At 53.8% G+C, this 57,175-nt stretch carries 57 protein-coding genes (2 of these 57 cut by a window edge); 30 read left to right on the plus strand and 27 right to left on the minus strand.

Going from position 1 to position 57,175, the window contains the following annotated elements; all coding sequences use genetic code 11:
- The 13 genes from BQ5383_RS05720 to BQ5383_RS05780 form a co-directional block, all read right to left on the minus strand.
- Positions 1–902, minus strand: the start of a protein-coding gene (locus BQ5383_RS05720; RefSeq protein ID WP_071430208.1) for a glycogen/starch/alpha-glucan phosphorylase. It extends 1,435 nt beyond the left edge of the window; only the first 902 of its 2,337 coding nucleotides appear in the window; its start codon is at positions 900–902; the stop codon falls past the left edge of the window.
- Positions 903–2,432: a 4-alpha-glucanotransferase gene (gene malQ / locus BQ5383_RS05725; RefSeq protein WP_071430210.1), complete on the minus strand. Its 1,530-nt coding sequence runs from the start codon at positions 2,430–2,432 to the stop codon at positions 903–905.
- Positions 2,429–3,223 carry a carbon-nitrogen hydrolase family protein gene (locus BQ5383_RS05730; protein ID WP_139193365.1) on the minus strand — a complete coding sequence of 265 codons (795 nt, stop codon included), beginning with the start codon at positions 3,221–3,223 and terminating at the stop codon, positions 2,429–2,431. The genes malQ and BQ5383_RS05730 overlap by 4 nt, the downstream gene beginning before the upstream one ends.
- Positions 3,224–3,336: 113 nt before the next feature.
- Positions 3,337–4,197 (minus strand): YihY/virulence factor BrkB family protein, encoded by an 861-nt coding sequence (locus tag BQ5383_RS05735; protein ID WP_172724592.1) that lies wholly within the window; start codon positions 4,195–4,197, stop codon positions 3,337–3,339.
- Positions 4,198–4,283: 86 nt separating this feature from the next.
- Positions 4,284–4,748 (minus strand): thioredoxin-dependent thiol peroxidase, encoded by a 465-nt coding sequence (bcp, locus tag BQ5383_RS05740; protein ID WP_071430214.1) that lies wholly within the window; start codon positions 4,746–4,748, stop codon positions 4,284–4,286.
- Between the two features lie 340 nt (positions 4,749–5,088).
- Positions 5,089–5,889, minus strand: coding sequence for a pyrroline-5-carboxylate reductase (proC, locus tag BQ5383_RS05745; protein WP_071430216.1), 801 nt, complete (start codon positions 5,887–5,889; stop codon positions 5,089–5,091).
- A 16-nt stretch (positions 5,890–5,905) separates the two neighbouring features.
- Positions 5,906–6,553, minus strand: coding sequence for a type A chloramphenicol O-acetyltransferase (gene catA, locus BQ5383_RS05750; protein ID WP_071430218.1), 648 nt, complete (start codon positions 6,551–6,553; stop codon positions 5,906–5,908).
- A 19-nt stretch (positions 6,554–6,572) separates the two neighbouring features.
- Complete coding sequence (locus tag BQ5383_RS05755) at positions 6,573–6,920, minus strand: hypothetical protein (protein ID WP_071430220.1); 348 nt, start codon at positions 6,918–6,920, stop codon at positions 6,573–6,575.
- 4 nt (positions 6,921–6,924) lie between these two features.
- Entirely contained in the window at positions 6,925–8,196 is a 1,272-nt protein-coding gene (locus BQ5383_RS05760; protein WP_172724593.1) for a DUF1576 domain-containing protein, read from the minus strand.
- A gap of 29 nt (positions 8,197–8,225) precedes the next feature.
- Positions 8,226–8,852, minus strand: a complete 627-nt coding sequence (locus BQ5383_RS05765) for a flavodoxin family protein (RefSeq protein WP_071430224.1) — start codon at positions 8,850–8,852, stop codon at positions 8,226–8,228.
- A 1,194-nt stretch (positions 8,853–10,046) separates the two neighbouring features.
- Positions 10,047–11,444 carry an NADPH-dependent glutamate synthase gene (gene gltA, locus BQ5383_RS05770; protein ID WP_071430226.1) on the minus strand — a complete coding sequence of 466 codons (1,398 nt, stop codon included), beginning with the start codon at positions 11,442–11,444 and terminating at the stop codon, positions 10,047–10,049.
- Position 11,445: 1 nt separating this feature from the next.
- Positions 11,446–12,288 carry a sulfide/dihydroorotate dehydrogenase-like FAD/NAD-binding protein gene (locus tag BQ5383_RS05775; protein WP_071430228.1) on the minus strand — a complete coding sequence of 281 codons (843 nt, stop codon included), beginning with the start codon at positions 12,286–12,288 and terminating at the stop codon, positions 11,446–11,448.
- 362 nt (positions 12,289–12,650) lie between these two features.
- Positions 12,651–13,781, minus strand: coding sequence for an aldo/keto reductase (locus BQ5383_RS05780; protein ID WP_071430230.1), 1,131 nt, complete (start codon positions 13,779–13,781; stop codon positions 12,651–12,653).
- A gap of 214 nt (positions 13,782–13,995) precedes the next feature.
- On the opposite strand from BQ5383_RS05780, the gene rpe reads away from it, so the two are divergent.
- The 15 genes from rpe to BQ5383_RS05860 all read left to right on the plus strand — a co-directional run bounded on the left by rpe (position 13,996) and on the right by BQ5383_RS05860 (position 27,264).
- Complete coding sequence (gene rpe / locus BQ5383_RS05785; RefSeq protein ID WP_338061412.1) at positions 13,996–14,670, plus strand: ribulose-phosphate 3-epimerase; 675 nt, start codon at positions 13,996–13,998, stop codon at positions 14,668–14,670.
- 47 nt (positions 14,671–14,717) lie between these two features.
- Complete coding sequence (locus BQ5383_RS05790; protein WP_071430232.1) at positions 14,718–15,785, plus strand: 4Fe-4S dicluster domain-containing protein; 1,068 nt, start codon at positions 14,718–14,720, stop codon at positions 15,783–15,785.
- Positions 15,782–16,822, plus strand: coding sequence for an RnfABCDGE type electron transport complex subunit D (locus BQ5383_RS05795; RefSeq protein ID WP_071430234.1), 1,041 nt, complete (start codon positions 15,782–15,784; stop codon positions 16,820–16,822). Before BQ5383_RS05790 ends, BQ5383_RS05795 begins: the two co-directional genes overlap by 4 nt.
- Positions 16,746–17,465 carry an Rnf-Nqr domain containing protein gene (locus BQ5383_RS05800; protein ID WP_139193367.1) on the plus strand — a complete coding sequence of 240 codons (720 nt, stop codon included), beginning with the start codon at positions 16,746–16,748 and terminating at the stop codon, positions 17,463–17,465. Before BQ5383_RS05795 ends, BQ5383_RS05800 begins: the two co-directional genes overlap by 77 nt.
- Positions 17,466–17,493: 28 nt before the next feature.
- Complete coding sequence (locus tag BQ5383_RS05805) at positions 17,494–18,090, plus strand: Rnf-Nqr domain containing protein (protein ID WP_071430238.1); 597 nt, start codon at positions 17,494–17,496, stop codon at positions 18,088–18,090.
- A gap of 70 nt (positions 18,091–18,160) precedes the next feature.
- Positions 18,161–19,456: a putative glycoside hydrolase gene (locus BQ5383_RS05810; protein WP_071430240.1), complete on the plus strand. Its 1,296-nt coding sequence runs from the start codon at positions 18,161–18,163 to the stop codon at positions 19,454–19,456.
- A 286-nt stretch (positions 19,457–19,742) separates the two neighbouring features.
- The gene (locus tag BQ5383_RS05820; RefSeq protein WP_071430243.1) at positions 19,743–20,258 is read left to right on the plus strand and encodes an RNA polymerase sigma factor; all 516 of its coding nucleotides are present in this window, start codon (positions 19,743–19,745) and stop codon (positions 20,256–20,258) included.
- The gene (locus BQ5383_RS05825; protein ID WP_071430245.1) at positions 20,251–20,733 is read left to right on the plus strand and encodes a cupin domain-containing protein; all 483 of its coding nucleotides are present in this window, start codon (positions 20,251–20,253) and stop codon (positions 20,731–20,733) included. Before BQ5383_RS05820 ends, BQ5383_RS05825 begins: the two co-directional genes overlap by 8 nt.
- Complete coding sequence (locus tag BQ5383_RS05830; RefSeq protein WP_071430247.1) at positions 20,730–21,293, plus strand: hypothetical protein; 564 nt, start codon at positions 20,730–20,732, stop codon at positions 21,291–21,293. Before BQ5383_RS05825 ends, BQ5383_RS05830 begins: the two co-directional genes overlap by 4 nt.
- Positions 21,290–22,732 (plus strand): cell envelope integrity protein TolA, encoded by a 1,443-nt coding sequence (locus tag BQ5383_RS05835; protein ID WP_071430249.1) that lies wholly within the window; start codon positions 21,290–21,292, stop codon positions 22,730–22,732. Before BQ5383_RS05830 ends, BQ5383_RS05835 begins: the two co-directional genes overlap by 4 nt.
- A gap of 202 nt (positions 22,733–22,934) precedes the next feature.
- Positions 22,935–24,509, plus strand: a complete 1,575-nt coding sequence (locus BQ5383_RS05840; RefSeq protein WP_071430251.1) for an amidohydrolase — start codon at positions 22,935–22,937, stop codon at positions 24,507–24,509.
- A gap of 12 nt (positions 24,510–24,521) precedes the next feature.
- Positions 24,522–25,484 carry a threonine ammonia-lyase gene (locus tag BQ5383_RS05845; protein WP_071430253.1) on the plus strand — a complete coding sequence of 321 codons (963 nt, stop codon included), beginning with the start codon at positions 24,522–24,524 and terminating at the stop codon, positions 25,482–25,484.
- Between the two features lie 177 nt (positions 25,485–25,661).
- A complete protein-coding gene (locus BQ5383_RS21045) occupies positions 25,662–25,835 on the plus strand; it encodes a hypothetical protein (RefSeq protein ID WP_172724594.1) in 174 nt (57 codons plus the stop codon).
- A 248-nt stretch (positions 25,836–26,083) separates the two neighbouring features.
- Complete coding sequence (locus tag BQ5383_RS05855; protein ID WP_071430258.1) at positions 26,084–26,974, plus strand: nitrilase-related carbon-nitrogen hydrolase; 891 nt, start codon at positions 26,084–26,086, stop codon at positions 26,972–26,974.
- Positions 26,975–27,006: 32 nt separating this feature from the next.
- Positions 27,007–27,264: a hypothetical protein gene (locus BQ5383_RS05860; protein WP_071430260.1), complete on the plus strand. Its 258-nt coding sequence runs from the start codon at positions 27,007–27,009 to the stop codon at positions 27,262–27,264.
- A gap of 54 nt (positions 27,265–27,318) precedes the next feature.
- Here BQ5383_RS05860 and BQ5383_RS05865 read toward each other — a convergent pair whose 3' ends face one another.
- The gene (locus BQ5383_RS05865; protein ID WP_071430262.1) at positions 27,319–28,245 is read right to left on the minus strand and encodes a LysR family transcriptional regulator; all 927 of its coding nucleotides are present in this window, start codon (positions 28,243–28,245) and stop codon (positions 27,319–27,321) included.
- Between the two features lie 107 nt (positions 28,246–28,352).
- On the opposite strand from BQ5383_RS05865, the gene BQ5383_RS05870 reads away from it, so the two are divergent.
- Entirely contained in the window at positions 28,353–29,639 is a 1,287-nt protein-coding gene (locus BQ5383_RS05870; protein ID WP_071430264.1) for an MFS transporter, read from the plus strand.
- Positions 29,640–29,743: 104 nt separating this feature from the next.
- On the opposite strand, the gene BQ5383_RS05875 is transcribed toward BQ5383_RS05870, so the two are convergent.
- A complete protein-coding gene (locus BQ5383_RS05875; protein WP_071430266.1) occupies positions 29,744–30,427 on the minus strand; it encodes an RraA family protein in 684 nt (227 codons plus the stop codon).
- Between the two features lie 241 nt (positions 30,428–30,668).
- Here BQ5383_RS05875 and BQ5383_RS05880 point away from each other — a divergent pair, with 241 nt between their 5' ends.
- The 3 genes from BQ5383_RS05880 (at position 30,669) to BQ5383_RS05890 (ending at position 33,522) form a co-directional block, all read left to right on the plus strand.
- A complete protein-coding gene (locus BQ5383_RS05880) occupies positions 30,669–31,307 on the plus strand; it encodes a DUF4358 domain-containing protein (protein ID WP_071430268.1) in 639 nt (212 codons plus the stop codon).
- A gap of 230 nt (positions 31,308–31,537) precedes the next feature.
- Positions 31,538–33,325 (plus strand): aminopeptidase P family protein, encoded by a 1,788-nt coding sequence (locus BQ5383_RS05885; protein ID WP_071430270.1) that lies wholly within the window; start codon positions 31,538–31,540, stop codon positions 33,323–33,325.
- Positions 33,292–33,522 carry a hypothetical protein gene (locus BQ5383_RS05890; protein WP_071430272.1) on the plus strand — a complete coding sequence of 77 codons (231 nt, stop codon included), beginning with the start codon at positions 33,292–33,294 and terminating at the stop codon, positions 33,520–33,522. Before BQ5383_RS05885 ends, BQ5383_RS05890 begins: the two co-directional genes overlap by 34 nt.
- Positions 33,523–33,879: 357 nt before the next feature.
- Here the strand turns inward: BQ5383_RS05890 and BQ5383_RS05895 are convergent, their stop codons facing one another.
- Positions 33,880–34,617 (minus strand): acyl-[acyl-carrier-protein] thioesterase, encoded by a 738-nt coding sequence (locus BQ5383_RS05895; RefSeq protein WP_071430274.1) that lies wholly within the window; start codon positions 34,615–34,617, stop codon positions 33,880–33,882.
- 374 nt (positions 34,618–34,991) lie between these two features.
- Here BQ5383_RS05895 and guaA point away from each other — a divergent pair, with 374 nt between their 5' ends.
- Positions 34,992–35,972 (plus strand): glutamine-hydrolyzing GMP synthase, encoded by a 981-nt coding sequence (gene guaA, locus BQ5383_RS05900; RefSeq protein WP_076944453.1) that lies wholly within the window; start codon positions 34,992–34,994, stop codon positions 35,970–35,972.
- Positions 35,973–36,356: 384 nt separating this feature from the next.
- Here guaA and glf read toward each other — a convergent pair whose 3' ends face one another.
- Together glf and BQ5383_RS05915 are read right to left on the minus strand one after the other, a co-directional pair.
- Positions 36,357–37,454: a UDP-galactopyranose mutase gene (gene glf / locus BQ5383_RS05910; protein ID WP_071430278.1), complete on the minus strand. Its 1,098-nt coding sequence runs from the start codon at positions 37,452–37,454 to the stop codon at positions 36,357–36,359.
- Positions 37,455–37,537: 83 nt separating this feature from the next.
- Entirely contained in the window at positions 37,538–38,554 is a 1,017-nt protein-coding gene (locus tag BQ5383_RS05915; protein WP_071430280.1) for a glycosyltransferase family 2 protein, read from the minus strand.
- Positions 38,555–38,750: 196 nt separating this feature from the next.
- On the opposite strand from BQ5383_RS05915, the gene mscL reads away from it, so the two are divergent.
- From mscL to BQ5383_RS05935, 4 genes are all read left to right on the plus strand, one after another.
- Positions 38,751–39,218, plus strand: coding sequence for a large conductance mechanosensitive channel protein MscL (mscL, locus tag BQ5383_RS05920; RefSeq protein WP_071430282.1), 468 nt, complete (start codon positions 38,751–38,753; stop codon positions 39,216–39,218).
- 324 nt (positions 39,219–39,542) lie between these two features.
- Positions 39,543–39,977 carry a MarR family winged helix-turn-helix transcriptional regulator gene (locus BQ5383_RS05925; protein WP_083389857.1) on the plus strand — a complete coding sequence of 145 codons (435 nt, stop codon included), beginning with the start codon at positions 39,543–39,545 and terminating at the stop codon, positions 39,975–39,977.
- 86 nt (positions 39,978–40,063) lie between these two features.
- Positions 40,064–41,806, plus strand: a complete 1,743-nt coding sequence (locus BQ5383_RS05930) for an ABC transporter ATP-binding protein (RefSeq protein WP_071430284.1) — start codon at positions 40,064–40,066, stop codon at positions 41,804–41,806.
- Positions 41,799–43,694: an ABC transporter ATP-binding protein gene (locus BQ5383_RS05935; RefSeq protein ID WP_071434902.1), complete on the plus strand. Its 1,896-nt coding sequence runs from the start codon at positions 41,799–41,801 to the stop codon at positions 43,692–43,694. Before BQ5383_RS05930 ends, BQ5383_RS05935 begins: the two co-directional genes overlap by 8 nt.
- A 736-nt stretch (positions 43,695–44,430) precedes the next feature.
- On the opposite strand, the gene BQ5383_RS05940 is transcribed toward BQ5383_RS05935, so the two are convergent.
- Complete coding sequence (locus BQ5383_RS05940; protein ID WP_071430286.1) at positions 44,431–44,619, minus strand: hypothetical protein; 189 nt, start codon at positions 44,617–44,619, stop codon at positions 44,431–44,433.
- 257 nt (positions 44,620–44,876) lie between these two features.
- Between BQ5383_RS05940 and BQ5383_RS05945 the strand changes: the two genes are divergently transcribed.
- Genes BQ5383_RS05945 through BQ5383_RS05955 form a run of 3 tightly spaced genes read left to right on the plus strand, consistent with a single transcriptional unit; the run spans position 44,877 to position 47,147 of the window.
- The gene (locus tag BQ5383_RS05945) at positions 44,877–45,323 is read left to right on the plus strand and encodes a DUF2975 domain-containing protein (protein WP_071430288.1); all 447 of its coding nucleotides are present in this window, start codon (positions 44,877–44,879) and stop codon (positions 45,321–45,323) included.
- Between the two features lie 16 nt (positions 45,324–45,339).
- On the plus strand, positions 45,340–45,555 hold the full coding sequence (locus tag BQ5383_RS05950; protein WP_071430290.1) for a helix-turn-helix domain-containing protein: 216 nt from the start codon (positions 45,340–45,342) through the stop codon (positions 45,553–45,555).
- Between the two features lie 14 nt (positions 45,556–45,569).
- Positions 45,570–47,147: a DUF4153 domain-containing protein gene (locus BQ5383_RS05955; RefSeq protein ID WP_071430292.1), complete on the plus strand. Its 1,578-nt coding sequence runs from the start codon at positions 45,570–45,572 to the stop codon at positions 47,145–47,147.
- 213 nt (positions 47,148–47,360) lie between these two features.
- Here BQ5383_RS05955 and BQ5383_RS05960 read toward each other — a convergent pair whose 3' ends face one another.
- Entirely contained in the window at positions 47,361–48,137 is a 777-nt protein-coding gene (locus BQ5383_RS05960) for a type III pantothenate kinase (RefSeq protein WP_071430294.1), read from the minus strand.
- 371 nt (positions 48,138–48,508) lie between these two features.
- Between BQ5383_RS05960 and BQ5383_RS05965 the strand changes: the two genes are divergently transcribed.
- Positions 48,509–49,591 carry a DUF4349 domain-containing protein gene (locus BQ5383_RS05965; protein WP_071430296.1) on the plus strand — a complete coding sequence of 361 codons (1,083 nt, stop codon included), beginning with the start codon at positions 48,509–48,511 and terminating at the stop codon, positions 49,589–49,591.
- Between the two features lie 77 nt (positions 49,592–49,668).
- Positions 49,669–50,103: a hypothetical protein gene (locus tag BQ5383_RS05970; RefSeq protein WP_071430297.1), complete on the plus strand. Its 435-nt coding sequence runs from the start codon at positions 49,669–49,671 to the stop codon at positions 50,101–50,103.
- Between the two features lie 413 nt (positions 50,104–50,516).
- Here the strand turns inward: BQ5383_RS05970 and BQ5383_RS05980 are convergent, their stop codons facing one another.
- The 4 genes from BQ5383_RS05980 to BQ5383_RS05995 all read right to left on the minus strand — a co-directional run bounded on the left by BQ5383_RS05980 (position 50,517) and on the right by BQ5383_RS05995 (position 53,091).
- Positions 50,517–51,710 carry a site-specific integrase gene (locus BQ5383_RS05980; RefSeq protein WP_071430301.1) on the minus strand — a complete coding sequence of 398 codons (1,194 nt, stop codon included), beginning with the start codon at positions 51,708–51,710 and terminating at the stop codon, positions 50,517–50,519.
- An 88-nt stretch (positions 51,711–51,798) separates the two neighbouring features.
- Positions 51,799–52,002, minus strand: coding sequence for an excisionase (locus BQ5383_RS05985; RefSeq protein ID WP_025654190.1), 204 nt, complete (start codon positions 52,000–52,002; stop codon positions 51,799–51,801).
- A 428-nt stretch (positions 52,003–52,430) separates the two neighbouring features.
- Positions 52,431–52,673, minus strand: a complete 243-nt coding sequence (locus BQ5383_RS05990; protein ID WP_071434904.1) for a helix-turn-helix domain-containing protein — start codon at positions 52,671–52,673, stop codon at positions 52,431–52,433.
- Entirely contained in the window at positions 52,666–53,091 is a 426-nt protein-coding gene (locus BQ5383_RS05995; protein ID WP_071434906.1) for an RNA polymerase sigma factor, read from the minus strand. Before BQ5383_RS05995 ends, BQ5383_RS05990 begins: the two co-directional genes overlap by 8 nt.
- Positions 53,092–53,586: 495 nt before the next feature.
- Between BQ5383_RS05995 and BQ5383_RS06000 the strand changes: the two genes are divergently transcribed.
- Positions 53,587–53,916, plus strand: coding sequence for a helix-turn-helix domain-containing protein (locus BQ5383_RS06000; protein WP_071430303.1), 330 nt, complete (start codon positions 53,587–53,589; stop codon positions 53,914–53,916).
- A gap of 61 nt (positions 53,917–53,977) precedes the next feature.
- Here the strand turns inward: BQ5383_RS06000 and BQ5383_RS06005 are convergent, their stop codons facing one another.
- The 3 genes in view from BQ5383_RS06005 to BQ5383_RS06015 are tightly spaced (at most 19 nt apart) and all read right to left on the minus strand, a layout consistent with a single transcriptional unit that may run on beyond the window.
- Positions 53,978–54,349: a metal-dependent transcriptional regulator gene (locus tag BQ5383_RS06005; RefSeq protein WP_071430305.1), complete on the minus strand. Its 372-nt coding sequence runs from the start codon at positions 54,347–54,349 to the stop codon at positions 53,978–53,980.
- A 19-nt stretch (positions 54,350–54,368) separates the two neighbouring features.
- Positions 54,369–56,117 (minus strand): ABC transporter ATP-binding protein, encoded by a 1,749-nt coding sequence (locus BQ5383_RS06010; RefSeq protein WP_071430306.1) that lies wholly within the window; start codon positions 56,115–56,117, stop codon positions 54,369–54,371.
- Positions 56,110–57,175 carry the 3' portion of an ABC transporter ATP-binding protein gene (locus tag BQ5383_RS06015; RefSeq protein ID WP_071430309.1) on the minus strand. The gene runs 743 nt beyond the window's last position, so the window shows 1,066 of its 1,809 coding nt (coding positions 744–1,809); its start codon lies off the right edge, out of view; its stop codon occupies positions 56,110–56,112. Before BQ5383_RS06015 ends, BQ5383_RS06010 begins: the two co-directional genes overlap by 8 nt.

The raw sequence follows: 57,175 nt of genomic DNA on the forward strand, positions 1-57,175 counted from the left end.
CGCAGCAGCTCAGGGATAGATACAGTGGGGTGGGTGTCGTTGAGCTGGATGGCCACATCCTCCGGCAGATGGGTAAAATCTTCTCCCCTGCGGGTGATATACCCCCGAAGGATGCTCTGGAGGGAGGCGCTGGAGAAGAAATACTGCTGTTTGAGGCGCAGACGCTTTCCCTCCTGGGTATCATCGTTGGGGTAAAGGACAGCGGAAAGAGCCTCCGCCCGATTCCGGTTCCGGTAAGCGGCGTCATAATCCTGGTTATTGAAAGCAGTGAGATCCAGTTCCTCCACCGGCTCCGCCTGCCACAGCCTCAGGGTATTCACCACTCCCTTTTCTCCGTAGCCGATGACCGGCATATCATAGGGTACCGCCCGCACCTGCTGATCCCGGAAGGAAATGACAACGCTCTCCTCCTCCCGGCGCACACTCCAGGGGTCCCCAAAACGGAGCCAGTCATCGGGGTATTCCCGCTGAAAGCCGTTCTCGATTTTTTGGCGGAACAGGCCATACCGATAGCGGATGCCGTAGCCATCCAGCGGCACTCCCTGGGTGGCGGCAGAATCCAGAAAACAGGCGGCCAGCCGTCCCAGTCCGCCATTGCCCAAAGCATCGTCCTCGATCTCCTCCAAAACATCCGGATGAAGGTGATGCTGCCGCAGCCAGTCGTTCCACTCCTCCAAAAGGCCCAGATTCAGCAGGTTGGCGGAAACCACCCGCCCCAAAAGAAATTCAGCGGAAAAGTAGCAGGCCCGCTTTCCCGCCGCTTTTTCTTTCCATCGGGGCATCAGCAGTTCCATGGCCGCCTGGGAAACAGCGGTATACAGTTCCTTGGGGCCGGCTGTTTCCGGGGATACGCCCAGCCGTGCCAGCTCCCGGTCTATTTCTTTGGAAAAGGTTTTGTCCATTTATGGTTCCTCCTTCTGTTCCTCTTCTGGGGCCAAACGGCCATAGAGCAGTGCCAGATGCTTCATCTCGGCGGCCAGGTCCTTTGTCAGTTGTCCCGGCAGCAGTCTCCACATCCAGTTTTCACCCAGCGTGGAGGGAGTGTTGGTGCGGGCGGTATCATCCAGCTCCAGCCAATCCTGCATCTGAATGACGGCGGTATCAGCCACACTTGCCATGGCACAGCGGATGACTGCCCGGGGCAGCTGTTTGTTGGTACGGACATTCAGGTAATCCCGGGCGAAAGCCAAAGCTTTACGGGGCATCCGTCCAAAAAGCCCCACCAGCGTCTGGTTATCATGGGTACCGGCGTAGACCACCGAATTTTTTTCATAGCAGTGGGGCAGATAGGGGTTGCCGCTGCCGCTGTCAAAGGCGAAAGACAGCACCTTCATCCCGGGGTACCCGCTGCGCTGCTGCAAACGGCGCACCGGAGCCGTCACCACACCCAGATCCTCGGCAATGATCCGCTGCTCCCCCAAGGATTCATGGATGGCCGCCAGCAGTTTGTCCCCGGGACCGGGCATCCATTTGCCCCCGATGGCTGTTTCATTGCCGGCGGGGATGGAATAATAGTTGACGATACCGATAAAGTGATCGATGCGGATGATGTCGTACAGCTCCCCCTGAGCAGCCATCCGGGCCTTCCACCAGGAAAAGCCGTCCGCCTCCATCACATCCCAGCGGTAGAGAGGATTGCCCCACAGCTGCCCTGTGGCGGAAAAAAGGTCTGGCGGTACTCCCGCCACATGGGTGGGACGCCGGTCCTCATCCAGCTGGAACTGCTCTCCATGGACCCACACATCGGCGCTGTCCATGGCCACATAAATGGGGATGTCTCCAATGACAGCAATGCCGCGGCTGTTGGCGTATTCCTTGATCCGGCGCCACTGGCGGAAAAAGTGATACTGGCAGAAGGCCCAGAAGGCCATCTCCTCCTCCAGCTCCTTTTGCGCTTGGGCCAGCGCTTTTGGCTGACGCAGCCGCAAAGGATCGGGCCACTGCTGCCAGGAACGTCCCCCATACCGCTCCTTGAGGGCCATATAGAGGCAGTAGTCCTCCAGCCAGACTTTCCGGGCGTCAATAAATTCCATCAGCTCCGGGTCCCCCCGGTTACTGCGGGAAAAGGCCAGCCGCAGCAGATGGAACCGGTTCTGGTAGATAACGGCATAATCCACCCGGGCAGGGTCCTTTCCCCAGTCCCATCCTTCTGCCTCTCCAGGCAGCAGCAGCCCTTCTTCCTCCAGCACTCCGGGATCGATAAAGTAGGGGTTGCCGGCAAAGGCGGAAAAGCTTTGATAAGGACTGTCTCCATAGCTGGTGGGTCCCAAAGGCAGCACCTGCCAGCAGGTTTGTCCTGCCGAGGCCAAAAAGTCCACAAATTCTCTGGCCGCACGCCCCAGGGAACCGATGCCCCAGGGAGAGGGAAGGCTGGCCACCGGCAGCAGCACACCACAGCGCCGGGGAAGAGGAGGTTGTTTTTTCAGTTTCATGTTGTTTTGTCACCAACCTTGTTTGTATGGATGGGCTCGTGGCGGCGCACCTCCGCCAACAAATCCCGGCAGATCACATTGCCCCGAACAGGCGGAAAGGAAAGCTCTGCCCCCACGGCCAGGAATCCTGTGGCTTCGGGGGTAAGCCGCTGACCGAAGGAGGAAAAAACTCCGCTTTCTCCTCGGAAATCTGCCTGTATGTTTTCCATCCGCTCCGTTCCTGTGCGGTTGCAAAGCACCAGGGGAGCGGCGTTTTCCATCGCCCTGACCGCAGCAACGGACAGGGTCTGTGGTCCGCCGAAATTGGCGGGGCAGCAAAACAGCTGCGCCCCCATCCTCGTCTGTTCCCGGTATACCTCCGGGAACCACAGGTCAAAGCAAATGGAGACTCCCACCGTCACCCCACGGATGGTAAAAACTCTGTTTTTCTCTCCCGGCGTGAAAAGCTTTTTCTCCAAATCGGAAAGATGCAGCTTGTCATAAAAGCCCAGACAGCAGCCGGCATCCACCACGGCGGCAGAATTGTAAACGCGCTTCCCTTCCTGTCTGGGCAGTCCTGCAATGATGGCGCAATCATACTGCCGGGAGAGGGCTTCCAGCGCTTCCAGAAAGAGGGGCGCCTCCCGGGCTGCCTGGGCAAGGTGGGCTGCATCCTGAAAAAGATAGCCGGACAGGCACATTTCCGGCAGCACAGCTACATCAAGAGCTGTTGTTTGCAAACCATGCTCCACCTGATGGAGATTTTCCTCCATCCGGCGCTGTACATCCCACTGGATGATTCCCCAACGCAAGGCTGCTTCCCCCTTTTCACAAAAGTCAGCGCCCCTGGAGGTTCCATGAAAAAGGTCAGGCCGCTGCTGTTTTTGTTCTTCAGAAAAGTTTGCCTGCCGGCGGCAAAGAACATTCACTTTTCTCCCGAACCTGTTTTTCCCCGCAGCTCTGCCAGAGCGCCATTGAGCTCCGAACCCATGATCAGCACCACCGACAGGGCGTACAGCCACATCAGCAGCACAATGATACCACCGATGGAGCCGTAAAGAAGGGAATACCGGGCGATATTTTCCACATAGAAGGAAAACGCCGCCGAAAAAGCCAGCCAACAAACCAGGGTGGCGATGGTACCGGGAATGACATCCGCCGGACGCATGGGCTTGTTAGGAGCCAACAGATACAAAAGGGAAATCAGCACCAGCATCACCGTACCCAGCAGGAAAAAGCGGAGCAGATCCCAGATCCGGATGGTATCCAAGGGGATATGAATGAATCTGGCCAAAAAGGTCAGCAGCCAACTGCCTGCCATGGTCAGCACCAGAGACAGGACAATGGTCAGCAGCACTCCTACCGTCATCGCCAGCACCACCAGCTGCCGGGCGATGGGGCTGCGGCGGCGGGTGATGTGCCAGGCCTTATTGATATCATCCATCAGAGAGGATACGGCCCGCATGGGAAACCAGATGGAGAACACCAGTCCGAAAATCAGCAGCGCCTGGCTCTGGTTTTCGGAGACGTATTCCAGATACATATTCACCAGATTGAGCACATCATCGGGGATGATGGCCCGCAGCTCCTCCACCGGCAGAGGGTTGAGGTTCAATCGTCCCAAAAGGCTGCTGAGGAAGATCAGAAACGGAAAAAAGGAAAAGATAAAATAATAGGTCAAAGCGGCGGCGGATTTTCCCACATCATGGTTGAAATAACGCCGCACCAAGGCTTCCGCCAGGCGGAAGAATTTATTTTTAGGTTTTTTGAAGGGGATGGGACGCATCAGGGGCTTTCCTCCTTTCAGGTCCGCTGTGGAAAAAGAAGGCATTTCACTTATTTTATGCCGGAAAGGAAGAAAAAAACAGTCTGTTACTCTTCTTTCCGCAGCCACTCCAGAATCTCACCGGCATTCTGTTCCGGCTTGACCTTGGGCCACACTTTTTCGATCAAGCCTTCCTCACTGATCAGATAGGTGCTTCTCACCACTCCCATGGACACTTTTCCATACAGCTTCTTCTCCTGCCAGACGCCGTAGGCATTGAGCACCGTCAGCTCCGGATCGGACAGAAGGATAAAGGGAAGCTGATACTTCTCCGCAAATTTCTGATGGCTGGCCACACTGTCCTTGCTCACCCCCAGCACCGGCACACCCAGCTGCTGGAATTGCTCCCAGACAGAGGCAAACGCACAAGCCTGCTTGGTACAGCCTGGGGTGTTGTCTCTGGGATAAAAATACAGAACCACTTTCTGTCCCCGGAAATCAGATAAGGAAACGCTCTGTCCCTGCTGATCCATCAGGGTAAAATCAGGAGCCTTGGTCCCCTGTTCCAACATAAAAAACACTCCTTCCAGTTGATCCTCATCACAGGTAAGGATTCCCCATTTGCTCCTTTGTTCCCAAAGCCCGCAGCATTTTGATCCAGCGCACAGGTACCCGGTGACGCACCGGGTTTCCTCCGCTATCCGCCGCCCGCTTTCAAACGGGGAAAAAGGCCGCAAGGGGTAATCCGCATGATATTCTATTGTACCGTTTGCACAGACAAATAACAAGACTTCCCCGAAAAAATGCCGAAAACATGAAAAGGGTCCCTCCAACGGCTCTGGTCCGTCTCTGAAGGGGCCCTCTTTCTGCGCCGGAGGATTTAGCCATTGCCGGCGGCTCTATGGCAAAAATTCATTTTTTGTTCTGTATCGCGTCCACAGCATCGATGACAGCGGAGCGAAGGCCCTTTCTTTCCAAAGCGGCCACCCCCACGATGGTGGTTCCCGCTGGAGAGCAGACAGCATCCTTCATCGCGCCGGGATGGTCTCCCCGCTCCACCAGCAGCTTTCCGGTGCCTGCCACCATCTGTCCTGCCAGCCGATAAGCGGTAGCCCGGGGCAGTCCATGCATCACTCCCGCGTCTCCCAGCGCCTCCATAAACATGCTGACAAAGGCGGGGCCACAGCCGCTGACCGTGCCGGCAATACCCATCAGGTGGGTTTCCACCGGCTGCATCAGCCCCAAAGGCGCAAACAGCTTTTCCACCAAACCATATTCCTCCGCTGTCAGGGAATGCTTCTGTTCACAGATAATAATCCCTTCTCCCACTGAAACGGGGGTATTGGGCACTGTACTGAGATGATGGGTACCAGGAAGAAGATCCTGCTCCAGCCGGTCAAAAGGGTATCCTGCCGCCAGGGAAATCACGATCTTTCCCGCCAGAAGTTCCCCAATAGGCCGGACCACATCGCTGATCTGATAGGGCTTGACCGCCAGGACCACCACATCCGCCTGCTGCACCAGCTCATCAGCGGTATGTACCGGAATCATCCCAAAGGGCTGGGTGTTGCGGCAGAGTTTATCCCAATCCCGGGCGCAGGCAAAAATTTGCCCCGCGGGGGTTTGCCCACCCCGCAAAAGTCCCGCCGCCATGGCCTGAGCCATATTGCCAAAGCCGATAAAGCCGATTTTTATTTCATGGATATCGCTCATCTCTTGTCTTCCTTTCTTATTGCCTGGGAATCAATGATTCCATTCTGTCCAGTTCCTGCTGAAGCTCAGAGAGAAACCGGCTCAAATGAAAGCCGTCGCAAACACTGTGATGGACCTGCGCCGCCAGCGGCAGCAGCCACCGGTCTCCCCTCTGGCTCAGTTTTCCCATGGTGAAAATAGGGGGCAGGTAATCATAGCCCTTTTGCAGGTTGAGGTTGAACGCAGTAAAGGAGGCCCAGGGGATCATGGAAACTGGAAAAGTATTTTCAGGTACGTTTTCTTTGGCTGTCATGCCACGATTTTCCCCATACAGTCGCTTGTCCTCTTCATACCGTTTCAAAAAGACCTGCCAATCCGGGTCATAGAGGGTCCATATGTTGGAGAAAGTCTCGTCTTCGGGGTGAAAAATGGTGTAGCAGGGATGCATTTCACTATACACGCCGGGTTTCCCATCGGGACCTATGGCCATGCGGAACTCCTCATGGCGATTGACCACCATAGCCAAAAGATGGAGCATCGCTGGATACAGCCGCCGCTGAGCCTTTCGGACAGCGGTCACGTCCAGCTCCACCGTCATACTGTAGGTACAGGGGACCTGATAAAAATAGTGGTCAAAATATTCCTGCCGCTTCCAATTCTGCCCAGGAACAGGTGTAAAGGTCATCTTTTCCCCTCCATTTTATTTAAAAACACTTTTCCAGCACCACTGTCACTTTGTTTTCTTCCACCCGGATATCCGCCTTGTCGATCATCTGACCTACCAAATACAGCTCACTGTCCCGGCCGCTTTCCCGTTCTCCCGCCAGCTCCCAGTAATATTCCAAAATGGATTCATCCTTGGGGCCATTGAGATATCGGTCCAAATGCTCCAGGTCCTCCCGGCTGGCCGGATCATAATCACTTTCCATAGCGATGCGGTATCCCACATCCAGATGTTCATAATCAATATGAATTTTCTGGCCGCCTACAGAAAAGAAGAACAGCATCATTTCATCAATAATTTTGGAAATACGTTTGCGGATATGCTTCATTGGTTCAGATTCCTTTCTCCTTCTGGAACACTTCAATCAGTGGAATCAAAATAATGCAGACCAGTCCGGCAGAAAAACCGTTGTTATAAAGGTTCAGTCCTCCGTGAAGGGCTCCCACGCACAGCACTACCGAAGAATGGATCAGCCCCGCCGCCAGGCCCCATATAAAGCCATACTCTCCGGCAATGGGCGCCAGCGCGGTGCAGAACAGCGCCGCAATCTGCACTGACGGCGTGGTCATAGTCCACACCTTGAAAAAGGAGCCCAGCACCACTCCCAGCATAACGGGCGTAATGTTCTTTAAATGCTTTCCAAAGGCTCCAAAGCCCATTACCGTGAAAATGCCTCCCAAAGTGGGACCATTGAGATCTCCTCCGATAGCCAGCATATAGGCAGTGGAAAACAATCCCACCAAGCCCATATTCATCAAAGTAACTGCAAATCCATCCATGGCCACAAAGTCCGCCACCGAGCGTCCGGAATGGCGGGTGATACGCCACAATCCCCGCAATTTGTGTCCATTACAGAGAAAACCCACTGCCAGCATTGTGCCGAATACCACTGTCAGATATATTGCCATCGGTACATTATACCCCGTTGCCCAAAGCAGCGGAGTATTGGGTGCATAGCCGATGGATTTGCTCAAAGACATCACCATCAGCCCCACAATTCCGGCAGCAAAACCTATATTATAAAGATTGTAGCCCTGATGAATCCGCAGGGTATAGGAGGCGATGGGGGGCAGGATAAATCCGATAAACAGTCCAGCCCCCACAGCGCCGATCAACCGCAGAGGCAGCGGCAGAGGAGCATAAACCGCAAATTCGCTGACCACCGGCCCCAGGCAGGTACCAAAAAGAGCGATATAAATATATCGGCTCATTTTTTCCCTCTGATAGCGGGCATAGAGCCATACCCCCGCCAGAATGGGGAGGATATTGAGCGCGTTTTTGCCGAACAGGGCAAAGCCTGCCATCAGGCTGAGACTGGCCACAGTACCGCCTGTGTAGCGGAGGCGCAGCACCAGGGTCAGCAAAAAGCCCACCAGCATCACACAACCGGCATTGAAGAAAGCTGCTCCCGGCCCTGCCAAAGCCATATAATCGGTAATCAGACCGCAAGGGGCAAGCTGGATGGTCCAAAAGCCCGCAAGCACCTTTTCCGGGGCTTCCAGTAAAAAAGCGGCTATAAACAGACTGAGGTTGAGCGCTGCCATCACCGTACGCATCGGGTCCCCCGTCAGATGTTTCTTGAAGGCGGAAAGCGATGCCGTCATATACATCCCCCTTTTTCTCTGTACTGTGTTTACGGACGGATGAAGTTTGTGCGGCTGTCCCTGCGCAGCTGAGGCAAAGACAAACCGCTGTCCCGGCCCGCCTGGATGCACCGCAGCAGCCATGCCATATTCCGGGCCAGATTTTCCATGGTTTGCAGCCCCTCCGCGTCCTGCAAAACTTCCTCGGGGGTATTTCCATGGACCATATTCCAGTAGCTGGAGGAGACCACCGGCATATTGCAAATGGTGAAATATTTGTTCATTACATCAATGGAGGCGGTAGTTCCTGCCCGGCGTGCCGAAGCCACAGAAGCCCCCGGTTTGAAGGCAAAGGCTTTTCCTCCAGCGTAAAAGACCCGGTCCAGAATGGACAGGACCCGTCCGCTGGGATGGGCATAGTAAACGGGGGTACCAAAGACAAAACCATCCGCCTGACGGGCTTTTTCAATGATATCGTTTACCGGATCATCACGGAAAATACACCCGCCGCCCTCTTTACATTTTCCACAGGCGATGCAGTCCCTCACCGGACCGTTTCCCAGCTGAACCAGCTCCCATTCCAGACCCTCCCGCTCCAATTGGGCCGCCACGGCCATCAGTGCCGTGTAGGTACATCCTTTTGCTCTGGGGCTGCCATTGATCAGTAATACCTTCATCCTTCTTCCTCCTCACTAGCCCTCTGGATTTGTTCCGGAAAGGGCGATTTTAATCATTTTTATCATACCATATCATCCGCGGCCTTGACAATGCGCCTTTTCTTTCTCACCGCCAAATGTCACCCGTGGAAAAAAACCAAAAGCAATCTCCGGCCGAATTGAAGAAAGCTCTGCCGGCAGGGCATTCTGCGTCCAAAGGCCAAGCTTCCCGGCATCTTTTTCCCGCAGCCATCTTCCGGCAAGTTCCAAGTAATCAAAAGACAGAACCTTTCTCCCGCAGTAAACAGCGAGCGGCTTTGTCCGGCTTTACCCGGGCAAATAGCGAGCGGGCGGTACCACCTCTTTCAGAATAAGAACAGAAACCATTCCTCACATCCGTTCCCCTTAGCACTAAAAGGTACCGGCCAAAACAGTGGCAGGTACCTTCCCTTTTTTCCTTATGAAATGAAAATCACTCCCGCCCCCAAAAGGTTGATAGCGCAGCGAAGGCGTTGTGAGGGCGCTTGTTACCCCTAAAGGGTACAGGCAACCGAGCAGCCGAAGCAAGCGGGACCTTTTGGGGAGAAGGAGCGGTGACGGAGCGGTCGAGGAATGCCCAATTCTCAATTGGGTGTTCCGAGAGTAGCGCAGTCCACCGCGACGCGGGTTTCCAAAGGGACAAGTCCCTTTGGGTGTAACCCCCGTCACCAACTTTTACCCAACAGGCATCCTGGATAAAGGAGCAATCCCCGTCCAAAAGCAGCGAGTGGATTGTCCGGCTTTACCCGGACAACCGGCGAGCGGACGGTTCTGCCTCTGCCATGACAGGAGCAGAAACTATCCCTCCTGCCCGTTCCTTTAAAACTAAAAGGTACAGTCCAAAACATCGGCAGGCACTTTCCCGGACTAACCCACCCGCTGCAGCCACAACAATGGGTTTCCAAAGGGACAAGTCCCTTTGGGCGCATCCCTTGGCACAATCCTTTGATTAAACTTCAGCCAGATAAGAGGCACCATCTCTGCCAGGCATGTGGAATGGACTTCAACCCAGCAAAAGTCCCTTTGGGCGTAACCCCCTCCCCAAAACTTCCGATCTATCCACTCCCAATCACAGGCCAGCACCCTGCACCCGCACCTTGTCAGACACACCAAAGCCCCCGGGAAATATCCCAGGGGCCTGCATTTTTAATTTAAATCATCAGATCAGAACGTTTCTCAGCCCTGCTCTTTACCCTTGATATACCGGTCAATGGCGGCAGCGGCATTCTTGCCGGCTCCCATAGCCAGAATGACAGTGGCGGCGCCGGTGACGGCGTCTCCTCCGGCGTAAACGCCCTCTCTGGTGGTGAGGCCATCATCGCCGTTGGTGACAATGCAGCCGTGGCGGTTGGTCTCCAGTCCGGGAGTGGTGCTGCGGATCAGGGGATTGGGGCTGGTGCCGATGGACATGATCATACAGTCCACATCCAGCGTAAAGGTGCATCCTTCCTTGGGGACAGGACGGCGGCGCCCGGAAGCGTCCGGCTCACCCAGCTCCATCTCCTGGCAGACAATACCTTTGACCATGCCTTTTTCGTCCCCCAACACTTCGATGGGGTTGGAGAGGGTCTTGAAGATGATCCCCTCCTCCACAGCGTGCTCTATTTCCTCGGCCCGGGCAGGCAGTTCCTCCATGCCCCGGCGGTAAACGATATACACTTCTTCCGCTCCCAGGCGTTTGGCGCACCGGGCCGCGTCCATGGCAACGTTGCCGCCGCCCACTACCGCCACCCGTTTGGCGTGCTGCACCGGGGTCTTGCTGTCTGGGCGGTAGGCTTTCATCAGATTGATGCGGGTCAGGAACTCATTGGCGGAGTAAACACCGTTGAGGCTCTCGCCGGGGATGCCCATGAACCGGGGCAGTCCAGCGCCGGAACCGATAAAGACTGCCTCATTGCCCATCTCAAAAAGCTCATCGATGGTGAGGGTTTTGCCGATGACGATGTCTGTCTCCACATCCACCCCCAGTTCCCGCAGCCCATCGATCTCCTGACGGACGATATCCTTGGGCAGACGGAACTCGGGAATACCGTAGACCAGCACGCCGCCGGGGGTATGTAAGGCCTCATAAACGGTAACTTTATACCCCATTTTGGCCAGATCTCCCGCGGCGGTCAGACCGGAGGGACCGGAGCCCACCACCGCTACCCGATGGCCGTTAAAAGGCGGCTTTACAGGTTTTTCCTCGCTGTGCTGCCGGTGCCAGTCCGCCACGAACCGTTCCAGACGGCCAATGGCCACGCTCTCCCCTTTGACGCCCCGGACACATTTGCCCTCACACTGGTTCTCCTGAGGACAGACACGTCCGCAGACAGCGGGAAGTGTGCTGGCGGCGGAGAGGACAGCATAAGCCCCTTCCATATCTTCCTGCGCTACCTTCTGGATAAAGGCAGGAATGTCAATGCCCACCGGGCAGCCGGAAACACAGGGCTTCTTGGGACAATGGAGGCAGCGCTTCGCCTCCTCCACCGCCATTTCATAAGTGTAGCCCAGGGCCACTTCGTTAAAATTGCCGCTGCGCACCACCGGGTCCTGCACCGGCATGGGACATTTCTTTGGATTCATATTAGCCATCTCACTCCACCTCCTTTTTCAGCAGATGACAGGCCTCTTCCCGGGCGTGGGCCTCAAACTCCCGATACATTCCGCCCCGGTGCATCGCCTCGTCAAAATCCACCTGATGCCCGTCAAAGTCCGGACCATCCACACAAGCGAACTTCATCTCTCCTCCCACTGTCAAACGGCAGCCGCCGCACATACCGGTGCCGTCGATCATAATGGGGTTCATGGAAACGGTGGTTTTGACGCCGTATTTCTTGGTCAGCTGGCAGACAAATTTCATCATCACAAGCGGCCCGATGGCAATCACTTCGTCGTACTGGTTGCCTTCCTGGATCAGCTTCTCCAGGGCGTTGGTCACCAGTCCCTTTTCACCCCAGCTGCCATCGTCGGACATCTTGGCCACCAAGGCGGAAACCGCTTCAAATTCCGGCTCCAAAATCACCAGATCTTTATTACGGAAGCCCACCACACTGTGGACCTGGGCTCCCAGCTCATGGAGGCGTTTGGCCACAGGATAAGCGATAGCGCAGCCCACACCGCCGCCTACCACAGCCACCTTTTTCAGTCCTTCCAGCTTACTGGGGGTGCCCAGAGGACCTACAAAATCCACCAGACTGTCCCCTTCTTCCAGCGCGTTGAGCTCCATGGTAGCGCCGCCCACAATCTGAAAAATAATGGTGACAGTACCCTTTTCCCGGTCATAGTCGGCAATGGTCAGCGGCACCCGCTCCCCATCCTCCGAAGCCCGGAAGATGATGAATTGTCCCGGTTGGGCTTTTTTCGCCACCAGGGGCGCTTCAATGACCATCTTTGTGACAGTGGGATTGAGCGCCTGTTTTTCCAGGATCTGATACAATGCAATTCGCCTCGCTTCTGAATCTCTTATTTATAAAAGGTATAAAAAACACGTCCGCCTGCTTGGGCGGCATTCCAGAGCCAATAAAAACTGCTCTGGTTTACAGGGCTCACAGATGTAAGCCTTCCAGCCGAGGGACAAAATACAGGCAGAAGCGCTTCCTAAAAAAACCGCTTCCGTTGTCGGCCTGCTGATTATTATAGCATGAACCAAAGCGTTTGGAAACCGGGCCACAGACAGAAATATTGCAGAATCCCTGAAAAAAATTCTCACTTTTCAGCAAAGTACACCTGTTTTTTCGGCACCTTTTGCCTGTGAAAAAAAAGACCGGCGAGGGCGCTCACCGATCTTTTCCATCGTTTTCATTTCTTTTGCTCCAGCCGCTCCTTCAGCTCCAGATGGACCTTCTCCAGCAGCCCCGGAATGGTCAGCCCCTGAGGGCAGGCTCTGGCGCAGCTGCCGCACAAGATACATTGATCCGCTCCGGCCTTGCGTTCCAGCAGTTCCTTGTATCCCCCCAAGCCCTTGCCGAAAAGCTTGACGGAATTATAAATATGAAATATCTCAGGGATATCCACCCCCATTGGGCAGGGGACGCAGTAGCGGCATCCGGTGCAGGGAATGCTCCTCAGTCCCTTGAGGGCCTCTCCCGCCTGGGCGACCAGCTTCTGTTCTTCCTCTGTAAGGGGCAGCCTAGGATCACTGAAGGTCGCCATATTATCCTCCAGCTGTTCCATGGTAGTCATACCGCTGAGAACCAGGCTGACATTGGGCAGACTGGCCACAAAGCGCAGTGCCCAGCTGGCCATGGACCGGTCTGAACCCTGACGGAGGATATCCGCTACCTGCTGGGGAGGCTGTGCCAGAAAGCCGCCCCGCACCGGCTCCATAACGATGACCGGCACACCGAACTCCACCGTCAGCTCATACAGCTGCCGTGCATCCTCCACAGCCCAGTCAGCATAGTTCAGCTGGAGCTGGCAAAAATCCCAATGATGCAGCTCCAGCGCCTGGCGAAGCACCTCCGGCTTGTCGTGGAAAGAAAATCCCAGCAGACCGATCTTCCCCTCTTTTTTCAGCTGCTCCAGCTGAGGAAGGACCTGGTACTTTTGAATGATTTCCAGCCGTTCCGCATCCAGGGCATGACAGAGATAACAGTCGAAATACTCCACCTGACACCGCTCCAGCTGCTGATGAAACAAACGGGGGACATCTTCCGCTTTCTCCAGCAGCCATACCGGCAGCTTGTCCGCCAGCAGATAGCTGTCCCGGGGGTGGTCGGCCAGGGCTTTTCCCAGAAAAGCCTCAGAAGTCTGCTGATGGTAAGGATAGGCGGTATCAAAATAGTTGATCCCTCCGGCGATGGCCCGGTCCACCATTTCCTTGGCCTGCTGATAGCAAATTTTCCCCTGTTCATCCACCGGCAGGCGCATCGCTCCGAAGCCCAGCAGGGAATGGGGCCGTCCACCTGGATAGAAACTCCGTGTCAGCATGGAGATATCCCTCCTCAGATACTGTATGATAAATTATAATGTCAGCATAGCACAAACAGCGGCGGCTGGCAAATTTTTTCTTCCCATGTTTTACAGACTGTTCACAGGGGTAAGGGGAGGCAAACATTGACCTTTTGGGCTGAATACGGTAAAATATGATAGATTACAGGCTTTTTCATTCCTTGTTCTACAGTGTGTCAGGAGGTGCGCCTTTATGGAGATGAAGATCTCCCCCTCTTTGCTGGCCGCGGATTTTTCCCGCCTGAGCCAGGAAACCGCCGCCATCGAAGCCGCCGGAGCGGATATGCTCCATCTGGATGTCATGGACGGCCATTTTGTTCCCAATATTTCCTTTGGAATGCCGGTGATTGCTTCTCTGCGGAAATGCTGCCGGCTGTTTTTTGATGTACACATCATGATCTCGCAGCCTCAGCGTTACCTGGAGGACCTGGCCAAGGCCGGGGCAGATCTGATCACTTTCCATGTGGAAGCGGAAGGCGACCCTGGTGAGACGATTGACGCCATCCACCGGCTGGGGCTCAAAGCGGGCATTTCCCTCCGCCCCGGCACCCCAGCGGAAGCAGTGTTTCCCTGGCTGGACCGGGTGGATCTGGTACTGGTAATGACTGTGGAGCCCGGCTTCGGCGGTCAAAAGTTCCGTGGTGAGATGATGCCCAAGGTAACTGCCATCCGCCGGGAAGCGGACCGCCTGGGCCGCAGCGACCTGATGGTTCAGGTGGACGGCGGCGTGGCCAGAGATACCATCGCCCTGTGCGCGGAGGCGGGAGCCGACTGTTTTGTGGCCGGTTCCGCCATCTTCGGCAAGGCGGACTATGAAGCGGAAATTTCCGCTCTGCGTCAGCTGGCCGGACAGGCTGCCGGCATTTGATTTTTTCCCATGACCGGCGCTCAGCGCCGTTTTGCAAGGAGTTTTTCATGAAGCGTCTGAAACTGCCCCCAATGGGGGTCTTTCATCGGGGTATTCCCATGGAGCAGCACAAGGAGCCGGCTTTGTCCCAGCCTCTGGACCTGCTGACCAATACCCCGGAGCCGCAGCGGATGGAGGGCCAGCCGGTATATCCGGATCTGGAGCATGTGGAGCCCTTTGAGATCATCCGTGCCGCCAAAGCGGCCGGCATTATTGATGAACGGGACGGCCTTCCCCTGTTTAAAAAGCTGAAGGCTTGTGTAGCCAAGGGAGTATTCATTCGTGTGGACGCGGTGGATGACGAACCCTATCTGTCCAGTCAGCTGGGGCCTCTGCTTCGTTTCCGGGAGGAATGCGTCAGCGGCCTTCGTTTGGCCTGCAAAGCCATTACCGCTGCGGACAGCGGTATTATTGAGGTTTACCGGAATATGGCCGACCTGGAAATAAAAATTCCCCGATCCATTGAAGGGATCCGGGTACGGCGCATTGGAGGGTTTTATCCCACTGAGATCCGCAGCGGCTACAGTCTGGTGGAGGAAGAGGGCAAACGCTATCTTTATCTGGGCAGCTGCGCGCTGATCCATCTGCATCGGGCGGTATTTCAGGGCCTTGCCCAAACCACCGCCTTTCTCACCGTGGGGGGCAACTGTGTCGCCCATCCCTGCAATCTGGAGGTTAGCCTGGGTCTGCCGGTAACTGATGTGCTGGACCGCTGCGGTCTGACGGAAACTCCTACCCGTGTGGTGGTGGGCGGTTCCATGACAGGCCAATCTGTTTCTGACACGGATAAGGCCCTTGTAACGGTAACCACCAGGGGTGTGCTTGCCTTTCGGGATAAGGAGCAGACCGACCGTTCTCCCTGCATCCGGTGCGGCCGGTGCGTTCAGGTCTGTCCCATGGGGCTCAATCCCATGATGCTGTACCGAAGCATCCAGCAGGGGCTGGAGCGGGAGACAGAAGCGTTGGACTACAAGCATTGCATCGAGTGTATGTGCTGCAGCTTTGAGTGCCCCGCCCGGCTGGAAATCGCTGAGGCGATCAAGGAATACCGCCGTGGAAGGAGGAGCGCCACATGAAGCTTTCTTCCCGTACTGCCCCCCATATCCGCGGGGGACGCAGCAACCGCACTGTTATGCTGGACATGATCGTTACCCTGGCGGCGGTTTACTTTATGGCGTGGTATTATTATGGCCGCAGAGCGCTGATACTGGGGGCGGTTTCAGTGGCTGTCTGTCTGGCTGCTGATCACGCCTGCACGCTGCTGCGGGGACGGAAACCGCAGCTGCTGGACCTGTCGGCAGTGGTCACCGGGATGCTGATTCCCTTGATGATGCCTGCTTCCATCCCTTATCGGGTGCCGGTGGTAGCGGGTCTGTTCGCCATCTGTATCGTCAAGCAGGCTTTCGGCGGACTGGGCAACAACATCTTTAACCCCGCCGCTGCCGGCGTCGCCTTTGCCATTGTCTGCTGGGGCGGGACGATGTTTGCCTACCCCACTCCCTTTACCCCGCTGGAAACCGTGGGCAACGTTTCCGCTCTGCTCACCTCCGGCCCCGCTTATACCCTGTATGTGGGAGGCGTGCCCCGGCTGGATGCCGGTACGCTGCTTCAGGGCGTTATCGCCGGCCCCATGGGCACCACCAATGTCCTTGTCATTGCCGCCTGCGGACTGTATCTGGCTGCCCGGCGCACCATTCATTTCCTTCAGCCGCTGCTGATGCTGGGGACAGTGGCTCTGTGCAGCCTGCTGTTTCCCCGGGGAATGTCCGAGGGACTGACGTCGGTGGTCAACGAACTGTTTTTCACCCCAGTGGTGTTTTTCGGCGTATTCCTGTTTACCGATCCGGTAACCACTCCCATCCGGGGTGTGGCCAAAGGACTATATGCTGTCTTTTCGGGCATCCTGTGTGCATTGCTCACCCGCTTCGGCGGTTATGAAATGATGTTTCCCTTCGCGCTGCTGCTGATGAACGCCTTTGTTCCTCTCTTTGATCTGGCGGCGGAAGCCTATTGCACCAGAGAAAGGAGGCGCGCCTATGAAAAAGCAGGAGAACACGCATCCAACGACTTCGGACCGGATGACGATGAAGCCGCCCCGGAAGCCCAGGGCTGACCGGCCCCAGAACACAGCGGCGGTGCTGCCCAAGGACCCTCATGAGGATGCCTTCTTCGCCCGCAGCGGTATTGTCGCCATCACGGCCTTTGCGGGGCCCTTTGCCGCAGTTGGCGCAACCACCCTCAAAAACAGCGCGGCCATGACCCTGGCACTGCTGATGACCCTGCTGCCCGCTTCCCTGCTGCGCTTCTGCCTGCGGGAAAAAGCGGGGCTGCCCCGATGGATCGAGGTGCCTTTATGCACCCTCTCTTCCATGGCCATGGCCTGCCTCGCTTCGGTGCTGCTGCCCCGTTTGTTTCCTTTGGCACTGGATTCCCTGGGGTTATATCTGTTCCTGTTCGCCTCTTATTCCGTGGTGGCGGCGGTGTTTTCTGAAAAGAAGGTCCGCACCGCCCAGGGAGCGGCAGGCTGGGCCATGCAGTTTGTGCTGCTGTTCGCTCTGGTGACAGGGGTCGTCGGCTTTGTACGGGAGCTGCTGGCATATGGACAGGTGTGGGGGATTTCTCTGCTGCCCTCCGGCTTCACGCTGGAAGGGGCCAAAATGCCCTTTTTCGGTTTGATTCTGCTGGGGCTGCTGATCGGTCTGCTGCGGTATTTCCGCAGCCTGTACGCCGTTCTTCATCGCCGCAGAGCCCGTTGAGACCTCTGCCTGAAAGGAGTATAATCCCATGGAATTGTTCTGGTCCCTTCTGGCCGTGGGCCTCACTGCCGCTTTGGGAGAAAATGTAGTGTTTTCCCGGGCTTTTGGACACGGCATCTTGCTGGACGGCTCCGACCCGCCCCGTGTGATCCTTCAGCGGGGTCTGGTGGTATCGCTGCTGTCCCTGCTGGCTGCTTTGAGCGGCTGGCTTGGCCGCATCTGTTCAGAAAGGCTTTTGCACCTTTCCACGCTGATGCGTCCTCCTGTATGCCTGATCATCTATCTGGCGCTGTTTTTGCCTTTCTACTTTCTTTGCCGTCACAATAATCTTGCTGCCAAATGTCCTGCCCTCCATCCCCGGGTAGCTCTGGCCTGTTCCTTTGTTCCCCTGGGCACCATGCTGGTGCTCTGCTTCAGCTCCTATGATCTGCCTCAAACCCTGGCTTACGGCATAGGGGTGGGAGCAGGCTATCTGCTGGCCTTGCTGCTTCATCACACCCTCAATCGGCAGCTGCAGATGAACCAGGTGCCGGCCTCCCTTCAGGGAGCCCCTATCGCTCTTGTTTATTTCGGCTTGATTTCCCTGGCCCTTTTCGGCATCGTGGGGCATCAGCTGGCGCTGTGATATACAGTGTCTGGGCGGCAGCCCATTTATCCTGTCCCCTGTGGGGGACCTCTTTCGGGAGGCGAGATCTTTGGCTAAATTCGTCAAAATAAAGCGATACAACTATGACCGCCGCAGGCAGCGAAACGCCCGGATTTTCCGCAATGTTGTCATCATTGCCATTGTTCTGGTTTTCGGCGCTGTCGGCTGGTTTGCTTTTGATCCCATCAATCAGCTGGTCAGCGATTTCCAGCTTCCCAACTGGGGTCAGTCACAGGGCGAGGCTTCTTCTGAAGCCACCTCCCCTTCCTCCGCTTCCTCTGCTTCTTCCGCTTCCTCCGCCCCTGTGGTTCCGGACAGCGGAGAACACACCGGCCTGCCGGAGCGCACCGCCTATCTTCCCACCCAAACTCTTTTCAATCCCACTGCTCTTTCCTCCGCCCTGGACAGCCTCAAGGCCCAGGGAGTGGAAGGCGTTGCCTTTGAACTGAAGGATTCCACCGGTGTGGTGCTCTACGACAGCCAGCTGGAAATCGTGGCCAACAACCTGGCCCTCTCCACGGTTCCCTACTCCCTGGAGACGGTGACAGCGTCCATCCTGGAACATGATATGACCCCGGTGGGGATTCTCTATACCTTCAAAGACCATGTTTCCACTGCTTCCATGTATGATGCGGCAGTCAAATATATGGACAGCCAGATCAACTGGATCGACAACGCTCAGTCCGCCGGCGGCGTGCCCTGGCTCAATCCCAACCATCCCATGGCCCGTGATTATCTGGTGCAGCTGGTGGATGAGGCCAGCCGACGCGGTGTGGAGTATATTATGCTGGATGGGCTCCAGTTCCCCGAAGGGTACTCCCTGGAGCTGGCCACCTACGGCAACACCGGTCCGTTGGATAAATCCGCAGTATTGGCTGATTTTGTCGCTGAGGCGGAAGCGGCCGCGGCCGGCAACGGCGGCGAGGTATGGCCGGTGATCAACCTCACCTCCCTGTCGGGGCTGAGCACCATCCGCTGCGGAGAACAGCCGGAGCTGATTTTGCAGGCCGCCGGCAGAGCCATGGTGGATGTGCGTCCGGAGCAGTTCGGCGCCGGCATCACCACAGAAGAGCTGACCCTTTCCGAGCCTCTGCTGGATCCTGCCGGTACCATCACCGCAGTGCTTGCCATCTGCCAGGATACCCTGGAGGCCGCTTCCAGCGAGGAAGGAACACCGGTACAGCTGGCTGCCATGGTTCAGGCTTACACCTCCACTGCCGTTACCGGGGCGGGCAACCGCACCTATACTGCCGCTGATGTAGTCAGCCAGGAGGAGGCCGCCGCTGAGTACGGCATGGAGCAATTCTACCGCTACAGCCCCAGCGGCATCTATCCCCAGCAGTAATTTTTATTTCAACCACCAATTGAAGGGGGCCGTTCCATAGTTTTATGGAGCGGGCTCCTTTTCCTTTTGAGCAGCAAAATGGACTTTTTTGTATAACCGCTGCCCAAGTCTCTTTTTCAGATGATTCAGGCTGTGCCCCTCTTCTTTGTCCGCAGCCCTGTTAAGCCAAAAATTTCCAGTGCATGGAGACAAAAAATTTTTCCCTTTTTTGAAGAAACCCCTCCCCATCCATCGTTTTATTGACTGAAAGGGCAAATCCATGGACAGGTGGTGAGACGACCGGCCAATGACAAACAAACAATTCAGTGATGTTGTGGAGCAGTACCAGCGGCTGGTCTACACCATCTGTTACCAAATGGTCCAGGACCATTTTGAAGCCCAGAATCTGGCCCAGGAAACCTTTCTTTCCGCTTACACCCATATCGACCGGTGCGATCCCAACGAGCTGAAGCCATGGCTTGCCCGCATCGCTTCCAACAAAGCCCGGGATTATCTCAAAAGCGCCTACGCACGAAAGGTACAGCTGGACAGCGGAGAGGACAGTCCGGAACGGCCCGCGCCGCCGGGGACTGGTCCTGAGGATCGGATCCTGGTGAGGGAAGGCGTGGAAAAGATCCGTCAGGCGGTCCTGTCCCTCAACGAGCCCTACCGAAAGGTATCTGTTCTTTACTTTCTGGAGGAAAAGGGCACTGATGAAATCGCCAAAGCCTTAGGGCGCCCCCAAAAGACCGTGCAGACCCAAATCTACCGCGCCAGAGAACAATTACGAAAAGTACTGAAAGAAGGTGACAGGGATGGATGAAAACAAAAACTTCCTTTGTTTTGACAACGATACCGGACATCTCACTGATGAAGCCCTCCGGAGGCTGATCGCCGGGGAACTGGATGAGCTGTCCCGTCTGGAAGCGGCGGAGCATCTGTCCTTTTGTGACCGGTGCATTGACCGCTACACCGCCCTGCTCACCGGTGACATTCTGTTGGATGCCCCCGATACCCTGCGTCAGGGGGTACTGGAGAAGATTCGCCAGCGTCTGCGGCGCTTTTATCTGAGCAAATACTGCTCCATGGGTCTGGCCGCCTGTATTGCCATGATTTTGTGGTTTACCGGCTGTTTTACCATGCTTACCACTCCGCCGGAGATGGTGGAGGACAGAAGCCTGAGCCAGTACAGCGACGGCTTCAGCCAGCGGATGGAGGAAGTTTCTCAGAACTTTTCCCAGAGCCTGACCCGTTTGATGGAACAAATCTTACCTGAGAGGAGCCATAATCAACCATGAAAAAGAGCCGACTGTTTTCCCTGTTGTGCGCTTTTTGTCCCGGCGCCGGAGAAATGTATATGGGACTGCTGAAACGGGGCGCCTCCATCATGCTCCTGTTCTGGGGCATCGTGGCGCTGTGCACCCTGATTCCATACCTGATGTTTTTGCTGCCGGTGATCTGGTTTTTCTCCTTTTTTGAGACCCTCAACCTGAGAAACATGACCTGGGCGCAGCTGGATGCGGTACCCGATGATCCCGTTCTCTCCTCCGACGGCACCCTGTTTGGCCTCAATCTCAAGGAAATTTCCGGACGTTTTCCTGTTGTCATCGGCTGGGGCTTTATCCTCATAGGCGCCTATCTCATTTACGACCGGTTTCTCCGCAGTCTGGTGGACCGCTTTCTTCCCTGGCTCAGCGGCTTTTTCTGGGCGCTGCCCTCTCTGCTGCTGGGAGTAGCCATCATTCTCTTCGGCGTTTACCTCATCCGTGGAAAGAAACTGCCTGAGGACAGCAAAGATGACGTCACCTTTTATGGGGGCGGCAGAGAACAGTCAAACGACAAGGAGGACCTGACATGACACCGGAAGAACGCAATGATCTCTCCTTCCAGCCGGAAGAACCTCGTCTGACGGATGCTGACCCTGCCCACAAGATTCCAACAGAATCCGGAACAGAACAGCCGCAGCCCCCAGACAGCTCCCCTGTCCCCAACATTCCTTCCGACGGCGGGGAACGTTCCATCTTTGAAGATCGTTTTTCCACCGGCCCCAAGGAGACAGCTGAGGAAAAGCAGCGCCGCCGCCAGCAGGAGCGGCAGGAAAAGCGAGTCAGGTTTCACCGGGCACAGGCGGAAAAGCAGGCCTGGCAGCAGCAGGTGGAACAGGACCGCCGCCACTGGCAGCAGCAAGCGGAAGAAGAACGGCGCTCTCGTCAGCAGCAGGCGGAGGAGGAAAAGCGCCAGCGCCAGCAGCAGGCAGCGGACGAAAGACGTCTGCGGCTGGAGGAGGCGGCCCGCATCCGGGCTGAGGAACGGGAAGAAAAGCGTCAGCGGCGCAGTCTGCGGCGGATGGGCACCCTCACTTTGGGGCTGACCTGCATCGCTTTAGGGTGCGTCATCCTGTGGTGGATGACCCATCCCGGCACCCAGCTGACCTTCCTGCAATGGTTTGGTCCGGCAGTCATCATCCTGCTGGGTGTGGAAATTCTGCTGTGCCATCTGCTGGGACCCAAAAAGTTCCGTTTCGACTTTGGCAGCCTGTTCATTTCCTTCTGCGCTCTGGGAATCGCCCTTGTGATGTCCTTTATTCCCATGGCTCTGTGGTACTTCGGCCCTCAGCGTTACGAGGCCCGGGCGGAATTTGAAGCGGCGGAGACCCAGCGGATTCAGTCGCTGCTGAGGGATTGTTCCCAGGTGACCTCCATCTATGTCAATTCCACCCTTTCTTACGACCAGTTTTATGATCCCCTCTCTCCTCCGGACAACACTCCGGATTTCGTCTCCGTTTATATTGAGCTGGCCCCCGCCTATACCACCAGCGAGGACTTCGCCCAAACCGCTTCGGAGTTGCTCACCGCTCTCACATCCGATGGAAACGCCCTGCCCAACCAGCTGAATATCCGCTCCAATAGCCAGAAATATTATTTTGAGCTGTATTTGGGGAATGATTATATGGGGAACTACTCTTGGGAATCCCTGCTGCCTCTGGTGGAATACCGTGTAAGCGATGAGATTCTGGGACAGACCATCACCATCGCCGACGGCTCCGGCTCTGTTGTTTACCCGCCGGTCTTTTCCCTGGACCTGTATGGGCTGCCGGAAGAGTTGTGGGATGATGTTATCACCTACTATGAAAATACTTACGGTGTGACAGTGGATGCGCTCCCTTCTGAGGAGGTTTCCTCTGATGAGACGATTTCCACCACAGAACCTCCTTCCGAAGAAGCCGCTTCCGATTCCGATGGGGAAGAAACCGCAGCGGAACAAGCTCCCGCCCCTTCCCTTGCTCCGCAGCAGTAAGCGAAATAAGCTTTTTTGGTAAAAAAATACAGTTATATCATCAACCCTCTGCATATTCGTATTTTTATACGCTTATACAGGGGGTTTTTCGCTGTTTTTTAGAATACCCTTGCATTTTTTGCGGGGCAGTCCTATAATGTTTCCAGTTATACCCGCGGCGGCACAACCGCAAAATCAGCGGGAAGAAAGGAACCGATTTTCCATGGCAGAAATTTTTGATCAGAATCAGCAGCGGGCTGTGGAGCTGACCAGTCAGTATCGCGCTGTAATGGAGCAGGTAGGCCGTACTCTGTGGGCACGGCCTGAGGTGGGGCTGGAGGAATATCATTCCGCCGCTCTGCTCATCGACCTGTTCCGGCGGGAAGGCTTCCGGGTAACAGCAGGAATCGGCGGCTTTCCCACAGGGTTTGTGGCGGAGTTCGGACAGGGGGGGCCTGTGGCTGCCATTCTGTGCGAATATGACGCTCTGCCCAACCTTTCCACCACCAATCCGGGAGCCAATGGCCATGGCTGCGGCCACAACCTTTTTGCCGCCGCCGCGGTGGGCACAGCTCTGGTACTGCGGGATGTACTGAAAGAAGGAACTGTTTCCGGAACCATCCGGGTTTACGGCACCCCGGGAGAAGAAAACTACGCTTCCAAAGCCTATTATGTCAATCAGGGGCTGATGGACGATGTGGATTTCTCTGTGGGCTTCCACGCTCATGACGAAAACAAGGTCAACTACACCGTCTCCGCCGGTACACTGACCAAGAGCTATACCTTCCACGGAAAGCCAGCCCATGCCGGAAACTATCCCTGGCTGGGCAACAGTGCTCTGGACGCGGTGGAGCTGATGAATGTGGCCTGCAATTATCTGCGGGAGCACGTCCCCACCGATGTAAGGATCCAGTACATCATCACCAAGGGCGGTGACGCCCCCAATATTGTGCCGGAGATCGCCCAGAGCCTGTATGTGGTCCGCGCCGCCTGCCGGGCCACCATGGACGGGGTTGCCGACCGGGTAGATGACTGTGCCCACGCCGCTGCCCTGGCCACCGGCTGCACCGTGGATATCGACTATGTAGACCGCACTTATAACACCGTTCTGCTGCGGGAATACGCGGAGCTGGCCCAAAAGCATCTGGATGCGGTGGGTGCTCCCGCTTTCACCCAGGAGGAGCTGGAGAACGCCCGGCAGTATGGTGACGGCTCCGGTCTCCATCAGCAGATCACACCTCTCCCCTGGGCGGAGGGCTACCAGGGAGGCGCTACCGACGAGGGTGACGTTTCCTGGATCATGCCTCATGTATCCATCTATGTTTCCAACGTGGCCCGAAACACCCCCGGCCACACCCTGCAAATGACTGCTCAGGGCAACTGCTCCGCCGCCTACACCGCTATGGAGACCCAGGTAAAAGCCATCTCCACCATGATCCTGGATCTGTTCGAGCATCCCCAGATGGTGGAAACGCTGAAGGCTGCCCATGAAAAGAAGCTGGCGGGGGACCGGTATCCCAAAAATCCCTCCTACTGGCCCGATCCCAAAGCCTTCCTCAACTGCCAGGGCGTGGAGATATCCGGCCAGAAGATCACCGCCGATTTTTCCCAGTTGATCCTGCTGCCTGAGAGCTTTTCCGGCCAGGTGACAGTGGAAAAAGATGGCGCTGTGGCCGCTTCCTTCACCGGCAGCGGTTCCGCCTCCTCCCAGATTCCTCTGGCTGAGGGGGACAGCCTCACTGTAGTCGCGGTCTCTGATGACGGCAGCCGTCAGCTGATCGGCTACTGGAACCTGTAAGGAGGCGTGCCAATGGAACAAGTCGTATTTGAAGATGTGCTCAAAGCCCGGGAGCGGATCGCCGGACGTCTGCCGGTAACCCCCCTGGATTTGTCCATGGAGCTGAGCGATGGTCAAACCCAAGTATACTATAAGCTGGAGTGCCAGCAGAAGTTAAAATCCTTCAAGTGCCGGGGCGCTCTGAACAAGATGACCTCCCTGACCCCGGAACAGCGCGCCAAGGGGGTCATGGCCATCTCCTCCGGCAATCATGGCGCCGGTGTGGCTCTGGCAGCCCGACTGGAGGGCGTAGACCAGGTGAAGGTCTATGTTCCCCTTTGTACCCCCAAGGCCAAGACGGACAAGATCCGCTGGAATGGGGCTGAGGTGGTGATGGCCGGTGAGGATTATGATAAGTGCCATGCCATTGCCATGGAGGCCCTGGCCCGGGAAGGGATGACCTATATCGATCCCTGCTCCGATGTGGAAGTGATTGCGGGCCAGGGAACCATCGGTCTGGAAATTCTGGAGCAGCAGCCGGACATTGACACCATTGTGGTGCCTATCGGCGGGGGCGGCATCATCACCGGCATCAGCGTCGCTGCCAAGCACTTAAAACCCGGCATCCGGATCATCGGCGTACAAACCGCCGCCTGTCCTGCCATGGCCGCTTCTCTGCGGGATCACACCTGCTATCTGGAGTATCCCATCGGGGAAACGGTCTGCGACGCTCTGGTGGGCGGTGTGGGAGAGATCCCCTACGCCATGGCGGAAAGCTGCATCGATCAGGTGCTGGTGGTGGAGGAATCCGACATCCGCGCTGCCGCCGCTTTTCTGCTCAAGCAGGAGAAAGTCGTGGCCGAGTGTGCCGGCGCAGTAGGTGTAGCTGCCTTCCGCGCTTATCCGGAATTGTTCCAAGGGCATCACACCGCCATTGTTATCACCGGCGGCAATCTGGATGCGGGGCTGATGACCCAGCTGCTGACAGAGGCGTAAAAATTTTGTTTGACAAAGCACCCGGTGAAAGAACGGGCTTTTGGGATGTTTTTCCCGCTTTGGGAACCCAAGTTATGCCTTTTTCTTTCCTGGTACCCTGATTTTCCCTTCTTTCTCCAAAAACTTTTTACAGTAAAAAGCATCTCATACCTCCTCTTTTTTCAGGAGCTGTATGGGATGCTTTTTAATTATATAAATATAAATGATCCTTGGCAAACAGAGAGCAAAACGGATCTCTTTGGGGGCATTTTTTCTCTTCCAAAAGAAAGGCTGGCAGCATATTGTTTTCAGGGAAGATTCTCAAAACCCGACCCCAAGACAGAACAGAGTTTTTTAGAACCGAAAGTGTAAAAAGCTGCTGTTTTACTCTTCCCTGTAATTTAGCCCCTTTACCTGCGGACAAAATTTCCCTGTAGAAACCTGCTTTTTTGTTTGAGATATTTTCCAGCTATTTCTATGTGATTGATCGCTTCTATCCCTATAGGTGCTTTTTATCATTGTACAATAAATACAAAATATAAATTGAAATGTTGAAAATTATTAGATAAAATAATGTTGCAAGATACAAAATCCAAACCGAGACAAAAGGAGGATGCAGCATGAGTGTCGATATTGGCAACGGAGTATTAAGCGCAGTACTGGTACAGTTCGCGCCCAAAAGTGCTACCTGTATGGAGGATGTGGACTACAACACCGACCGGATTCTGGAATTTATGGATCGTGCAGTCACAGGTTTTCCCGGAATTGACATGATCATCTTCCCAGAATGCTGTTTCCAGGGGATGTGTCCCAACCTTTGGATCAAGGTAGCTCTGAAAATGGATTCCGAACCTATTCGCCGGGTAAGAGCCAAGTGCAAGGAATTGGGCGTTTGGGGAGTCTTTGATCCTTGGGTCAAACCGGATGACGGGAGATTCATTGAAAACACCGCTATTATTATAGATGACGAAGGAGAAATCGTCCACAAATATGTAAAAATGTGTCCCTGGCTGCCTTGGGAGCCCACTGTTCCCGGCCGGGAATGCGGTGTTTGCCAGGGTCCCAAAGGAGCCAAGCTTGCTGTAATCATCTGTGCGGATTCCAACTATCAGGAGATCTGGCGGGAAGCGGTCCACAACGGCGCTAACGTCATTATCCATGTATCCCATTGGATGGGCCCCTACGAGGCCGCCTGGAAATTAAGCAATCAGGCAGGAGCCTTTTTCAACAACGTTCATGTACTTGCCGCCAACTCTGTTGGTATGGATGAAGCCTTTGTCTATTGCGGCAACTCCATGGTGGTAAACCCCAATGGTGTTATCCTGGCAGAAGCCCCCCTCACCGGGGAGTGGATGCTGCGTGCCGACATTTCTCCTCTGGCCGCCACCGCCACCGCCATTCAGGCAGTAGGAACCAACCGGGTATGGGATTCCGCCCACAGAGGCGCTTCCTGTCCTGATCTGGATGGCTTTGGGCTGGGCTATGAGGACTATACCGTATACAACAAATGACCCGAAATTCATCGCGGAAAGGAGTTTGTACCATGGTCAAAAATTTTACCTGTGAGCCTCATTTTATGATGAAGGCAGTGACAAAAGCAGGCATTTCCTTCCCCATCTCCAAGGCGGAGGCATTGGCCAAGGCGGGGGACCTGGAAGTGAAGGTGGATTTTGATAAATATGTTACCCTGCGTTCCATTCTGGAGCGGATGGTACCGGAATATTATGATAACGCTACCTTCTTTTACAACGCTTATATGGCGGCTCAAACCAAAGAACTGAAAAAACAGTTCAATTACTGAGTTCTCCGGTCCCGTTCCCCGTCTCCCATGCTCTCCCGCCGGGGGACGGGGCCTCTATTTTTCCTCATCCCCAAACAGTCGGGTAAGGGTCTGCACAAAATATTGAGCACCTTCGGAGAGTGCTCTGTTTTTCTGGCGAATCCATCCCAATTCCAAGGGCTGGGTGTTGCCGGCAAAATCGATACAGCGTACACCGATAGCTTCATAATCCTCTTTACACCACGGAAAACCAAACTTGACAGCATCTGTCTGCTTGACAAAGGAGATAATGGAGGAGTCGCTGTCAAAATAATAGACCTGCCGGAAGTCCTGCTGACCAATTCCGATGTTGCATACCACATTATCCAGCAGTGACAATTCGTCCTCAATAAACCGCGCCAAAGGAAATGCGAGCAGTTCCTCATACTTGACCATATCCCGGTTGTAAAGAGGATTATGCCTGCTGAGATTAACACAGCACCGTTTGGTGGAAACCCTGTGGTACTCCAGATGATTTTCCTCAAAGGCCGCCATATATCGCTTATACTGTCCCGAGGTAATAAACACCACCCCGACCTCGCTTTCCTGGCTGCGAACACTGTAAGCGCATCCCAATACTGACAGGTTGCGTACCGATACCCGGATATCCCTCATGGGCACACTCTGACGCATTTCCCTAAGGGTACGCAGAGTGATCTGACTGGGGTTGGTGGCAATATTGAGGGTATGTATGATATGGGACCCATCGGAACCACTGTAAAGGTTTTGCAGCATCGTAGTCTTGTTGACGATATCCTGCGCGAGGGTAACAAAACGCTGCCCCTCCGGTGTCACAACAATTCCCTTGTTGGTACGAGTCAGCAGCTGCACCTTCAGTTCCTTTTCCAGGGAGATAATGGCAGCACTGAGGCTGGGCTGGGAAATTCCCAGTATTCTGGCCGCCTTGCGAAAGCTGCCGCATTCCGCGGCCCGCACCAGGTAAAGCAATTGGTGGTACTGCATGATCCGCTCCCCCTTTATGATAATTTTACCATTTTTTATTATATAATAACAAAAAAGATGTTGTAAATACTCAAATATTCAAAAACAGAAAGATCGAGGTGTATGAGATGAGCGAGAGCAAGATAAAAAGCAAAGTCAGTGGAGATGTCTGGATTCTGCTGTGGGTGGGCTGGCTGGCGATCGCCCTCTCCCAGATATTGACCTTCGGCTATGGTATGATGGTACCAGGTATCATGGAAGACTTTGCCATGGATTATGATACCATCGGCAGCGTGGGAGCTGTAGCATCCTGGATTGCGGTAGTGGCTAACATTCCCATCACTGCCATGGCAGCCCGTTCCAATCCCAAATACTCCCTTCCTTCCATTTATTTGGTCTTCGCTGCAGGCTGTCTCCTTTTTTCTCTGGCCAACAGTCTGCCCATGCTGTATATCGGCAGGCTGATCGCCGGAGCGGGGGCCACCGGTCTGGTCAGCTGTATGGTGGTCATCAAGATCCGTCGGGTACCCGCCGACAAAATGGTGGAGATCAATGGTATTGAAAACTTTGTTCAACCTCTGGGGCAAACTTGCGGCACTTTGCTGATGGCGCAGATTCTGGCTCTGGTGGGCGGTTGGCGGACGGTTTATCAAGGTATCTGCCTGTTGATGATTCTGTGTGCCGTGCTATGGATTTTGTTCTACAGCAAAGTCAACCGCAGAGATCCCGATATTCCGGTACAGCGGCCGGATAGCAGCAATCCTTCCAGGGAAAAGGAAAAAAGCCCCCTCCTTCTGGCCCTGTCTCAGAAAACCGTTATTCTCTATGCCCTGGCTTATCCCGGTACCATTATTATCTGGATCGGCTTTTTCTACTATTTCCCTTCATACTTTATGTCTGAGCGAGGGTTTACCGATGTTCAGGCTGGCCTTGCCACCGGACTTTTCCCGGTCTTTTCCGCTATTGCTTCCATCGTTTCTCCCAAACTCTCCAAAAAGCTGGATGTGAACAAATCCGTTCTGGTAGGCAGCGGTATAGCCTTGTCCATCCTTTACTTCATCATTCTGCAAATCTCCAGCCTGCCACTGCTGTGCCTGGTTTCCGCTTTTACCGGCTTTGTCTCTTATCTGCCGGTGCCTTTGTATTTCACCAATGTCTATAAACTGGGATTGCCCCCCAAGGCGGTGCAAATGGCCACCAGCGTTCTGCTCACCATGGTTTCTCTTGGTTCCGCGCTGGGGTCTTCGGTCATAGGAGAACTAATCACCCTGTATGGCCTGTATACCGGCCTGGCGGTCTGCTGCGCCACTCCTCTGTGGTACTCTCTGCTCTGCCTGTTCACCCCCGATTACAGCGCCAAAGCAATGGCCAAACGAGCCGCTGAGAAAGCTGCCGCTTCATCGGTTCAGAGCTGAGCCTGTCTTCCTCTGAAAAGTAAAACTCCATAAAAAACACCCCGCTCCAGGTGCGAAAAACACTGGGAGCGGGGCTGTTTTCTGTTTGCCGCTGATGGTTATGATTATACAAAGCTGCCGCCGTGGCGGAGAAAATCCCGCTGGAATGTCTCCTTATGCAGCTCGGAGGAATAGGCGCCGGTACGCATACTTTGCATCTCTTCCTGCTCCTTGGCCAGATTCTGTCTGGCCAGCTCCAGCACTGTGGGAGCATCCTTCCGGGGAATGACCACGATACCGTCGGAATCCCCCACCAGGATATCGCCGGGCATCACCACCTGACCTCCGCACACCACCGGAACATTCATCTCGCCGGGGCCTTCCCGGTAAGGTCCCAGAGGAGTGGCGGACATGGCGAACACCGGCAAAGGACTGGCTGCAATATCATCCAGATCCCGAACCGCCCCGTTGACCACAAAGCCTCCCAATCCCCGGGATTCGGCATAGGTAAGCATCATCCCGCCTACCAGCGCCCGGTCGGGATAGCCCGCGCCGTCTACCACGATAATATCCCCGGGACTGGCATAATCCAGCGCCATCTGGGCCACCAGGTTATCTCCCGACGGCGCCTTCACCGTAAAGGCCACACCGGAAAGGGGACGCTTGTTAAAGGGGCGGATACCGCCGAACATACAATACATCCGGCGGACACAGTCTCCAATATTGCTGCTGGGGATTTTTCCCAGCGCTTCCACCAGATGAGGATCAGGGCGCTCAAAACTGGTAATGGCACGAAAGCCGATAGGCATCAAAAAACACTCCTTTTCTTTCCATGGATCCGGAAAATGAGACAGATTCTTTTCCAGACCATGTACCATAGGATAAAATGAAAACAGGACAGCTGTCAATGAAAAAATACGAAAAAAAGAAAATCTTAAAATTTTTTTCTTAAGGACGCAATAAAACCATTGTCAGGAAACACTATTAGTACGCAGATGGCTGAAAAGCCGGTCATGATTTTTAAAATTAAATTAAAGGAGAAGTATAAACATGATGAAACTGTATTGGAAAAAAGCCGCCGCTCTGATGTTGGCTCTGTCTATGGTGGCAGCTATGGCTGCCTGCGGAAGCAACGACGCTTCCTCTTCTTCCTCCAGCTCCCAGTCCTCCCAGAGCAGCAGCGCTGTGGAGAGCACCCCTGAGAGCAGCACTGGCGAATCCTCTTCTCAGGAGAGCAGCAGCGAGGGAGAAAGCGCTCCTGCCGGTGAGACCAGTGAGCTGGCCCAGAAGTACGCTGACGCCATCACCGCCGCCCGGGATGATGAGATGAACGAAGTTATGCCCATTCAGACCACCCTGGATGCCGAAAAGGATGCTTACCTCATTGAAATGCTGGGTTTTGGCCCGGATGATGTGGAGGCCGCTGCCATCAGCGTTTCGATGATCAATGTCAAAGCCTATGGCGTTGCTGTGGTCAAGCCTGCGGAGGGTCATGAGGATGTTGTAAAGGCCGGCCTGGAAGGCTTTGTGGAGTATCAGAAAAAATCCTTTGAGCAGTATCTGGCCGACCAGTATGAAGTAGCCAAGGCCGCCCGGGTGGAAACCCTGGAGGATGGTACCATGATTCTGGTTATGTGCGAGGACCAGGACACTGTTTATGGTGGTATCGTCAGCGCCCTCAACGGCTGATTTTTCTCAAAAGTTCCTGGGTTTTCCCTGATGCAGGCGCCCCGCTGCCCGTTTTACGGATCGGCGGAGCGTCTTTTATTTTCACACAAGAGCGCATCTTCCCGCTTGTCTGCTTTTTTAAAAATTTTCCGGCTTGCTCTTTTCAAATCTCCCCCGGTCTGCTATGATGGAGAAGCAAGCTTCCCCAATGGAAAGCGCTTAATATCTGATGTAAAGGAGTTCTGAGATCCATGACCGCAAATGAAAAGCTGGCCTTACTCCGTGTGCAGATGAAGCAAGCCGGAATCCAGGTATATTACATCCCCTCCTCTGATCCCCATATGAGTGAATATCTGCCGGATCATTGGCGCAGCCGCGCCTGGCTGTCCGGCTTCAGCGGTTCCGCCGGAGTGATGGTAGTAACCGAAACTGAAAGCGCCTTATGGACGGATGGCCGCTATTTCATCCAGGCTGCCCGACAGTTGGAAGGCAGCGAGATCGTTTTGCAGAGAATGAAGGAGCCCGGCGTTCCCACTGTTACAGAATATCTGACCGCCCGCTTATCGGTCGGAGATGTTCTGGGGCTGGACGGCATGATCACCTCTGCCGCTTTTGTAGGAGAGCTGGAAAAAGCTTTTGAAGGCAAAGAAGTTGCTATCCGCACCGTGGATCTCATTTCCCCCATCTGGACGGAAGACCGTCCCCCCATGCCTGCCACCGAGGCTTTCGTTCATCCCTTGGAATATACCGGTCTGTCAGCCGCTGAAAAGCTGGCTGAGCTGCGTAAAAACCTTGCCAAAGAAAACGCCGACTCCATTCTGCTGACCCGTCTGGACAGCATCGTATGGCTGCTCAATATCCGTGCTTCCGACATCAGCTATACTCCCGCCTTGTTGTCCTTCTGCCTGGTCACACCGGAAAGAACGGTGCTTTATACCAATGAGGAGCGTCTGACGCCTCAGGTCCGGGAGCATCTTGCCGCCAACGGTGTTTCCATTGCCCCTTACGCACGGGTACTGCCGGAGGTGGAGGCTCTGCGGGAGCCTCTGAGAATGCTTTGCTCTCAGGAGGATCTCAGCTATAGTCTGTATGCCGCCATGGTGGCAAACGAGTGCATCACTGTGGTGGAAGGAGCCGAGCCGGTTCAGCCCATGAAGGCCTGCAAGAATGACACCGAAGTGGCCTGTTTGAAAAACGCCCATATCAAAGAAGGCGTCGCCATGGTCCGGATGGAAATGGAGCTGGAGCGCCGTCTGGCTGATGGCGAAAAGCTGACCGAATGTGATGTTCACGATATTCTCAACCGCTACCGGCAGCCCCTGCCCCTGTTTTTGGGAGAAAGCTTCTCCTGCATCAGCGCTTACGGGGCCAACGCCGCCATGATGCACTATTCTCCTTCCCCGGATCACTGCGCCGTTATTGAGCACAGCGGTCTGCTGCTGCTGGATACCGGTTCACAGTTCCTGGACGGCACCACCGACACCACCCGTACCTATCAGATGGGTCCCCTGACGGATGAAATTCGCAGATACTATACCTATGTCCTGAAAGCCAATATTGCCTTGGCCAGAGGAGTATTTATGAAAGGCTGCTCCGGAGCCAATCTGGACATCCTGGCCCGGAGCCAGGTATGGCAGTACGGCATCGATTACCGCTGCGGCACCGGCCATGGCGTGGGCTATCTGGGCGGCGTTCATGAGGGGCCCCACAGTATGCGCATGACCAATACTTACCCCTTGGAGCCGGGTATGATCGTCACCGATGAACCTGGTATTTATGAGGAGGGACTGGTTGGCATCCGCATCGAGAATGAACTTCTGGTAGTACCTGCCTGCTCCACTGAGTATGGGGAGTTCTACCGGTTTGAAGCGGTCACCCGCTGCCCCATCGACACCCGTCCCATTGTCCGCGAGCTGATGACCTTTGAGGAACTGGATTGGCTCAATGCTTTCCACGAAACAGTATATCAGGATCTGAAGGAACATCTGAATCCCGAGGAACAGGCATGGCTGCGGCAGAAGACCCTGCCTATTGCCTGAGTATTTCCCTTTCACACAAAAGCCTCCCCTTCTTGCCGAAAGAAAGGGAGGCTTTATTTGTTGTGAGAGAAAACGCCTTTCTGCCTTTAGGGGGCAATCAAACAGTTCCTCTTCCATTCCTTCTGTTCACAGCCTTTGATGAAAAAAAGATGATTTCTCAGGATTCAGGTCCTGAGCGGCTGCTGAAGGCAGCATAAAGACAGCATCCTTTTGTTTACAGCTCCCTCAGTGCTTTATTTTCTTTCTCGCGTCTCTTCAAACCCACAGCCAGCTGCGGGGGCATAGGCTGCGGGAATATCTTATAGCGCCTTCCATCAAAACAAAAAGGCCGAACATCCAGCACCTTCCTTGCACCAGACGTTCAGCCCTTATTTGTTGCCAGCAGCCCGTTTCGCAGTTTGTTTTTGCCTTCCGCCAAGCCTGGCCGGCTGCTTTACCTTTCGTTACCCATTTTCTCCTTATCCAAAGGAGCAGTCAATCAGGCATATCTTCACAAAAGCCAGTCAAAATCACGGCCCATCCTCAGCCTAACTCTTTTCGGCCCTCCTGCCTGGTCACGGACGGTTTTCCCCAGGCACCAGCGTTACAGAGGCTTCAAAGCAGCAGTTTCCTTCAATCTCTCCCCGAACATGGAACCGCTGTCCTTCCTCCGCGGTATAAAGGACCAGCTCATCTCCCATCTTCGCTTCCCGATGATAGAACAAGGCCAGTTCCCCGATGGTTTCTCCGCCAAACAGCCTGTCTTCCAAAAGGTTGGAAATCAAATCCCCATAGATCGCATTGTTCAGGTGCCGGTTGATATCCACCATATTGTATCTTACCCGAACCCGCTCCGTTTCCGTCATCTGATCCGGCAAAGAGGAACGGAAGTCCTCCAGTTCCGTCAGCTCCACAAAAGGCGCCTTGATCCCCTCCGGCAGACGGCGGACAATGCGCTTGGTATCCATATCCACTAAAATCCACCTGGAATCAAGCTCCACCAAAACATTTTCTTCCACATCCAAAATGCGGGTAATTCTCCGGTACTGGGAACGCACTGGCATATTGGGCTGGGTGGTAATGATCACTTCCTCCCCTCCCCGGGGCATTCTCCATATCCTTCCCCGCAGCTTGGCCAATAAAAACGCCTTATGGAAGCTCATAAAGTAATCTCCGCCGATTCCCAGAGCATCGCAATGTTCCATGCTTACTTCCTGAGCCTCTCCCAACAGGTAGGACAGCTTCATGGCATTACTCCAGTCACAATAGCTGTATTCTATTTTGGTTCGTTTGACAAAAAGCCTTTCATCCATCGATGATTTCTCCTCCCCTTCAGTTGTTCTCCGTTCCAGGCCTTTAAAACCATCAAATTTCTTTTTATCATAGCACATTCATTCACACTTTTCAAAGGCATCTCCAGCGAGATAAAACACTGCACTGTTTCCGGCAAAAATTGCTGTTGGATGTTGTGCAAACAACAGGAAAAATGTATAATAATGTTGTTGGTCTTTTATCCAAAGACTGCCCAGTGTGGCACCTGTAGAATGGAAAGATTATTCCTGCACAACGCCCCTGCAGATCTGTGCGCCATAAATTTACCGGTGTGTCCCGGATATTTGCTGTCTCAAGGAGCTTCCAGCAGGATAATGATCCTGAAAAACTTATTCTTGAATACGGAGGAAAAGCTATGGCAAACGATGTTCGTCCCGAAAGCATGGAAAGAATTACAAATGAGCAGCTGGCAAAATCTTTCATTGAGGAGCAGGTTGACATCCTGCGGCGCCAAATCGGAGACAAAAAGGTTCTGCTTGCCCTGTCGGGCGGTGTGGACTCCTCGGTGGTAGCCGCACTGCTTATCAAGGCCATCGGGCGTCAGCTGGTCTGTGTTCATGTCAACCATGGCCTTCTGCGCAAAGGTGAGCCGGAGCAGGTCATTGAGGTTTTCCGCAATCAGATGAACGCCAATCTGGTTTATGTGGATGCTGTGGACCGTTTCCTGGATAAGCTCCAGGGTGAGGCTGATCCGGAGAAAAAGCGCAAAATCATCGGCGCTGAGTTCATTCGGGTATTTGAGGAAGAGGCAAGAAAACTGGAAGACATCTCTTTCCTGGCTCAGGGAACCATTTATCCTGATATCATCGAGAGCCACGGCGTAAAGGCCCACCACAATGTAGGCGGCCTGCCTGAGGATATGAAATTTGAGCTGGTGGAGCCGCTGAAGCTCCTGTTCAAGGATGAGGTACGCATGGTGGGCAAGACCCTGGGGCTACCCGACAACATGGTATTCCGTCAGCCCTTCCCCGGCCCTGGCCTTGGCGTACGCTGCCTGGGCGCCATCACCCGGGACCGCCTGGAGGCCGTTCGGGAATCCGACGCCATTCTTCGGGAGGAGTTCGAAAAGAACGGCCTGTCCGGTAAGGTCTGGCAGTACTTCACCGCTATTCCGGATATGAAGACTGTGGGGGTCCGGGACGGCAAACGGGTGGACGAGTGGTTTGTTATCCTGCGTGCTGTCAACACTGTGGATGCCATGAGCGCCACCATTGAGGAAATTCCCTACTCTCTGCTCAACCATATCACCAAGCGCATCGTCAATGAGGTACCGGGAGTTTGCCGGGTAGTCTACGACCTGACTACAAAGCCTACCGGAACCATCGAATGGGAATAATATTGGGGGCAAAATACTCCTGAACCTGCCTCTTTTTAAAGGGCAGAATCCCTTGACGGCAACATTTTGGCAACATATTTGATCATAAAAAAGTGCAAGCTGATCTTTGCAAGGTCAGTTTGCTCTTTTTGTTTTCAGGGGATATTTCTGTTGTCTCCAGGAAGAAAATTGAAAATTTCCCCTTGTCCCCTTGCTGCCTGTTTGCTTTGCAGCCTCAAACTGAATATCCCGGAAAACATACACAAGCTCCGGCTTCTTTCCCCTTTATATCCTCTGTCCTGGGAAAATCCAATATTCAGCAAAAGGGGTTCGCCATGTGCCCTGACAAAAACAGAGCCCCAGGGGTTCATCCACCTGAAGCTCTGTCCAGTCTGTTTTTTTCTGTTACAGCTGCGTTTTTTCCGCTGCTTCCAGGGCGGCGGCAATCACCTGATCCATGTCGTAATACCGGTACTCTCCCAGACGTCCTCCAAAGAGCACCTGCTCTTCTTTGTCCGCCAGCTGACGGTATTTTTGGTACAGAGCGGTGTTCTTCTCATCATTGACCGGGTAATAGGGTTCCCGGCCGGGCTTCCATTCCACACTGTATTCCCGGCTGATGACCGTTTTGGGCTGGGTGCCGAACTCAAAGTGCTTGTGCTCAATGATACGGGTATAGGGCGTCTCCCGGTCGGTATAGTTGACCACCGCGTTGCCCTGATAGTTGGGCATATCCAGCACCTGGGTCTCAAAACGGACCTCCCGGTATTCCAGCGCTCCCAGGGAGTAACCGAAATAGGCATCGATGGGGCCGGTATAAATCGCCTTGCGGGCCTGGCTGTTCCAGTAATCCCGCTGCTGCAAGTAGTCGGTATTCAGCTGTACCGGGATTCCTTCCAGCATCCGCTCCACCATTTTGGTATAGCCGCCCATGGGAATACCCTGATACAAAGCATTAAAGTAGTTGTTGTCATAGGTCAGCCGCACCGGCAGACGCCGGATGATGAAGGCCGGAAGCTGGTCACAGGGTCTGCCCCACTGCTTTTCGGTGTAGCCCTTGATCAGCTTTTCGTAGATATCCACCCCTACCAGGTTGATGGCCTGCTCCTCCAGATTGGCGGGATGCTCTACAAAACGGGACTGGCGCTGACGCTGGATCTCCGCTTGAGCCTCTTCCGGTGTGACAACCCCCCACATTTTATTGAAGGTGTGCATATTGAAGGGCATGGAATAGATTTCCCCATGATAGTTGGCAATGGGGCTGTTGGTATAGCGGTTGAACCGCGCAAAACGCCCGGCATATTTCCACACTTTCTCATCATTGGTGTGGAAAATATGGGCGCCATACCGATGCACCTGAATTCCCTCTATCTCTTTGGTATAAACATTACCGCCAATATGATCCCGCTTTTCCAGCACCAGGCAGGAATATCCCCTGTCGGTCATCTCCCGGGCAAACACCGCGCCAAACAGGCCGGAGCCCACAATCAACAGATCCACCATTTTTGTCTCCTCCTCAAAAGTCTGTCTTTCTTCCCTCTTCTCAGCAATCCCTTTCTTTCAGAGACGGGAAGCGGAAAGCAGGATCAATTGAATCCCACAGCCTTCTGACTGATTTTATAAGCGGAAACAGCAATCCGTCTGCCGGTCCAGCCGGGAAGATTCATCACCTGGCCCATAATTCCCCACCGCAGACGATGGTACAGCCACAAATCCTGCTGCCGGATATATTCCCACAGCTGGCGCTTTTTCTCCAAATTTTCTTTGGTACCGGAACGGATCAGCATGACAGAGGAGATGATGGTGATAATTTCCACATAATTGAACAGATATCTGCGCAGCTTCCGGTTTTCCACCTTTCGCAGATCCACCTGCTCGATCATCAGACGATTGACCCGAATCTGCTGATCAATGCGGCGGATCATGACGCTTTCATGGACCGATTGATCGTCCCGGCCAATAAAGTAGCGGTAAAAATCCACATTCAAGTAATACAGGGTTTTGACATAGGGCAATGGAACATACACAAACAGATTATCCACATAAAAAGTATGTTTCGGCAGATCCAGCCCGCTGTCCCGCAGCAGTTGGGTACGATAGATCACCGAGTGCATCAGGATGTATTGCCCCTTGGGGAAATATCCTGTATCATCCCAGGTAAAAACCCTGTTCTGCGGCAGCGTACCGGTGTAGCTCATCACCTTTTTATGGCGTGCGCCCACCTTTTCATAAACATAGTTGCACACCAGCATATCCACTGGTTCCGGGGAAGCCGCAAAGGTTCTCAGGGTTTCCAGCACCTTTTCATAGGCTTTGCCGTCCACCCAATCGTCACTGTCCACCACCTTGTAATAAAGGCCGGTGGCGTTGCGCAAACCGGTCATCACAGCAGCGCCGTGACCGCCATTTTCCTGATGAATGGCCCGGACAATGCCTGGATAGCTGCGCTGATACTCCTCGGCGATCTCCGCCGTACCGTCCTTGGAGCCGTCGTTGACGATGAGGATCTCCACCTCGTCGCCGCCCTGGAGCAAGGTGTCCACACAATGCCGCATATACTCCTGGGAGTTGTAGCAGGGAATCGCGACAGACAAAAGCTTCATCTTTTCTTCTCCTTTATTCTCGCATTCCGACACATTTCGGACGCGTCCGATTCTTTCATCCTTTTTTATTATCCTACGAAACAGGAGGCAACGTCAAGGGCGTTTCACTTTTTTCTTTTCCTGTGGGGATGACATTTTCTTTTTGCTGTGATACAATCCTAAAAAATACAAATTTCCCCAAAGGAGACCATCATCTATGAAAAAATTCTGCTCTGAATTCCGGGCTTTTGTCGCAAGGGGCAATGTGATTGACCTGGCGGTAGGTGTCATCATCGGCGGTGCTTTTCAGAAAATCGTCACTTCTCTTGTCAATGACATTCTGATGCCTCTCGTTACCATCTTTACCGGCGGGCTCGATTTTACCAATCATTTTATTGTACTGGATGGAGGACATTACGAGACCCTGGCAGCCGCCCAGGAGGCGGGAGCGGCAGTAATCAGCTACGGCAGCTTTCTGACGCAGGCACTGGATTTTCTGCTGATGGCGCTGGTGATTTTTCTTCTGGTCAAGGGGATGAACCGCCTGGCCCGGGAGACAATTGACCGGAACAAGACGCCCAAGGAGCCCCCTCGCCTCTGTCCCTATTGCAGGCAGGTGGTGGATAAGGAGGCCACCCGGTGTCCCCATTGTACCAGTATGCTGGACGATCCTTCCCTGCGCTGAATTCATTTTCCCGTTATACCTACTTCTGCGGCCATCCTGATTCCAAGGAATGTTCCGGACAAGTATTTTCTGTTTGGAAACAGCTTTTGGAAACAGGATGGCCGCAGCTTTTATAAAACCGCGGGGAATGGGGACAGCAGAAATTTGCCTCTACATCAGCTGAATTTTCTCCAAATTTTTCCTTTCAAAAAAGAAAAAGAACTCTGCTTTAAGCTTTACAATTTCGTCACAAAGTACCCCCTTATTCTATATTGACAAATTGAAGGGCGATGCTATAATATCAACTGTTACCATGCTAACAATATTGGAGGGAGATGTTTCTCCGTGGAAAACGAGCTGCACATCGGTTATCAGATCCGCACCCTGTCCAATCTGATGAAACGGAAAATGCTTCAGCTGCTTCCTTCCCCGCCTGATGATTCCATTACCGGGGTACAGGGGCAGGTGATCGGTTTCCTGTACCATCACCGGGATCAGGACATTTATCAAAAGGATCTGGAGCAGTGGTTCTGTGTCCGCCGGTCCACAGCCTCACGGCTGCTGAAAAATCTGGAGGAACGGGGCATTATCTGCCGTACACCGGTGGCTCACGACGCCAGACTGAAAAAGGTGACACTGACCCCGGAGGCCCTTGCCCGTCAGGAGGAGTTTTACGGCTATGTCCTTCAGCTGGAAGAGACACTGTCAAACGGTCTGACTCAAGCGGAACTGGCCACCTTCGCTCATCTGTGCGACAAGATCAAATCCAATCTCACCTGATCTTTTTGGAGAAGCATTTGTTTGCCTGCGGTACACTCTGCTGTTTTCACAGCCCTTGCCCAGGCTGATCCCAAAGGAGGTATTCCATGATCAAAAAATTGTCCGCCTGTATCCGTGAATACAAAACAGCGTCTTTGTTAGCGCCGCTGTTCGTGACGCTGGAAGTGGTGATGGAGACCATCATTCCCATGCTCATGGCGCTGCTCATCGACAACGGCATTGAAGCCGGAAATATGTCGGAGGTCACCAGAATAGGGCTGTTGCTGGTGGTATGTACCCTGCTGTCCATGTTTTTCGGAGCCTGCTCCGGCAACTATGCCGCTTTGGCCGCCACCGGCTTTGCCAAAAACCTGCGCAAAGATATGTATTACCGGATTCAGGGCTTTTCTTTCGCCAATATCGATAAGTTTTCCACCTCTGGTATTGTGACCCGTCTGACCACCGACGTCAGCAATGTCCAGATGGCTTATCAGATGATCATCCGTATTGCGGTGCGTTCCCCCATCATGTTCATTTTCGCCCTGGGAATGTCCTTCAGTCTCAACGCCCGCCTGTCGCTGATCTTTCTGGCGATCATTCCTTTTCTGGCCCTGGGGCTGTATTTGATCATCCGCACCGCATTCCCGGTGATGCAGAGAGTGTTCCGCACTTATGATAAACTGAACAATGTTGTCCAGGAAAATCTGTCCGGCATCCGGGTGGTCAAATCCTTCGTGCGGGAAAAGAAGGAAAATGAGAAATTTGATGAGGTTTCAGATGAAATCTACACCGATTTCTGCAAAGGTGAAAAGACCCTGGCCTTCAATATGCCCCTGATGCAGCTGGCCATCTATACCGCCATTCTGCTGATTTCCTGGCTGGGCGCCCGTATGATCGTAGGCTCCTCCATGACCACCGGCCATCTCACCAGCCTGCTGACCTATGCCATCCAGATCCTTTCCAGCCTGATGATGCTGTCCATGGTTTTTGTCATGATCACTATTGCCCGTGCTTCCGCTCAGCGTGTCGCGGAGATTCTCAGTGAAGAAAGCAGCATCGTCAATGGCCCCAATCCTGTAAAGGAAGTGGCGGATGGTTCCATCAGCTTCCGCAATGTGGAATTCCGCTATGCCAAGGACCAGGAAAAGCCTTCTCTGTCCGGTATCAACCTGGAAATCGCCTCCGGTGAGACCATCGGTATCCTGGGCGGCACCGGAAGCTCCAAGAGTACCCTGGTGCAGCTGATCCCCCGGCTGTACGATGTTACCAGCGGTCAGCTGCTGGTGGGCGGACGGGATGTCCGGGACTATGATCTGGAAACGCTTCGCAACCAGGTGGCCATGGTACTGCAAAAGAACGTGCTGTTCTCCGGTACCATCAAGGAAAATCTCCGCTGGGGCAATCCGGACGCCACCGACGAGGAGCTCGTTCACGCTTGTCAGCTGGCTCAGGCGGACAGCTTCATCCAGACCTTCCCCCAAAAATATGATACCTACATTGAGCAGGGCGGTACCAACGTTTCCGGCGGACAGCGGCAGCGGCTGTGCATTGCCCGCGCACTGCTGAAGAAGCCCAAGATCCTGATTCTGGACGATTCCACCAGCGCTGTGGACACCCATACCGACGCCATGATCCGCAAGGCCTTCCGTGAAGAAATTCCCGGTACCACCAAGCTGATCATCGCCCAGCGTATCTCTTCTGTTCAGGACGCTGACAGAATCATCGTTCTGGACGGCGGCAAAGTCAACGGCTTCGGCACCCATGAAGAGCTGCTGGCCACCAATAAGATTTATCGTGAAGTTTATGAGTCTCAGATGAAAGGAGGAGATTCTGATGCCAATGATGCGTAACGCCAGAGGCGGCCATTTTTCCATGTCGGCGGAGGACCGCAAGGGCGCCGGCAAGCGGCTGATGGGCTATGTTCTGCGCCATCACCGCATCCGTATCGCTGTGGTCATTGTGGGAATCCTCCTCAGTTCCTATGCCACGGTAGCCGGATCCATGTTTATCAAGGATCTGATCGACGTTTATATTGAGCCTATGCTCCTCTCCTCCCAGCCGGATTTCGGGCCTCTGCTGTCCGCGATCCTGAAGATGGCCTCTATCTATCTGGTGGGTATTCTGGCCGCTTTGCTGTATAACCGTACCATGGTCAGCATCTCCCAGGGAGTCCTGAGGGATATCCGTCAGGAAATGTTCTCCCATATGCAGACCCTGCCCATCCGTTACTTTGATACCCACTCTCACGGCGACGTGATGAGCTACTACACCAACGATACCGATACCCTGCGGCAGATGATCGCTCAGAGCTTGCCTCAGCTGCTCTCCAGTATCGTAACAGTGATACTGGCCTTTGCCGCCATGCTCAAAACCAGTGTTGCGCTGACCGCTATGGTGCTGTGCTGCCTGGTACTGATGATGCTCACCACCAAGGTCGTGGCGGGACGCAGCGGCCGGTACTTTGTGCGGCAGCAGGATTCCATTGGTAAGGTCAACGGCTATATTGAAGAGATGGTCAGCGGACAGAAGGTGGTCAAAGTCTTCTGCCACGAGGAAGCCGCCAAGGAGGGCTTTGACAAGCTCAACGACCAACTGGCCGGAGACGCCTACAAGGCCAACAAGTACGCCAACATTCTCATGCCCCTGATGGCCAATATGGGCAATCTTCAGTATGTTCTCATCGCCATCACCGGCAGCTTCCTGGTTCTCAGCGGCGGTTCCGCTCTCACCCTGGGTGATATCATCTCTTTCCTCCAGCTGTCCCGGAGCTTCAGCAATCCCATCAGCCAGATGGCAAACCAGCTGAACTCTGTGGTCATGGCTTTGGCCGGCGCGGGAAGAATCTTCCGCTTTATTGATGAACAGCCGGAGCAGGATGAGGGCATTGTCACCCTGGTGGACGCCAAGTATGATCAAAACGATCAACTGGTGGAAAGCAGCGAGCGCACCGAGATATGGGCCTGGAAATATCCTCACCCCGATGGAACCGTAACCTATACCCGTGTGCGGGGCGACATTACCCTGGAAAACGTGGATTTTGCCTATGAGGAAGGGAAAACAATCCTTCATGATATCAGCCTGTACGCCAAACCTGGCCAGAAGGTGGCTTTTGTCGGCGCTACCGGTGCGGGTAAAACCACCATCACCAACCTCCTCAACCGTTTCTATGATATTGAGGACGGCAAGATCCGTTATGACGGCATCAACATCAACAAGATCCGCAAATCTGATCTCCGCCGCAGCCTGGGTATTGTTCTGCAGGATACCAATCTCTTTACCGGCACAGTGATGGAGAACATCCGTTATGGCCGTCTGGATGCCACCGACGAGGAAGTACGGCAGGCTGCCCGTCTGGCCAACGCCGATGACTTTATTTCCCGTCTGCCCAAGGGATATGACACCATGCTCACCTCCAACGGCTCCGAGCTTTCTCAGGGCCAGCGGCAGCTAATCGCCATCGCCCGGGCCGCTGTGGCCGATCCCCCTGTAATGATTCTGGATGAGGCCACTTCTTCCATTGATACTCGTACTGAATCTCTGGTACAGAAGGGTATGGACGCTCTGATGGTAGGCCGCACCGTCTTTGTCATCGCCCACCGCCTCTCCACTGTCCGCAACTCCAACGCTATCATGGTGCTGGATCATGGACGGATCATTGAGCGGGGCGATCATGAGCAGCTGATCGCCGCCAAGGGCACCTATTACCAGCTGTATACCGGCGCTTTTGAGCTGGAATAACAAACAAAACATCGTTCTGTCAGCAACGCCCCGGACCACCTGAAAAGATGGCCCGGGGCGTTGTGCTGATATCCAATGATGGAGAAAAGGGAAAAGGGGGTTACGCCCAAAGGGACTCGTCCCTTTGGAAACCCATAGTTGAGGTAATAGCGATCTAGTTAGACGGAGATAGTGCCTGCCGCTGTTTTGGCTGGTACCTTTAGGTTTTATGGGAACGGGTGGGAGGGATGGTTTCTGTTCCTATTCCGGAAGAGGCGGTATCGCCCGCTCGCCGGTTGCCCGGGTAAAGCCGGACAATCCACTCGCTCCTTTTGGCGGGGATTTGGTCTCTGTTCTGAATGGCCGCTGGGTAAAGAGTTGGCGCCAGGGGGTACGCCCAAAGGGACTCGTCCCTTTTGAATCCCGTTGTTGAGGCCATAGCGAGTGAGTTAGTCAGAGATAGTGCCTGCCGCTGTTTTGACTGGTACCTTTAGGTTTTATGGGAACGGGTGGGAGGGATGGTTTCTGTTCCTATTCCGGAAGAGGCGGTATCGCCCGCTCGCCGGTTGTCCAGATAACCTGGACAGGTCCGGGTAAAGCCGGGCAATCCACTCGCTGATGGGATGCGGGAATCGGCCGCCCAAGGCGGCCAAAAGGGGGCGGCGGATAAACCGCCGCCCTCCTCTTCTTGTCTGCACCAAAACTGTTTTCAAGCCGCATTACCTTTATGTCCGATCCTGCACGCGCTCAACCAATTTTATTTCCGTCGCTTCCAAAAACAATAAATATGTCCCAAAATCACCGCTGCGCAAAAAAGCAGCACTGCGCCGCATACTGCCATATCCACTTTTGTGAGGATTCCTCCTGTGATGTGCATCGCCAGGTAGTAAACTGTCCAGATCAGCGCCAGGACGGCAAAGCTCACCAACCATCCAAAATTTCTCACGGCCCCGCCTCATTTCATTGTTTTGCTGATTTCAGTATAATCCCTCCTGTTCCTTCTTTCAAGGGCGATGAAAGGTTCTTCTCCATTTCATTTTCACCTTTTCCTTTTCCGGCAGTGCTCAGCGGGCTGGAATTTCTATCTTTTGCAAATTTCCGTTTAACAAAATATTTTTATCGAAAAACAATAAATAATAATTGACTTTCAGTAAATGCTATGATATATTAAAATCATCAAAGGCGCAAGGAGGCTTTCCCGTCATGTGGAACAAACGTTATTCTGAAATTCTCTCTCTGGTCTGCAATCGCCTGATGATGGGGCTGCTGGCGTGCTGTCTGCTGTGCGGTCCCGCCCTGTGCCGGTGGTATGTGGCTATGGGGGACAAATCTCCTTCCCTCTATCCCATTCTTTTGGGCGCCCTTTATCCCTGCGTATTACTGGGGCTGGCGCTGCTGTTCTGGTTGGACCGGCTGCTGCGGAACATCCACCGGGGTGAAGTGTTCACCTCCGAAAACACCGCCTGTATGCGCCGCATCTCCTGGTGCTGTTTCGCTGTGGCTCTCCTCTGTCTGGGCTTTACGGTGCCCTACCAGCCCTTCATCTTTGTGGCGGTGGCGGCAGGGTTTGTGGGGCTGATCCTGAGGGTGATGAAAAACGTCTTTGCCCAGGCCGTGGCCATCAAAGAGGAGAATGATTTTACCATTTAAGAAAGGGGGACCCACCGTGGCCATCCAAGTGAACCTGGATGTGATGATGGCAAAGCGGAAAATTTCCGCCGGAGAACTGGCGGACCGTGTGGGCATTACCCCCGCCAATCTGTCCATCCTGAAAAATAACAAGGCCAAAGCCATCCGCTTCTCCACATTGGAGGCTATCTGCGAGGCTCTGGACTGTCAGCCTGGGGACATTCTGGAATATACCCCCGACACGGAAAACTAAAAAGGAGCGTTCTTATGGAACAGAATCATCTTCCGGTGGAAGCCATTCCGGCCTCCGCTTCCCTTGGTGTACCCAAAAACAGGTCTTTTCCCCCTTCCATTCCTCCTCAGCCGCTGACCGCCAAGAAAGAGGATGGCCTGCTGGCCTTGCTGGCATTCCCCTGCGGCTATCTTTATATCCGGTTCGTGCTGGGCTTTACGGGCGGTGTGGGCATCACCCTTTTCACCCTGGTATACTGCATCGTGGTACTTACCTGGTTCCGGGCGGGAGGTCATCCCATTCCCGCCAAAAGCTGGCCCTGGCTGGGTCTGACACTGCTGACATCCCTCCATTTTTCCTTGCTGTCCTCCGGTTTTGTCACCTTTCTCACCTTCTTTTTCCTTACCGGCTGCGCTGTCTGGTGGGTAGCAGTGCTTGGGGGCGTGGAGACAGGTTTTGCATGGGATGGTCTGGCAGAGCGCCTGTTCCAGCTGCCCTTCCGGAATTTTGGCTGTCAGTGGCAGGTTCTTCGTCAGAGTTCCAAGAAAAACAGTCAAAACCGCAGCCTTCTGCTGGCACTGATCACAGCGCTGCTGATGATCCCGCTGCTGCTGTATGTAGCGGAACAGTTGGCGGCGGCAGACGATACCTTCCGTCTGCTGATGGAAAAGCTGGCCCTTCTGGATGCTTCCTGGTTTGTGTGGCTGATGATCCGCCTGGTTCTGACACTGCCGGTCTCCGCCTATCTGTTCGGTTTATGGTACGGCAGCTTCCATCACCGTGGACTTCTCACCCTGACAGCGGAGGAAAAGGCCGCGCGGGAAGCTCGCCGCCGTTTCATCCCCGCCGCAGTGGCTGTCACCTCCCTTGGTATGCTCACAGCGCTGTATCTGGTGTTCTTTGGGGCACAGGCCGCAGGGCTTGTTTCCGCCATCGTCCACGGACAGCCTCAGGCTGGTTCCTGGTCTGATTACGCCCGGCAGGGATTCTTTGAACTGTGCCAGGTATCAACGCTGAATCTGGCGGCTTTGTTGGCGGCCCGGCAGCTGACCCGGGACCAGAACAGCGGTGTTATTCGTTTCCTTTGTCGTGTGCTGCCGGTGCAGACTCTGCTGCTTATTGCCACAGCACTGTGCAAAATGGTACTGTACATCCGGGCCTATGGCTTGACCCAGCTGCGGATTTATACCAGCTGGTTTATGATCCTGCTGGCTGTGGTGTTTCTGCTTGAACTGCTGAGCCTTTCGGGGAACTTCCCCTGGCAGCGGTGGCTGGCCGGATTCTTCTGCGGCTGGTTTCTGCTTCTCTCCTTCTGCAATGTGGATGGGATCATTGCCCGGTACAACGTGGAGCTCTACCTTTCCGGCGACGGAGACAGCCTGACTCTTACTCCCCTGCTGAACACTCCTGCGGCAGCGTCTTCTCTCCTGGATGCCCGGGACCGCCTGTCTCCCGACGATTCCCGCCGGGAGGTGGTGGAAGACGCGCTGCTCCGCCTGCGGTATCATCTGGAGGTGGGGTTGGGCCCCTCCTCTCCCCCTCACTGGTACGGCCAGAATCTCCAAAGCCTCATGGCGCTGCATCTGCTCCAGGAAAAAGGACCTCCTCTTTAAGGTGTGTTCCGATTCTTTCCCGTCTGAGCCTTTAAAGGGACTGTACATCCCCCAAAAGGCCGGGGAAAAGAAATATATTCTTTCATTACCTGTAGTCCATCTCCTTTGGGTTTTACACCAAAATCGGACTATCGTGTATAAAAAAACGGCTCCCAACGGGACTCTACATCCCGAAGGGGCCGTTTTTGTTTCCATATTTTCCGGGGGAAATTCTCAGGTATCTTCCGGCGCGTTTCTGCGGTAGATGGCGTAAAGCCCATCCAACAGCAGTGAATCATCCATCTGAATAGCGTGACGGCAGTAAGGAAGAATCAGCTTCATCATCCCCCCGCAGGCGACGATGGTGGAGAACTCTCCCAGCTCCTGTTGGTAGCGGTCAATCATCCCATCCAGCATACTGGCGGCCCCCAATACCACTCCGGAGCGCATACAGTCCACTGTGTTGGTTCCCACCAGCTTCACATCTCCCTCCAGGCTGATGTCCGGCAGCTGGGCGGCGTTGCGGGTCAGAGCATCCAGGGCGATCATCACTCCCGGCATAATGGAACCTCCCCGAAAGCTGCGGTTGCGGTCCACTACAGTAATTTTGGTGGCTGTCCGCAGGTCCAGAATCAGGATCGGCGCCGGATATTTTTCCACAGCGCCCACGGCTGTAGCCACCAGATCCGCCCCCAACTGCCCGGGATTGTCGATGCGGATATTCAGGCCCGTACGCAGGCCAGGCCCCACCACCATCACCGGGATTTCATGGACAATTGTCACCGCCGCCCGGAGCACCGGGGTCAAAGGAGGCACCACAGAGGAAATGATCCCTCCCCGCAATGCCTGACACTGTACTCCGTGAAGCAGCAGGATATCCTTAAGCAGCACGGCGTATTCCGACTCTGTCTTTCGCAGGGAGGTGCGAACACGGGAGACAAACAACAGCCTTTCATCCTGATATACCCCCAGAATAATGTTGCTGTTGCCAATATCAATGGTGAGAACCATGAAAAACTCTCCTTCCGGGACCGGGAGCCATATGCTTCTCCCAAATCACCTGGAAAAGCAGTATTTGGGCCATCCCTTTCTTTTGACGTTTTCATTGTAACACAGGCACCAACACCCTTCAACCAGACCTTGGACAAGGTAAAAAATTTTTCGTCAAAAACACAATATTTTCCCCTTTCCGTTCGTCTATGATAGTAGAAAATCATTTTGAGGCATCAAATCCTGGCTTTTCCCGCACTAATGGAATGAAAGGAAAATTTCCCCATCACAGGTGATTTTGCCGGAATTTATCCGTGAAAACATATCCTGGACAAAAAATGACGGCACTTTCCGGTACACCGACAAGCCGAAGGAAAAGGAGGAATCTGAACATGAAAAAGCGTATCCCTGCTATTTTATCCATTTTTTTGGCCATGGTATTGGTGCTGACCTCTTGCGGAGGCAGTGGAAGCAGCAGCGACAGCATGATGAGCACCGCCCAATCCGCCGCTGTGGAAGCTCCTGCGGCAGCAGAATCCTTCCGTGGTGGAATGTATATGGCTACGGATGGAGCGGCAGATCTTGCCACAGAGGAAATGTCTCCGGAAGAAAACAGCAGTTTGGCTGATCCCCAAACGCCGGACCAGGAGCGGAAAATCATCAAAAACTGCTGGATGCAGCTGGAGACCACCACCTTTGACAGCGCCCTGAGCACCATGAATCAGCTGATTGAGGATGCGGGCGGCTATGTGGAAAGCCAAAGTGTAAGCGGACGCAGTCTGAACAATTACGGGGATTATTATGAACGTTCCGCCTCTGTTACCGCACGGGTGCCAGCTGACAAGCTGGATGAAGTGACCACCGCCCTGGGGGATACCTTCAACATTGTTTCCCAGGAGGAATCCATTGAGGATATCACTGACAGTTACTACGACGCCCAAACCCGCCTGGAGAATATGCAGGTTCAGGAACAGCGGCTGGTGGAGCTGCTGGCACAGGCGGAAAGTCTGGAAGATATCATCACTTTGGAAAGCGCCCTGGCGGACGTCCGCACTGAAATTGAATCCCTCACCGGCCGTCTGCGCCGGATGGACAATCAGGTGGCATATTCTACCCTGACCATGAACATCCAGGAAGTTGTGGAGCTGACACAGATTCAACAAAAGCCCAAAACCTTCGTGGAAAAATTGGGAGAATCCTTCCGCCGTTCCGAGCAGAATATCACCAGTACCCTTCAGGGATTGATTTTCTTCCTGGTGGAGGAAGGCCCTGTCCTTCTGATCTGGGTAGCTCTCATTGCCCTGGTGGTATGGCTGATCCGTAAGCTGGTCCGCCGCCTGCAAAGAAACCGTCCCCCTCGTCAGCCCTTCTCTTTAGTTCCTCCGCCCGGAGGTCCCGGAACTCCTCCCCCCACTTCCCCCACCGTCTCTTCTCCCACCTCAAAACCGGAGAAAGAAAAGCGTTCTGACAACTGATCGTTTTTAGGGTGAGCTCCTCCACGGCGGCGGTGAATCATATTTTTCTCTCCCTTTGTGACTGGAGGTGCCGCTTTATGACCCTGGAGCGATTGTTGGCTTACGCCATTCTGACCCACGCCGGCTTTCCCACCGGCGGACAATACCGCGCCGCCTTGGATCAGCTGATCCGTGAGCGTCCCGGAGATCCTTTGGCTGCTGAGCTGGAAATCTCCTCTGGAGATCTGACCCATTCTATCCACTTATTGGAGCAATATTTTCAGGAAAAGGGCGGTTTTTCTCTGTGGGAATTTGGCGGCTTCCTTCTTCAGGAGATGGAGGGTTTCTATGATCACCGAAAAGATCTGCGCTCCTTCAGCCGTATGGTCTGCAGGGCATGGAAACTATTGCCGGTTATTTTGCAGCAGCTCCAGCCCTTTCGATTGCTGTATTATGGATCAGAAGCTTCCCTGGGGGATGAAAACAGCTGTGAGGAATATTATCTTCAGGCGTTTCACTTTTTCCGTGATTGACTGCCCAGGGTTCTCTTCATCGCTGAAGCTCGTGCCTGTGAAGGAACAGCCTCTCTGAGTATGCCGCTTGAATCCTCACGAAATCAGCGGTGATACCCCCTGTTTCGCGCCCCGGTGGGCGCATATCCTGATTTTTATGATTTTAATTTTGCTTTTTCAAAAAAGGTTTTTCTGCCATCTGGAACAGCCTCTGCCTGCCGGGCAGAGGCTGTTGTTTTTTCCCATGTTTTTTAACAAAAGTTCTACCGATTTTCTGATTATCTTTGCAAATCTCCGCAAATGCTGGAAAGGCTTGTTATATCAAGCATTTCCGGCATTTTGCGTTTCGGAAGATACCCCGCATATCATGGCATTTCGGAGCCTCACTTGGCGTTGAAAAGTAGTAAAACCGTAGTAGAAACGGCGGCTTACTACTACGCCGCCAGCCTGTCCATCGCCGCCTTCGCAGAGGCGTAATCCGCATGAGCGTAATAGTTCAGCGTCATGGTGATATTGGAATGTCCCATGATGTACTGCAGGTCTTTGGGGTTCATCCCAGCGTGGGCGAGGCGGGTGCAGAAGGTATGGCGCATGGTATGGGGCGTGATGTTCGGCAGGGCCTCCTCTGGTTTGTGGTGCTTGTTGTACTTCCTGACAAGCCCCTGGAACATACTCTCGTAACAGGACGCCGTTTTGGGAAGGCCGCTCTGGTTGAGGAACAGGAAGTTGGTGTAGCCCCCGATATTGACCGGGGCGGCCTTGCCCCTGTTCTTCACAGCCCGCTTCAACGCCTGGTAGACCTTCTCGCTCATGGGGATCTGCCGCGCACCCTTTTTGGTCTTGGGCTCGTCCACATAGTAGCCGAGCTCACTGTCCCGCAGGAGCTGGTGGTCCACATGGATGCAACGGTTTTCAAAATCCAGGTCCGTTGTCAATCCGCACAACTCGGAAACGCGGAGGCCGGTCCCCAGCAGAATGATGATCTCATCACAATACTTCCGGTAGACCGGATCGCTGCCGGCGAAGGCCAGGAGGCGGTCCTCCTGATCCTGGGTCAGCGCGGCTTTTTCCTCCGTGTCATCCTCCAGGACATCGGCTATGGCGAAGTTGAACGGGTTTTTGCGGATGCAGTCATCCTCAATCGCCGTGTAGAAGGCTGCCTTCAAAGACCGTTTCCAGTTGCTGATGGTCTTGTAGGCGTAGCCCTTCTCGCTCATCCTGATGGCCCATTCCTTGGCGTCCGACAGCTTCACGCTGTCAATGCTCCGGGACCCCAGAGGGTCCTCTTTCAGAACGGACATCAGGTATTCCCGACCCTTCTCGGTGCTCCGCTTGACATTTTTCCTATGGCTGTTCTGCCGGGCGTAAAGCTGGCAGACCGTCATCTTCTTGCCGATGGTGTCGATCCCATCGTTAATGTCACGCAGGATCTCCTTCACCTTCTCACGGAGCGAAACATCGTCCCGCTTGCCCGTGGGGGTCTTGTCGGTGGGCACCAGTTTCCAGGCATACACGAATTGAGTTTTACCGCAGGCGTCCGTGTACTTGTAAGCGTATCTTCCGTCTTTTCTCTGGCTCTCTCCAGTCCTTAAAATTCGACCTTTGCTATCGCGTCTTTTCTCTGACATGATGGTAAGCTCCCTTCCATCGCTGGAATGAGCCTCGATACGCTACACATATTATAACGCGCCCAGGGCCCATTGTCAGCCGGCCTCGTCAAATAACCTCCAGTTCGTCGATGACTTTCTCAAACTGCTTTCGTTTGATCTGGAGGCGGTTGCCGTTCATAATGAGCCAGTTTGCGTCAGGGTTTTCCTCGGCTAACCTGCGGAGCTTCTTTTCCCCAATACGGAAATATCTGGACGCCTCCTCGATGGAGAGCGTGTATTTTTGCCAGATAGGAATATCGTTCGTGTTCAAATACAACACCTCCTAAAAATTTGCGCGTCCCCTTTCAGAGGACGGTGTTGCAAAAAATAAGAGGCAGAAAACGGATGGCTGCTGGCACAGCTCCACGGGAATTTCACCCCGGCCCATGCTGATGGGTGCGGCGCACGATGCTTTGTGGGCGTCCAATGCGCGAGTCTCATTATCCTGTCTGTGCATCCTCGCCCACAGGCTGCCACACCTGTTTAGCGGCCTGGTTTTGTCGCTCACCTGTTTGGTAGGGGTCCCGTCCTGCGGACTTGCAACAGGGTCTTGGCGCACCGGCCGACCGGCTCCACACAGACAGATCGTATCCGTCTGCCTTATGCTGCGCCGGAGGCCTCCCGCCGGGCTTTCTTTGTCAAGGAGCGATACAGGGCACCACATGGAAAGGGGGGAAACACGCAGCGCCCGGCCCTGAATCAGCTCAGGTCAAAATTCAGGATGGAGATAATCAGCTTCGTTTCCAGCCGCCTGCGCATATCTTCATCCACCAAGGAGTGAGGAAAGCCGTTTTTGTCATAGCTTGTCCTCATGGACAGCGCAGCAATATAGCCGGAATAGTGCTGGATCACCCGGTTTACCGCTTCGGGATTGCCTCCGACAGCGGCAGCGATCACCGGATAAGGGATCAGTGACGCCCGCATATTCGCAGATTTAGTCATCCGCTTCACCTCCCATCAGCTCCTTCAGCAGCCGATAGGCTTTTTGCCTGCGGGTGTTGACCGTCCGGCGGGCCATGTTCATGTACTCGGCGATCTCGCGATCTACCATGTTCAGGAACCAGTGCATCATAAAGATGTCCCGGTCCTCCTGAGAAAGCGCCAGAAGCGCCTCGGCCAGCCGGTCGTCCTCGATCAGAATCACGGCCCCTCCCACAGGGAAGGTCGTGTATTCCCACGAGTAGCGGTCATAAACCGCAAGCTGGGCCATTGCATCCTCCGGCAGCTCGCTGAGTGAGACCTCACGCCGGCTCCGTTTCCGAAGCTGCGTGTAAGCGTTCATTGCTTCATTCTTGATGGATCTCTTGCAATAGCTGTCAAAGGCGTGCTGCTTATGCTCGTAGTGGCGGTCAGGTTTCAAGTTCTCACCTCCCTTCGTGCCGGGAGGCAGTTCTTTTCTTCCCCTTTCGCCCACTACTGTTATGGCAATGCCGCTGTTTGGCTGGTTTCCCGCATTTATATTAAAAAATTTTTTGCCGCTCATAATCGGTTCCTTTCGTTTCGTTCAGGTTGACAGGCCGGAACGAAACGGGGCGGAGAGCGGCAGCCCGCACCCATGCGCAGGTGGTCAAAGGGACGGGCTTTGTGAGATGTGAGCCGTAGTATATAAAAAGCGAGCCATAACTCACTTCCATGAGCATGGCTCGCTGCTGCGTTATTGGAATATTTTTCGTAGTGGCATGGGCGTCCGCCGCATAAGCGGTAAACCCCGCCTTATTTTGACCTCCTTTGTGTTGGCGCTCTCATCCATATCTCCCTTTACTACGAAACATGAGTTATAACTCACTCTGCATGAGTTTTATGGTTATTTATATGAGCGGAAGTACACCCTACAATAATGTAGAGGTGGTGTGTAGTGAACAATCCGCTGGATCTATTTGCATGGAAGGTGCGGTCAGAACGGAAGCGGCAGCATCTGACGCAAAAACAGTTAGCTGAACGCCTCGGTATGACCCCCCGCACGATCATAGATTTGGAGACCTGCCAAAGTAATCCGAAATTTGAAACGGTGGTCCTTGTCGCCAAAGAATTGAATATCAGCGTGGACGCCGCCATCTTCCCGGAAATGGTAAATCAGACAGTCTCGAAAACAGTCGTGGACTTCTTTGCCGGGAAAAGCGAAGCAGAGATTGAAAAGTTTATCGCACTCTGCAAACAGGCGGAAGCCTTCCAAAAAGACGAGTAACGCGGTCGGGTTCGATGTGCCCGGCCGCGTTACTGTTTCACCCGTTTGCTATGCGGGCAGTTTATTCTTCTTTTGTTTTATAAGCATTTTTCAGACGCTCGAAGGACTCCTGGCTGATAACATGCTCCATCCGGCAGGCATCCCTTTCCGCTGTTTCCGGGTCTACGCCGGCTTCAATCAGTCGGTCAGTAAAGAAGCGGTGCTTTTCGTAGATCCGCTCCGCCACTTCCTGGCCCACATCGGTCAGATGCAGGAAATAGTCGCTGTCCATTGTCAGGAACCCCCCGTCCCGCAGGGTCGCCACCGCATGGCACACGCTGGGCTTTGTGACCTCCAGGTGCCGGGCAACATCCACGGAGCGCACCATGCCCATCTTTTTATGAAGAACAAGTATGGCCTCCAGATAGTCCTCCCCGGACGCATGAAGTTTCATCAGTACCTCCTTTTATGAATTAAACGCTTAACTTCCAATTTGCAGAAGCTGTCTGCAAATCGACCAGCCTACGATAGAGGCCATTTTCTTTCATAAGTTCTTCGTGAGTTCCGTTTTCGGCTACAATACCATCTGACAATACAACGATACTATCGGCAGCCTCCACCGTCCTCATTCTATGAGCGATAATAAGAACCGTCTTGCCTTTTACCAGCCTGGATATTGCATTTTGAATTTCTGTTTCATTGTCTACGTCAAGAGAGGCAGTAGCTTCATCCAAAAGAATAACAGGAGCGTCTTTCAAAAGAGCGCGTGCGATAGAAAGTCGCTGGCATTCACCGCCTGATAACGTAGAACCGTTTTCTCCAATCACTGTCTGATAGCCGTCCGGCAATTTTGAAATAAATTCATCACACTGCGCTGCTTTAGCTGCGGCAATCACTTCCTCGTCCGTTGCGTCCTTTTTACCGACACGAATATTTTCCATGATGGTGTTATTAAACAGCACAACATCTTGAAAAACGATAGAGAAGTTTTTCATCAACATGGTTGAATTTAGCGGAGCAATATCGGTTCCGCCCAACAGTATTCTTCCTCCGTCCAGAGGATAAAATTTGGCTGCCAGTTTTGCGACTGTACTTTTGCCGCCGCCGGACGGGCCAACCAATGCTGTGACCTGTCCCTGCTTTGCAGTAAACGAAACATCCCTCAGTACCGGTTTGCCCTTTTCGTAAGAAAACTGGACATGATCGAATGTAATATCGTACCCGTTTGTATGGATATTCTTCTCGCCGGTTTCTTCCGGGTATTCTTCTATTTCTTTCAAGCGGTTTACCTGAAGCTGCACAGAAAACAGCTCTGCCATATTTGACATCGCCCCGGAAAGCGGATCGTACAGGCGGGAGGCAGCAATCAAAAACAGAATATAGGTAAACAGAGAGGTATCTCCACTTACCACAAGACTATTACCTACTACAATCACCGTTGCCAAACCGAGCCGTAAAAACATCTGGCCGGTTGTCAGCAGACTTGCCGTTGTCATTTCGGATGAAATCTGTGCTTTTTCCGCGGCATCCATCTTTGCGTCTAATTTGCGAAGATAATCTTCTTCCTGATTGCAAGCCTTTATATCCTGTACGGTTTCCAAACATTCCTGAATGCCTTCTGCAAGCTCCAGTCTTGCGTTCATGTGCTTTTTGCCGAGTTTTTCCTGCCATTTCCGTGACAGAATAACGATTGCAAATGAAATCGGGGCTACCCAGAGAAGGGCCAGGCCCATTTGCCAGTTGAAAATCAGCAGTCCGATACAAACAATACCTGTGGAGATAACTGCGCCAAAGAATTGCGGAACCGTATGAGAAAATGCGTGTTCAAAGTTTGCACAGTCCCCCATAATGGTGCTTGTCAGATCAGCAAGATCCCTCTGATGAAAAAAGGTCAGCGGAAGTGTACGCAATTTCTCCGCAAGACCGATTCGCCGCCTTGCACTTTCATCATACGTCCCAAGATACGCTGCGGTGTACTGGCAGTAATGAAGTATAAAGACAACAGCCAAAATCGCAATTCCGATCACAGTGTAAACGGCGGCGCTGATCTCTGGCGCGCTCGTTCCCAAAACAGGCGCAAGAAGTTGATTGAGGACGATAGCCAGAAGAATAACAGGAAACATAAGGCTGATATTAGCCAGTACCGAATAGACAATCCCTTTTAACAGGTCTCTTGCCCCCTGATCGCTCAACGCATATTTCTTTTTTAACGTCTTAATCATGCTGTTCATCCTCCTTTCCGACCTTCCATGCAATCGAGGTCCGATAATCCTTCCACATAGAAGAATAAATACCGTTCGCAGCTATCAATTCTTTATGCGTACCTCTTTCTGCAATCTGTCCATCCTTAAACACCAGGATAAGGTCTGCGTCTTGTATCGTAGAGAGCCGGTGAGCAATCATCAGAACCGTTTTGTTTTGTGTCAGCCGCTCAAAGGCAAGCTGTATCTGATGTTCATTTTCGGCATCTGCAAATGCTGTGGCTTCATCCAGTACAATAATAGGGGCGTCTTTTAAGATTGCCCTTGCAAGAGCAATCCTTTGATTTTCACCTCCTGAGAGATATGTGCCTCCTGTTCCAACGAGCGTATCAAGCCCATCCGGGAGGCGGTCAATAATATCTTTGCATTGTGCTTCATCAGCCGCTTTCAGGACTTCTTCCCTGGTAGCGTCCGGGCGGGCCGCCTTAATATTATTCAGCAAGGTGTCCTTGAACAGACGGGTATTCTGAAACACGAAAGCAACTCTTTTCATCAGTTCCTGCTTCTCAATATTGCGTACATCCACGCCGCCAATCGTAACGGAACCTGACTGAACATCATAAAATCGGGGAATGAGGCTTGCCGCTGTACTTTTACCGCTGCCGGAGGCACCAACAAGCGCCACTGTTTTTCCTGTCGGAACCTCAAAGCTGATATGGTCTAAGGCCTTCTCTTTGGCACCTGGATAGGCGAAGGAAACATCCGAAAACACAATCGAAGCGTCTGCCGGGATCAGGGGCTGTTCTGGTTCCTTCAAAGGCTGTTCCTGCAAAATTTCATCCACCCGGCTGACTGCGCTTTTAGCTGCCATAAGCTGCTCGCTGGCAAACATGATACGGTTCATCATAGTTGCACAGACCGGAGTAAACAAACTGTAAAACAGAAAATCCAGCACAACATTTTCGTAAGCTGCCTGGCCGCTGACCCCGGACAAAATAAACATGGCGACTGGAATAAGTAAAACAAATGTGCCGTTCAGTGTTACTGTAAATCCAGTAAGAGGAATACGGCATTTTAAG

Origin of the sequence: Angelakisella massiliensis (genome assembly GCF_900104675.1) — a bacterium.
Classification (GTDB): domain Bacteria; phylum Bacillota; class Clostridia; order Oscillospirales; family Ruminococcaceae; genus Angelakisella; species Angelakisella massiliensis.

Coding starts and splice junctions, on each gene's coding strand:
- BQ5383_RS05895 (WP_071430274.1), bottom strand. CDS start 34,617: ATGGATGAAAGGCTTTTTGTCAAACGAACCAAAATAGAATACAGCTAT.
- proC (WP_071430216.1), bottom strand. CDS start 5,889: ATGAGCGATATCCATGAAATAAAAATCGGCTTTATCGGCTTTGGCAAT.
- BQ5383_RS06005 (WP_071430305.1), bottom strand. CDS start 54,349: ATGAAACTTCATGCGTCCGGGGAGGACTATCTGGAGGCCATACTTGTT.
- BQ5383_RS05890 (WP_071430272.1), top strand. CDS start 33,292: ATGGCTGCGGCAGAAGACCCTGCCTATTGCCTGAGTATTTCCCTTTCA.
- BQ5383_RS05970 (WP_071430297.1), top strand. CDS start 49,669: ATGACCCTGGAGCGATTGTTGGCTTACGCCATTCTGACCCACGCCGGC.
- BQ5383_RS05885 (WP_071430270.1), top strand. CDS start 31,538: ATGACCGCAAATGAAAAGCTGGCCTTACTCCGTGTGCAGATGAAGCAA.
- BQ5383_RS05915 (WP_071430280.1), bottom strand. CDS start 38,554: ATGAAGCTTTTGTCTGTCGCGATTCCCTGCTACAACTCCCAGGAGTAT.
- BQ5383_RS21045 (WP_172724594.1), top strand. CDS start 25,662: ATGCTTTTTAATTATATAAATATAAATGATCCTTGGCAAACAGAGAGC.
- BQ5383_RS05805 (WP_071430238.1), top strand. CDS start 17,494: ATGGAATTGTTCTGGTCCCTTCTGGCCGTGGGCCTCACTGCCGCTTTG.
- BQ5383_RS05755 (WP_071430220.1), bottom strand. CDS start 6,920: ATGAAGCATATCCGCAAACGTATTTCCAAAATTATTGATGAAATGATG.
- gltA (WP_071430226.1), bottom strand. CDS start 11,444: ATGGCTAATATGAATCCAAAGAAATGTCCCATGCCGGTGCAGGACCCG.
- BQ5383_RS05930 (WP_071430284.1), top strand. CDS start 40,064: ATGATCAAAAAATTGTCCGCCTGTATCCGTGAATACAAAACAGCGTCT.
- BQ5383_RS05870 (WP_071430264.1), top strand. CDS start 28,353: ATGAGCGAGAGCAAGATAAAAAGCAAAGTCAGTGGAGATGTCTGGATT.
- glf (WP_071430278.1), bottom strand. CDS start 37,454: ATGGTGGATCTGTTGATTGTGGGCTCCGGCCTGTTTGGCGCGGTGTTT.
- guaA (WP_076944453.1), top strand. CDS start 34,992: ATGGCAAACGATGTTCGTCCCGAAAGCATGGAAAGAATTACAAATGAG.
- rpe (WP_338061412.1), top strand. CDS start 13,996: ATGGAGATGAAGATCTCCCCCTCTTTGCTGGCCGCGGATTTTTCCCGC.
- BQ5383_RS05795 (WP_071430234.1), top strand. CDS start 15,782: ATGAAGCTTTCTTCCCGTACTGCCCCCCATATCCGCGGGGGACGCAGC.
- catA (WP_071430218.1), bottom strand. CDS start 6,553: ATGACCTTTACACCTGTTCCTGGGCAGAATTGGAAGCGGCAGGAATAT.
- BQ5383_RS05820 (WP_071430243.1), top strand. CDS start 19,743: ATGACAAACAAACAATTCAGTGATGTTGTGGAGCAGTACCAGCGGCTG.
- BQ5383_RS05800 (WP_139193367.1), top strand. CDS start 16,746: ATGAAAAAGCAGGAGAACACGCATCCAACGACTTCGGACCGGATGACG.
- BQ5383_RS05965 (WP_071430296.1), top strand. CDS start 48,509: ATGAAAAAGCGTATCCCTGCTATTTTATCCATTTTTTTGGCCATGGTA.
- BQ5383_RS05780 (WP_071430230.1), bottom strand. CDS start 13,781: ATGCTGACACGGAGTTTCTATCCAGGTGGACGGCCCCATTCCCTGCTG.
- BQ5383_RS05960 (WP_071430294.1), bottom strand. CDS start 48,137: ATGGTTCTCACCATTGATATTGGCAACAGCAACATTATTCTGGGGGTA.
- BQ5383_RS05760 (WP_172724593.1), bottom strand. CDS start 8,196: ATGACGGCATCGCTTTCCGCCTTCAAGAAACATCTGACGGGGGACCCG.
- BQ5383_RS05935 (WP_071434902.1), top strand. CDS start 41,799: ATGCGTAACGCCAGAGGCGGCCATTTTTCCATGTCGGCGGAGGACCGC.
- BQ5383_RS05880 (WP_071430268.1), top strand. CDS start 30,669: ATGATGAAACTGTATTGGAAAAAAGCCGCCGCTCTGATGTTGGCTCTG.
- BQ5383_RS05765 (WP_071430224.1), bottom strand. CDS start 8,852: ATGAAGGTATTACTGATCAATGGCAGCCCCAGAGCAAAAGGATGTACC.
- BQ5383_RS05735 (WP_172724592.1), bottom strand. CDS start 4,197: ATGCGTCCCATCCCCTTCAAAAAACCTAAAAATAAATTCTTCCGCCTG.
- BQ5383_RS05875 (WP_071430266.1), bottom strand. CDS start 30,427: ATGCCTATCGGCTTTCGTGCCATTACCAGTTTTGAGCGCCCTGATCCT.
- BQ5383_RS05990 (WP_071434904.1), bottom strand. CDS start 52,673: ATGACTAAATCTGCGAATATGCGGGCGTCACTGATCCCTTATCCGGTG.
- BQ5383_RS05855 (WP_071430258.1), top strand. CDS start 26,084: ATGAGTGTCGATATTGGCAACGGAGTATTAAGCGCAGTACTGGTACAG.
- BQ5383_RS05945 (WP_071430288.1), top strand. CDS start 44,877: ATGTGGAACAAACGTTATTCTGAAATTCTCTCTCTGGTCTGCAATCGC.
- BQ5383_RS05955 (WP_071430292.1), top strand. CDS start 45,570: ATGGAACAGAATCATCTTCCGGTGGAAGCCATTCCGGCCTCCGCTTCC.
- BQ5383_RS06010 (WP_071430306.1), bottom strand. CDS start 56,117: ATGATTAAGACGTTAAAAAAGAAATATGCGTTGAGCGATCAGGGGGCA.
- bcp (WP_071430214.1), bottom strand. CDS start 4,748: ATGTTGGAACAGGGGACCAAGGCTCCTGATTTTACCCTGATGGATCAG.
- BQ5383_RS05860 (WP_071430260.1), top strand. CDS start 27,007: ATGGTCAAAAATTTTACCTGTGAGCCTCATTTTATGATGAAGGCAGTG.
- BQ5383_RS05790 (WP_071430232.1), top strand. CDS start 14,718: ATGAAGCGTCTGAAACTGCCCCCAATGGGGGTCTTTCATCGGGGTATT.
- malQ (WP_071430210.1), bottom strand. CDS start 2,432: ATGAAACTGAAAAAACAACCTCCTCTTCCCCGGCGCTGTGGTGTGCTG.
- BQ5383_RS05980 (WP_071430301.1), bottom strand. CDS start 51,710: ATGTCAGAGAAAAGACGCGATAGCAAAGGTCGAATTTTAAGGACTGGA.
- BQ5383_RS05865 (WP_071430262.1), bottom strand. CDS start 28,245: ATGCAGTACCACCAATTGCTTTACCTGGTGCGGGCCGCGGAATGCGGC.
- BQ5383_RS05845 (WP_071430253.1), top strand. CDS start 24,522: ATGGAACAAGTCGTATTTGAAGATGTGCTCAAAGCCCGGGAGCGGATC.
- mscL (WP_071430282.1), top strand. CDS start 38,751: ATGAAAAAATTCTGCTCTGAATTCCGGGCTTTTGTCGCAAGGGGCAAT.
- BQ5383_RS05840 (WP_071430251.1), top strand. CDS start 22,935: ATGGCAGAAATTTTTGATCAGAATCAGCAGCGGGCTGTGGAGCTGACC.
- BQ5383_RS05825 (WP_071430245.1), top strand. CDS start 20,251: ATGGATGAAAACAAAAACTTCCTTTGTTTTGACAACGATACCGGACAT.
- BQ5383_RS05830 (WP_071430247.1), top strand. CDS start 20,730: ATGAAAAAGAGCCGACTGTTTTCCCTGTTGTGCGCTTTTTGTCCCGGC.
- BQ5383_RS05835 (WP_071430249.1), top strand. CDS start 21,290: ATGACACCGGAAGAACGCAATGATCTCTCCTTCCAGCCGGAAGAACCT.